This is a genomic window from Microbispora bryophytorum (assembly GCF_043197435.1).
GTDB classification, from domain to species: Bacteria; Actinomycetota; Actinomycetes; order Streptosporangiales; family Streptosporangiaceae; genus Microbispora; species Microbispora bryophytorum.
In genome coordinates, this window is sequence record NZ_JBICTF010000010.1 from 169,625 (window position 1) to 226,455 (window position 56,831).

The 56,831-nt window shown below is 72.3% G+C and carries 50 protein-coding genes (2 of these 50 running past the window's edge); 33 read left to right on the forward strand and 17 right to left on the reverse strand.

The window, feature by feature from the left end; all coding sequences use genetic code 11:
• On the forward strand, positions 1-124 hold the 3' portion of the coding sequence (locus ACGFIB_RS29650) for a helix-turn-helix domain-containing protein (protein WP_393376410.1). It extends 299 nt beyond the left edge of the window; the window shows 124 of its 423 coding nt (coding positions 300-423); its start codon lies beyond the left edge, outside the window; its stop codon occupies positions 122-124.
• 90 nt (positions 125-214) lie between these two features.
• Here ACGFIB_RS29650 and ACGFIB_RS29655 read toward each other — a convergent pair whose 3' ends face one another.
• The gene (locus tag ACGFIB_RS29655) at positions 215-1,315 is read right to left on the reverse strand and encodes a hypothetical protein (protein ID WP_393376412.1); all 1,101 of its coding nucleotides are present in this window, start codon (positions 1,313-1,315) and stop codon (positions 215-217) included.
• Positions 1,316-1,467: 152 nt separating this feature from the next.
• Positions 1,468-2,406: an aldo/keto reductase gene (locus ACGFIB_RS29660; RefSeq protein ID WP_393376414.1), complete on the reverse strand. Its 939-nt coding sequence runs from the start codon at positions 2,404-2,406 to the stop codon at positions 1,468-1,470.
• 35 nt (positions 2,407-2,441) lie between these two features.
• On the opposite strand from ACGFIB_RS29660, the gene ACGFIB_RS29665 reads away from it, so the two are divergent.
• The 6 genes from ACGFIB_RS29665 (at position 2,442) to mshC (ending at position 7,441) form a co-directional block, all read left to right on the forward strand.
• Entirely contained in the window at positions 2,442-3,260 is an 819-nt protein-coding gene (locus ACGFIB_RS29665) for an undecaprenyl-diphosphate phosphatase (protein ID WP_142572398.1), read from the forward strand.
• Positions 3,257-3,958 carry a histidine phosphatase family protein gene (locus tag ACGFIB_RS29670; RefSeq protein ID WP_142572397.1) on the forward strand — a complete coding sequence of 234 codons (702 nt, stop codon included), beginning with the start codon at positions 3,257-3,259 and terminating at the stop codon, positions 3,956-3,958. Before ACGFIB_RS29665 ends, ACGFIB_RS29670 begins: the two co-directional genes overlap by 4 nt.
• A gap of 9 nt (positions 3,959-3,967) precedes the next feature.
• Positions 3,968-4,543, forward strand: coding sequence for a DUF3090 domain-containing protein (locus ACGFIB_RS29675; RefSeq protein ID WP_142572396.1), 576 nt, complete (start codon positions 3,968-3,970; stop codon positions 4,541-4,543).
• A 55-nt stretch (positions 4,544-4,598) separates the two neighbouring features.
• Entirely contained in the window at positions 4,599-5,360 is a 762-nt protein-coding gene (locus ACGFIB_RS29680; protein ID WP_191052913.1) for an SCO1664 family protein, read from the forward strand.
• A gap of 94 nt (positions 5,361-5,454) precedes the next feature.
• On the forward strand, positions 5,455-6,219 hold the full coding sequence (locus ACGFIB_RS29685; RefSeq protein ID WP_317984866.1) for an NRDE family protein: 765 nt from the start codon (positions 5,455-5,457) through the stop codon (positions 6,217-6,219).
• Positions 6,220-6,229: 10 nt separating this feature from the next.
• On the forward strand, positions 6,230-7,441 hold the full coding sequence (mshC, locus tag ACGFIB_RS29690; RefSeq protein ID WP_357168359.1) for a cysteine--1-D-myo-inosityl 2-amino-2-deoxy-alpha-D-glucopyranoside ligase: 1,212 nt from the start codon (positions 6,230-6,232) through the stop codon (positions 7,439-7,441).
• A gap of 141 nt (positions 7,442-7,582) precedes the next feature.
• Here mshC and ACGFIB_RS29695 read toward each other — a convergent pair whose 3' ends face one another.
• From ACGFIB_RS29695 to ACGFIB_RS29705, 3 genes are all read right to left on the reverse strand, one after another.
• Complete coding sequence (locus ACGFIB_RS29695; protein ID WP_393376416.1) at positions 7,583-8,170, reverse strand: snapalysin family zinc-dependent metalloprotease; 588 nt, start codon at positions 8,168-8,170, stop codon at positions 7,583-7,585.
• Positions 8,171-8,344: 174 nt separating this feature from the next.
• Positions 8,345-8,485, reverse strand: a complete 141-nt coding sequence (locus tag ACGFIB_RS29700) for a hypothetical protein (protein ID WP_191052910.1) — start codon at positions 8,483-8,485, stop codon at positions 8,345-8,347.
• 16 nt (positions 8,486-8,501) lie between these two features.
• A complete protein-coding gene (locus tag ACGFIB_RS29705; RefSeq protein ID WP_393376418.1) occupies positions 8,502-9,134 on the reverse strand; it encodes a class E sortase in 633 nt (210 codons plus the stop codon).
• A gap of 357 nt (positions 9,135-9,491) precedes the next feature.
• Between ACGFIB_RS29705 and ACGFIB_RS29710 the strand changes: the two genes are divergently transcribed.
• The 3 genes from ACGFIB_RS29710 (at position 9,492) to ACGFIB_RS29720 (ending at position 13,220) form a co-directional block, all read left to right on the forward strand.
• Positions 9,492-10,499: a hypothetical protein gene (locus ACGFIB_RS29710; RefSeq protein ID WP_393376419.1), complete on the forward strand. Its 1,008-nt coding sequence runs from the start codon at positions 9,492-9,494 to the stop codon at positions 10,497-10,499.
• Positions 10,500-10,517: 18 nt separating this feature from the next.
• The gene (locus ACGFIB_RS29715; RefSeq protein WP_393376421.1) at positions 10,518-12,290 is read left to right on the forward strand and encodes a DUF4012 domain-containing protein; all 1,773 of its coding nucleotides are present in this window, start codon (positions 10,518-10,520) and stop codon (positions 12,288-12,290) included.
• Positions 12,291-12,512: 222 nt separating this feature from the next.
• Positions 12,513-13,220, forward strand: coding sequence for an arsenate reductase/protein-tyrosine-phosphatase family protein (locus ACGFIB_RS29720; RefSeq protein WP_393376422.1), 708 nt, complete (start codon positions 12,513-12,515; stop codon positions 13,218-13,220).
• A gap of 134 nt (positions 13,221-13,354) precedes the next feature.
• Here the strand turns inward: ACGFIB_RS29720 and ACGFIB_RS29725 are convergent, their stop codons facing one another.
• The 5 genes from ACGFIB_RS29725 to ACGFIB_RS29745 all read right to left on the reverse strand — a co-directional run bounded on the left by ACGFIB_RS29725 (position 13,355) and on the right by ACGFIB_RS29745 (position 18,987).
• Positions 13,355-14,749, reverse strand: a complete 1,395-nt coding sequence (locus ACGFIB_RS29725; protein ID WP_142572387.1) for a tyrosine-protein kinase domain-containing protein — start codon at positions 14,747-14,749, stop codon at positions 13,355-13,357.
• A 7-nt stretch (positions 14,750-14,756) separates the two neighbouring features.
• Positions 14,757-15,785, reverse strand: coding sequence for a glycosyltransferase family 4 protein (locus ACGFIB_RS29730; protein ID WP_393376424.1), 1,029 nt, complete (start codon positions 15,783-15,785; stop codon positions 14,757-14,759).
• Positions 15,782-16,780, reverse strand: a complete 999-nt coding sequence (locus ACGFIB_RS29735) for an NAD-dependent epimerase/dehydratase family protein (protein WP_393376426.1) — start codon at positions 16,778-16,780, stop codon at positions 15,782-15,784. The genes ACGFIB_RS29730 and ACGFIB_RS29735 overlap by 4 nt, the downstream gene beginning before the upstream one ends.
• Before the next feature lie 66 nt (positions 16,781-16,846).
• Positions 16,847-17,791, reverse strand: coding sequence for an NAD-dependent epimerase/dehydratase family protein (locus ACGFIB_RS29740; RefSeq protein ID WP_393376428.1), 945 nt, complete (start codon positions 17,789-17,791; stop codon positions 16,847-16,849).
• On the reverse strand, positions 17,788-18,987 hold the full coding sequence (locus ACGFIB_RS29745) for a glycosyltransferase (RefSeq protein ID WP_393376429.1): 1,200 nt from the start codon (positions 18,985-18,987) through the stop codon (positions 17,788-17,790). Before ACGFIB_RS29745 ends, ACGFIB_RS29740 begins: the two co-directional genes overlap by 4 nt.
• 389 nt (positions 18,988-19,376) lie before the next feature.
• Between ACGFIB_RS29745 and ACGFIB_RS29750 the strand changes: the two genes are divergently transcribed.
• The 4 genes from ACGFIB_RS29750 to ACGFIB_RS29765 all read left to right on the forward strand — a co-directional run bounded on the left by ACGFIB_RS29750 (position 19,377) and on the right by ACGFIB_RS29765 (position 23,889).
• Positions 19,377-20,612, forward strand: coding sequence for a hypothetical protein (locus ACGFIB_RS29750; protein ID WP_357252064.1), 1,236 nt, complete (start codon positions 19,377-19,379; stop codon positions 20,610-20,612).
• Positions 20,613-20,732: 120 nt separating this feature from the next.
• Positions 20,733-21,926 carry a glycosyltransferase gene (locus tag ACGFIB_RS29755; protein ID WP_393376431.1) on the forward strand — a complete coding sequence of 398 codons (1,194 nt, stop codon included), beginning with the start codon at positions 20,733-20,735 and terminating at the stop codon, positions 21,924-21,926.
• A gap of 153 nt (positions 21,927-22,079) precedes the next feature.
• Positions 22,080-22,973, forward strand: coding sequence for a sulfotransferase family protein (locus ACGFIB_RS29760; protein ID WP_393376433.1), 894 nt, complete (start codon positions 22,080-22,082; stop codon positions 22,971-22,973).
• 79 nt (positions 22,974-23,052) lie between these two features.
• Positions 23,053-23,889 (forward strand): class I SAM-dependent methyltransferase, encoded by an 837-nt coding sequence (locus ACGFIB_RS29765; RefSeq protein WP_393376435.1) that lies wholly within the window; start codon positions 23,053-23,055, stop codon positions 23,887-23,889.
• Between the two features lie 36 nt (positions 23,890-23,925).
• Here the strand turns inward: ACGFIB_RS29765 and ACGFIB_RS29770 are convergent, their stop codons facing one another.
• From ACGFIB_RS29770 to ACGFIB_RS29785, 4 genes are read right to left on the reverse strand one after another with little or no spacing between them, the layout of a single operon-like run.
• Positions 23,926-25,311, reverse strand: coding sequence for an oligosaccharide flippase family protein (locus ACGFIB_RS29770; protein WP_393376437.1), 1,386 nt, complete (start codon positions 25,309-25,311; stop codon positions 23,926-23,928).
• Positions 25,302-26,429, reverse strand: coding sequence for a glycosyltransferase (locus ACGFIB_RS29775; protein WP_393376438.1), 1,128 nt, complete (start codon positions 26,427-26,429; stop codon positions 25,302-25,304). The genes ACGFIB_RS29770 and ACGFIB_RS29775 overlap by 10 nt, the downstream gene beginning before the upstream one ends.
• A gap of 44 nt (positions 26,430-26,473) precedes the next feature.
• Positions 26,474-28,390: an asparagine synthase (glutamine-hydrolyzing) gene (gene asnB / locus ACGFIB_RS29780; RefSeq protein WP_393376440.1), complete on the reverse strand. Its 1,917-nt coding sequence runs from the start codon at positions 28,388-28,390 to the stop codon at positions 26,474-26,476.
• A gap of 53 nt (positions 28,391-28,443) precedes the next feature.
• On the reverse strand, positions 28,444-29,427 hold the full coding sequence (locus ACGFIB_RS29785) for a class I SAM-dependent methyltransferase (RefSeq protein WP_357261538.1): 984 nt from the start codon (positions 29,425-29,427) through the stop codon (positions 28,444-28,446).
• A gap of 571 nt (positions 29,428-29,998) precedes the next feature.
• Between ACGFIB_RS29785 and ACGFIB_RS29790 the strand changes: the two genes are divergently transcribed.
• A complete protein-coding gene (locus ACGFIB_RS29790) occupies positions 29,999-31,264 on the forward strand; it encodes a nucleotide sugar dehydrogenase (protein ID WP_142572375.1) in 1,266 nt (421 codons plus the stop codon).
• Between the two features lie 60 nt (positions 31,265-31,324).
• On the opposite strand, the gene ACGFIB_RS29795 is transcribed toward ACGFIB_RS29790, so the two are convergent.
• Positions 31,325-32,140, reverse strand: coding sequence for a peptidoglycan recognition protein family protein (locus ACGFIB_RS29795; protein ID WP_142572374.1), 816 nt, complete (start codon positions 32,138-32,140; stop codon positions 31,325-31,327).
• 468 nt (positions 32,141-32,608) lie between these two features.
• On the opposite strand from ACGFIB_RS29795, the gene ACGFIB_RS29800 reads away from it, so the two are divergent.
• The 7 genes from ACGFIB_RS29800 to ACGFIB_RS29830 all read left to right on the forward strand — a co-directional run bounded on the left by ACGFIB_RS29800 (position 32,609) and on the right by ACGFIB_RS29830 (position 42,473).
• The gene (locus ACGFIB_RS29800) at positions 32,609-33,964 is read left to right on the forward strand and encodes an MFS transporter (protein WP_393376443.1); all 1,356 of its coding nucleotides are present in this window, start codon (positions 32,609-32,611) and stop codon (positions 33,962-33,964) included.
• Positions 33,965-34,168: 204 nt separating this feature from the next.
• Positions 34,169-36,322, forward strand: coding sequence for a molybdopterin oxidoreductase family protein (locus ACGFIB_RS29805; protein ID WP_393376444.1), 2,154 nt, complete (start codon positions 34,169-34,171; stop codon positions 36,320-36,322).
• On the forward strand, positions 36,319-37,728 hold the full coding sequence (locus ACGFIB_RS29810; RefSeq protein WP_357252092.1) for an FAD-dependent oxidoreductase: 1,410 nt from the start codon (positions 36,319-36,321) through the stop codon (positions 37,726-37,728). Before ACGFIB_RS29805 ends, ACGFIB_RS29810 begins: the two co-directional genes overlap by 4 nt.
• Positions 37,725-40,214 (forward strand): nitrite reductase large subunit NirB, encoded by a 2,490-nt coding sequence (nirB, locus tag ACGFIB_RS29815; protein WP_393376446.1) that lies wholly within the window; start codon positions 37,725-37,727, stop codon positions 40,212-40,214. Before ACGFIB_RS29810 ends, nirB begins: the two co-directional genes overlap by 4 nt.
• Positions 40,211-40,567: a nitrite reductase small subunit NirD gene (nirD, locus tag ACGFIB_RS29820; RefSeq protein ID WP_357252095.1), complete on the forward strand. Its 357-nt coding sequence runs from the start codon at positions 40,211-40,213 to the stop codon at positions 40,565-40,567. Before nirB ends, nirD begins: the two co-directional genes overlap by 4 nt.
• On the forward strand, positions 40,564-41,727 hold the full coding sequence (locus ACGFIB_RS29825; protein WP_142572369.1) for a uroporphyrinogen-III synthase: 1,164 nt from the start codon (positions 40,564-40,566) through the stop codon (positions 41,725-41,727). Before nirD ends, ACGFIB_RS29825 begins: the two co-directional genes overlap by 4 nt.
• Positions 41,724-42,473 (forward strand): sirohydrochlorin chelatase, encoded by a 750-nt coding sequence (locus ACGFIB_RS29830; protein ID WP_357261531.1) that lies wholly within the window; start codon positions 41,724-41,726, stop codon positions 42,471-42,473. The genes ACGFIB_RS29825 and ACGFIB_RS29830 overlap by 4 nt, the downstream gene beginning before the upstream one ends.
• Positions 42,474-42,508: 35 nt before the next feature.
• Here ACGFIB_RS29830 and ACGFIB_RS29835 read toward each other — a convergent pair whose 3' ends face one another.
• A complete protein-coding gene (locus ACGFIB_RS29835; RefSeq protein ID WP_357261528.1) occupies positions 42,509-42,916 on the reverse strand; it encodes a plasmid mobilization protein in 408 nt (135 codons plus the stop codon).
• A 361-nt stretch (positions 42,917-43,277) separates the two neighbouring features.
• Between ACGFIB_RS29835 and epsC the strand changes: the two genes are divergently transcribed.
• The 8 genes from epsC (at position 43,278) to ACGFIB_RS29875 (ending at position 51,025) form a co-directional block, all read left to right on the forward strand.
• Positions 43,278-45,296 carry a serine O-acetyltransferase EpsC gene (epsC, locus tag ACGFIB_RS29840; RefSeq protein WP_393376449.1) on the forward strand — a complete coding sequence of 673 codons (2,019 nt, stop codon included), beginning with the start codon at positions 43,278-43,280 and terminating at the stop codon, positions 45,294-45,296.
• Complete coding sequence (locus ACGFIB_RS29845; RefSeq protein ID WP_393376451.1) at positions 45,293-46,645, forward strand: ATP-binding protein; 1,353 nt, start codon at positions 45,293-45,295, stop codon at positions 46,643-46,645. Before epsC ends, ACGFIB_RS29845 begins: the two co-directional genes overlap by 4 nt.
• Positions 46,642-47,946 (forward strand): MFS transporter, encoded by a 1,305-nt coding sequence (locus tag ACGFIB_RS29850; protein WP_393376453.1) that lies wholly within the window; start codon positions 46,642-46,644, stop codon positions 47,944-47,946. The genes ACGFIB_RS29845 and ACGFIB_RS29850 overlap by 4 nt, the downstream gene beginning before the upstream one ends.
• On the forward strand, positions 47,946-48,623 hold the full coding sequence (locus tag ACGFIB_RS29855) for a TRM11 family SAM-dependent methyltransferase (protein WP_393376455.1): 678 nt from the start codon (positions 47,946-47,948) through the stop codon (positions 48,621-48,623). Before ACGFIB_RS29850 ends, ACGFIB_RS29855 begins: the two co-directional genes overlap by 1 nt.
• Positions 48,620-49,555, forward strand: coding sequence for a PLP-dependent cysteine synthase family protein (locus ACGFIB_RS29860; RefSeq protein WP_191052884.1), 936 nt, complete (start codon positions 48,620-48,622; stop codon positions 49,553-49,555). The genes ACGFIB_RS29855 and ACGFIB_RS29860 overlap by 4 nt, the downstream gene beginning before the upstream one ends.
• 97 nt (positions 49,556-49,652) lie before the next feature.
• Positions 49,653-50,051: an ArsR/SmtB family transcription factor gene (locus ACGFIB_RS29865; RefSeq protein WP_393376457.1), complete on the forward strand. Its 399-nt coding sequence runs from the start codon at positions 49,653-49,655 to the stop codon at positions 50,049-50,051.
• Positions 49,984-50,466 (forward strand): SRPBCC family protein, encoded by a 483-nt coding sequence (locus ACGFIB_RS29870; RefSeq protein ID WP_142572365.1) that lies wholly within the window; start codon positions 49,984-49,986, stop codon positions 50,464-50,466. Before ACGFIB_RS29865 ends, ACGFIB_RS29870 begins: the two co-directional genes overlap by 68 nt.
• Positions 50,453-51,025 (forward strand): TIGR03086 family metal-binding protein, encoded by a 573-nt coding sequence (locus ACGFIB_RS29875; RefSeq protein ID WP_393376459.1) that lies wholly within the window; start codon positions 50,453-50,455, stop codon positions 51,023-51,025. The genes ACGFIB_RS29870 and ACGFIB_RS29875 overlap by 14 nt, the downstream gene beginning before the upstream one ends.
• Positions 51,026-51,113: 88 nt before the next feature.
• Here ACGFIB_RS29875 and ACGFIB_RS29880 read toward each other — a convergent pair whose 3' ends face one another.
• Positions 51,114-51,968 carry a PAC2 family protein gene (locus tag ACGFIB_RS29880; protein WP_142572363.1) on the reverse strand — a complete coding sequence of 285 codons (855 nt, stop codon included), beginning with the start codon at positions 51,966-51,968 and terminating at the stop codon, positions 51,114-51,116.
• A 218-nt stretch (positions 51,969-52,186) separates the two neighbouring features.
• Here ACGFIB_RS29880 and metH point away from each other — a divergent pair, with 218 nt between their 5' ends.
• From metH to ACGFIB_RS29895, 3 genes are all read left to right on the forward strand, one after another.
• Positions 52,187-55,654, forward strand: coding sequence for a methionine synthase (gene metH, locus ACGFIB_RS29885; protein ID WP_142572362.1), 3,468 nt, complete (start codon positions 52,187-52,189; stop codon positions 55,652-55,654).
• An 80-nt stretch (positions 55,655-55,734) separates the two neighbouring features.
• On the forward strand, positions 55,735-56,376 hold the full coding sequence (locus ACGFIB_RS29890) for an HAD family hydrolase (RefSeq protein ID WP_142572361.1): 642 nt from the start codon (positions 55,735-55,737) through the stop codon (positions 56,374-56,376).
• Between the two features lie 69 nt (positions 56,377-56,445).
• Positions 56,446-56,831: the 5' portion of a cellulose synthase gene (locus tag ACGFIB_RS29895; protein WP_142572360.1), read on the forward strand. The gene runs 139 nt beyond the window's last position; the window shows 386 of its 525 coding nt (coding positions 1-386); it begins with the start codon at positions 56,446-56,448; its stop codon lies off the right edge, out of view.

The window sequence follows — 56,831 nt, forward strand, 5'->3', positions numbered from 1 at the left end:
GGGCGGTGAGGGGCCCTCGTCTCCGGCTCCCGGCGCTGCCGAGGCCGTCTCACCGGCCGAGGACGGCGGCGGGCGTGGTGAGCCGTGGTGGCGGGCATGGCGGTGCGCACGATCACGGCCCTGACGGCGGGCTCCGTGACGCGCACGATGCCGGCCCTGATCGGCGGAACCCGTCGATCGGCAGTGCGCAGCTCCGGCCGGTACGCTGCCGCGCTCAGGCGAGCCGGTGGCGTCCCGTCTTCCCCGGCAGCCGCAGGCCGCCCTCGAAGGGGATCGACTCGTCCGGCTCCTCCTGCCCGGCACGCGCCCGCCGGGCCGAGACCACGCGGGTGGCGAGCAGCGCCGACAGCAGCAGAACCGCGGTGAGGGCCGTCCCGGCCGCGTCGTAGGTCCGATGGTCCCGAGCGCGCGCGCCCGCCGGGGCGCCGCGCAGTTCGGGCAGTTCGGGCATCTTCTGCCCGGGCCACAGGAGGGGGATCACGCCGTCCTCGTCGGGGTCCACCTTCGCCGCGCGGCCCGGATCCGGAGTGTCCTCGAGCGCCGCGACGAGACGCGGCCGGTAGGGCTCGGGCGAAAGGGTGCCCTCGGGCGTCAGGGACGCCTTGGGCCGTGTCGCCTTCTTTCCGGCCGCCTGCGTCTTTCCGTCGTCCTCGTCGCTCTCGCGGCGCTCAGCGGACGCGCAGCCCTCGCCGGCGACCAGGGGCAGGCAGGTGTCCTGCACGGCGCGGGTCAGCCCGTCGGTGAGCTTCTGGACGCTGGGGGAGGGGCTGTGGGCGGCTGCGCCCGTCACAGCTCCGGTCGCGCCGCGCACCGCTTCCGTGGCTCCGCTCACCGCTCCCGTGGCGCCGCTCACCGCTGTGCCCGCCGCGGTCGCCGCCGCGGTCGCCGCGGCGGTCGCGGTGCTCGTTGCTCCGCGCGCCGCCGCGGTCGCGGTGCTCGTTGCTCCGCGCGCCGCCGCGGTCGCGGTGCTCGTAGCCCCGGTGAGCGTCTGTCCGGCCTTGTCGACCGCCTTGCCGACGTCGTTCACCGCCGTGCCCGCGGCTCCGGTGGTCGTCTTCAGCGTGTCGTCCACGGCCTTCGTGACCGGCTCCGTCAGCCCGCCGGTGGCCTTGTCCGCGACGTCGGTGACGCCGTCCGTCAGCTGGCCCACGCCGTCCACCAGGGAGCAGACGCCGCCGGTGATGCCGGAGACCAGGCCGCCGCCTCCCGTGCAGTCGAATGCCTGTGCCGGGGATGCGGCGAGAGGGAGTCCTCCGCCCAGGGTGATCGCGAGAGCCCCGGCGGAGATCGCGGAGGCCTTGCCTACGATCCCCATGTGTCCCCTTCCGCAGTGCTCTGGTCCATCCCCCGACATACCCGCCACTCTTCGCCCGAGCGCGGGGTTATGCAGTAGAAAGTTGCAGTTCGGTATCGATGTGTGATACGTGAGGACGATTCTCGTTCGCCGTCCACGTCCGGCACGGCGGATCAGGGGTCGGAGACGTCGTCCAGTGCCTCGCGGATCTCCCACGGCAGTGTCAGCTTCTCGGCCTGTAACACGCCGAGGAGTTGCGCGTGGGTGCGCGCGCCGACGATCGCCGACGACACGCCCGGGCGGTCGCGCACCCAGGCGAGCGCCACGGAGAGCGGCGACACGCCGAGCCCCTCAGCCGCCGTCGTCACCGACTCCACGATGCTGCGGCACCGTTCGTCCAGGTACGGCCGGACGAACTCGGCGAAGTGCGGGGTGGCGGCGCGGGAGTCCGCGGGAATGCCGGTGCGATACTTGCCGGTCAGCACGCCGCGCCCGAGCGGCGACCAGGCGAGGACCCCGGCGCCCACGTGCGCGGCGGCCGGCAGCAGTTCCTCCTCGGCCTCCCTGGCCAGCAGGGAATACTCCACCTGCGCCGCGACGATCGGGGCCCGCGAGTCGCCGCACCGCTGCCACGTGGCGGCGGCGGCGAGCTGCCAGCCCGTGTGGTCGCACACGCCCGCGTAGGCCGTACGCCCGGTGGAGACGGCGAAGTCGACGGCGGCGAGCGTCTCCTCCAGCGGCACCCGGGGGTCGAACGCGTGGAGCTGCCACAGGTCGACCTCCTCAAGCCCGAGCCGGGCCAGGGAGGCGTCGAGGGCGCGGATCAGGTGACGGCGGGAGGCGTCGCGCTCACCGCTGGGAGTGAGCACGGCCTTGGTGGCGATGACCAGCTCCGAGCGCGGCACCACGTCGCGGACGAGCCGGCCGATCAGGCGCTCGGCGTCGCCGCCGCCGTACACGTCCGCGGTGTCGATCAGCGTGCCGCCGGCTTCGGCGAAAGCGGTGAGCTGCGCCGTCGCCTCCTCGGCGGAGGTGTCGCGGGCCCAGGTCATCGTGCCGAGCCCGATCCTGGACACCGACAGACCGCTGCGCCCGACTAGTCGCTGGTCCATGGTGCGGACAGACTAGCCGATAGGCTGTCCGCACCATGGACGTACTACAGGCGATCGTGCTCGGGCTCGTGCAGGGTCTCACCGAGTTCCTGCCCATCTCCAGCTCGGCACACCTGCTCATCGTGCCGAAACTGGCCGGGTGGGACGACCCCGGCGCCGCGTTCACCGCGGTGATCCAGCTCGGCACCATGCTCGCGGTGCTCATCTACTTCTGGCGGGACATCGTCCGGATCACCTGGACCTGGCTGCGCAGCCTGTGGACGCCGGAGCTGCGCGGGGACCTCGACGCGCGCATGGGGTGGTACATCGGGCTGGGCACGATCCCGATCGGTGTCGCCGGCCTGCTGTTCAAGGACGCGATCGAGGGCCCGGCCCGCAACCTCTGGCTGAACGCGGCCATGCTCATCGTCTTCGGCCTGCTGCTGCTCGTGGCCGACCAGATGGGGCGCAAGAAGAAGGAGGTCGCCGACCTCAACATGCGCGACGGCCTCATCATCGGCGCCTGGCAGATGCTGCCGCTGATCCCCGGCGCCTCCCGCTCGGGCTCCACGATGACCGGCGCGTTGTTCCTCGGATACACGCGCGAGGCGGCCGCCCGCTACTCCTTCCTGCTGTCGATCCCGGCGGTGATCCTCTCGGGGCTGTTCGAGCTGCGGCACGTCGGCGACGGCGGCGGCCCGCCTCTGGCGCCGACCGTGATCGCGACCGTCGTGGCGTTCGCCGTCGGATACGCCTCGATCGCCTGGCTCCTGCGTTACGTGGCGCGTCACTCGACCACCGTCTTCGTCGTCTACCGCGTCTTCGCCGGAACGTTCCTCCTCACTCTGCTGGCTCTCGGGGTGGTGCAGTCATGACGACCGTTCTTCTCGTACGGCACGGCCTCACCGCGATGACCGGTCCCGTGCTGGCCGGCTGGACCCCCGGCGTCCACCTCGACGAGCGCGGCCGGGAGCAGGCGCGCGCGGTGGCGGAACGGCTCGCGCCCCTGGAGCTGGACGCCATCGTGTCCAGCCCGCTGGAGCGGTGCCAGGAGACCGCCGCCGCCATCGCGCAGGGCCGCCCCGTCTCCGTGCAGACCGACGACAGGTTCGGCGAGTGCGGATACGGCGACTGGACGGGCAGGCCCCTGAAGGAGCTCGCCGAGGAGCCGCTGTGGCGGGTGGTGCAGGCGCATCCCAGCGCGGCGGTGTTCCCCGGCGGGGAGGCTCTGGCGGAGGTGCAGAGCCGGGCCGTGCGGGCCGTACGCGACTGGAACGAGCGGCTCGGCGAGAAGGCCACCTATCTGGTGTGCAGCCACGGGGACGTGATCAAGGCGATCGTGGCCGACGCGCTGGGCCTGCACCTGGACCAGTTCCAGCGGATCACGGCCGATCCCGTGTCCGTCACGGCGATCCGCTACACCGCCCTGCGTCCCTTCCTGCTCAGGGCGAACGACGTGGGCGGGGGAGTGGCCGGCCTCATACCTCCGCCGGAGGAGCCGGAGGACCACGACGGGGGAGAAACCCTCACCGGAAGCGATGCCGCCGTCGGCGGTGGACCCGGGACCGCATAGGGTCGGGTTATGCCGGTCTTCGACTACGATCCGCCTGACAGGTTCGTGGCCGGTGCCGTTGGGCAACCGGGCGCGCGAGCCTTCTTCCTGCAGGCCCGAGGGCAGGGCAGGATCACCACGGTGGCGCTGGAGAAGTTCCAGGTCGCCGTGCTCGCCGACCGCCTCGACGAACTGCTCGACGAGGTGCTGCGACGCAGCGGAGGGCGCGCGCCGGTCCCGGCCATGGCCCCCGCGGAGCTGGCCGACGTGGGGCCGCTCGACCTGCCGCTCGACGAGGACTTCCGGGTGGGCACGATGGCGCTCGCCTGGGATCCCGAGACCGCCCAGGTGATCATCGAGGCGCAGGAGGCCTCCGAGGACGACGAGGACGACGAGGAGGACGAGCCGCCGTTGGACGACCGGCCCGAGCCCGCCGTCCTCAGGGTGCGGATCAGCGCAGCCGCCGCCCGCGCGTTCAGCCGCCGGGCGCTGGAGGTGGTCGCCGCGGGCCGTCCGCCGTGCCCGCTGTGCGGTCGGCCCCTCGACTCCGAGGGCCACATATGCGTCCGCCTCAACGGTCACCACCCCGGAGGGCTGTCGGCGTGAGGCGCGGTGTGAACAGGTGGAAGGGCGGCCTCGCGCCGCGCGGGCGAGGAACCGGATGACGGCCGAGGGCGAGGCGAGCATCAGCGACGTGGATGGGCCGGGACTGGACGACGCGGCGGCCATGCGCCTGCTGCGGGAGGGCACCTTAGAAGTGGCGGGACGACTCGTCGAGGCCACGAACATGACGCTCTACTGCTCCATCAGGAACGGCGAGCACGCGGCGGCGTGCGTGTACAAGCCGGTGCGCGGGGAGCGGCCCCTGTGGGACTTCCCCGACGGCACGCTCGCGGCCCGGGAGGTGGCCGCCTACGAGGTGGCGGCCGTCACCGGATGGCGCATCGTGCCGCCGACCGTCTACCGGGACGGCCCCTTCGGCCCGGGGATGGTGCAGCTGTGGATCGACGCCGATCCCGAGACCGACCTCATGGCCCTGATGCGCAGCCGCAACTCCGCCCTGCGCCGCATGGCCGTGTTCGACGCCGTGGTGAACAACGCCGACCGCAAGGGCGGCCACCTGCTGCCGCTGCCCGACGGGCACGTGTACGGGGTCGACCACGGGGTCTGCTTCGCGGTGGAGGACAAACTGCGCACCGTGCTGTGGCAGTGGCGCGGCAAGACGCTCCCGCGCGAGGCGGTCAACGTGCTGGTGCGGCTGGAGCGCGAGATCGAGCGGGGGCGCCTCGGCCGGCGCCTGCGCGAGCTGCTGACGCAGGCCGAGGTGGAGGCCACATGGGAGCGGGTCAAGAGGCTGGTGGCCACCGGAGTCCACCCGCATCCCTCCGAGGACTGGCCGGCGATCCCGTGGCCCCCGATTTGATCGCCGCACCCAGGCTTGCGCAGAACGAGCGAATTGTGCACTCTGCAGAGGTCTCTACCGATATTGGAGGGAACACGCATTGTGTACGGTCGTCGTGAGCATCGAGCCGGAGGCCGGCACGCCGGTGCTCCTGGCGGGAGTGCGTGACGAGTTCGTCACGCGGCCGTGGATGTCGCCGGACCGGCACTGGCCCGCGTATCCCGGCGTGATCGGAGGCCGCGACCTGGAGGCGGGCGGCACCTGGCTGGCGGCCGACCCCGCCGGGCGGCGGGTGGCCGCGCTGCTCAACGGTGAGGGCGTCGCGGCCCCGGCGGGCAGGCGCCGATCGCGCGGTGAGTTGCCCCTCCTCGCCGCCGCCGCGGGAGAACTCCCACCGGTCGATCTGTCCTGGTATGACCCTTTTCATCTCGTCTTCGGCGGGCTCGACGGCGTACGGCTGTGGAGCTGGGACGGCGTGACCCTGGCCGAGGAGAAGCTGCCCGCGGGCGTGCACATGATCGTGAACTCGGGCTGGGACCGCGGCGCGAGCCGGCCGCGCACCGCCTGGTTCCAGCCCCGCTTCGCGCGGGCGGCCCGGCCCGCGTGGACCACGGGCGGCTCGTCCGAACGCTTCTGGGGGGAGTGGCTCGATCCCGCGTCGGGCGCCGGGGTGCCCTGGGACGATCCCCGTGCGCTGGTCGTGCGGCAGCGGCTGGCGGACGGGCGGGTCTTCGCCAGCCTCTCGATCACGCTGGTCGCCCTCGCGGAGGAGGGGCTGCGCTACGACTTCTGCCCCCAGCCCGACGACCCCGCCACCTGGCACGAGATCGACACCTCGTGGAGCAGACCGGCTGAACCGGTCCGCCGGCCACGCGGATAGGCTTCACCCCATGCGATCGTGGTCTGCTCCGAATGTCCCCAGATTGCCTGGTACGGGCCTTCCGCTCCGTCTGTACGACACCGCTGCCCGTGAGGTGCGGGAGACGGCCCCCTCCGGCGAGGCCCGGCTCTACGTCTGCGGCATCACGCCGTACGACGCCACCCATCTCGGGCACGCCAACACCTACCTCGCCTTCGACCTGGTCAACCGGGTGTGGCGGGACGCCGGCCACGACGTGCACTACACCCAGAACGCCACCGACGTGGACGACCCGCTGCTTGAGCGGGCCGAGGCGACCGGGACCGACTGGCGCTCCCTCGGCGAGCGCGAGATCGAGCTGTTCCGCTCCGACATGGAGGCGCTGCGCATCCTGCCGCCCCGCGAGTACGTCGGGGTCACCGAGACCGTCGGGGAGATCGCCGAACTGATCGCCCGGCTGGCCGAGCGGGGCGCCACGTACGAGATCGACGGGGACGTCTACTTCTCGGTCGCGTCCGCGCCCAAGTTCGGCGCGGTCTCCGGCTACTCCGAGGAGACCATGCTGGAGCTGTTCGGCGAGCGCGGGGGCGACCCCGGCAGGGACGGTAAGCGCCATCCGCTCGACTGGTTGCTGTGGCGGGCGGAACGGCCGGGAGAGCCGTCCTGGGAGTCGCCGTTCGGCCGCGGCAGGCCCGGCTGGCACATCGAGTGCACCGCCATCGCTCTGCGCAACCTGGGCAGCGGCTTCGACGTCGCCGGCGGCGGCTCGGACCTGATCTTCCCCCACCACGAGATGGGCGCCTGCGAGGGGCATGTGGCCACCGGCGAGTGGCCGTTCGCGCGGGCGTACGTCCACGCGGGCATGGTCGGCCTGGACGGCGAGAAGATGTCGAAGTCCAGGGGCAACCTCGTGTTCGTCTCCCGGCTGCGGCAGACCGCCGACCCCGTGGCCATCCGGCTGGCCCTGCTGGCGCACCACTACCGCGAGGACTGGGAGTGGACGCCGGACCAGCTCGCCGCGGCCGAGGACAGGCTGGCGCGGTGGCGGGCGGCGGTGGCCCGCCCGGCGGGCCCCGCGGGCGGCCCGGTGCTGGCGGCGGTGCGCGAGCGCCTCGCCGACGATCTCGATGCCCCGGGTGCGCTCGCGGCGATCGACGCCTGGGCGGCGGAGGAGGGCGACGACGCATCCTCTCCGGCGCTGGTGCGCGACGTCGCCGACGCGCTCCTCGGTGTCGCCCTCTGACCGCGTTTCCTGAACGGGACTCCTGAACCGGACCTTCGCGCGGGCGCCCTCCGGACCGGGCCCCTGAACCGGACCCCTGAGCGGGACTCCGGAACCGGACCCTCGAACGGCGTCCTCAGGCCCGCGCTCCCCTGGAGTCCGTCACCGCGCGGAGACCAGGTCGCCGGCGGCGTCCGCGCGGTCGACGAAGACCAGGCCGGTGCGTTCGCCGGCGGAGAGGGCGGAGCCGGCGAAGTTCGCGTCGACCTCGCTGCGCTCGGCCGCGCTGGGGTTGGCGTTGGTGCAGCTCACCGGGGCACTGTGACCGGACATCAGGTCGGTGCAACGGCCGGTGCGCCGGTCGGGCAGGCCGAGGATGTGCCCGATCTCGTGGGTGGCGATGCGCAGGGGGTAGTAGCCGTCGGAGACCGCCTCCCTGCCCATCCAGATGGTGCCCCGGCCCAGCCTGGTGACGCTCGTGCGGGGCCAGCCGTCGTCGGCGAGCACCACGAAGTCCGCGGGCGTGCCCGCCACGAGCCGGACGTTGCCGACGCGCGCGTTCCAGACCTGTGCGGCCTGGTCCATCAGGGTGCGGAACTCGGCGGCCCGGCTCGCGTCGTACCGCAGCACGCGCACCGCCGCCGTGGCGGTCAGCGGCTCGGCGGCGCGCGCCGGCGACACCGTGATCAGCACGGTCAGTCCCAGGAGCAGGGCCGAGACGGCCCGGAGGAACCTTGATGGGATGTGCATGGGGATCTCCTCGGTCGGGGGACGGCCACCAGAGGCACCGGAGGACCGGCGGCGCGGGCACGCCGGTGATCGGTGGAGTCTCGGGTGGGGCACCCGCAAACGTATGTTCGGCGAGCTCGGCGGGGGACAGGTCAGTTTGCCCCTACTGCGGTGTTATGGCGCCCGGACGCCCGGCTAACCGATCGGCACCCGCGGCGCGAGCCAGGGGAACACGACGTACCACAGCGCGGCCACGGCGGCGCCGCTCAGCAGCAGCACGACGGCCAGCCGGAGCACGGTGCCGCCGGGCAGGCGTCGCCAGAGGAATCGGTACACGCCGGATCTCCCTCGGTCAGTGGTGACGCTCCTCGCGGCGGACGAGCACGCTCTGGACGATCAGGCGCTGCGCCGCGGAGAACTCGGGGTGGCAGGTGGTCATGGTCATCATCGCGGTCGTGGGCCGCCGCCCGGGGTGGTCGGGGACAGGATCGACGACGTCGACCTCGCCGGGATCCACGACCTCCTTGCGCGCCACCTCGTAGGTGTAGCGGGCGTCCCGCGCGTCCACCACGATGTCGTCGCCGCGCCGCAGCTCGTCGATCCGGTTGAACGGCGCGGCGTAGGTGGTGCGGTGGCCGGAGAGCACGAAGTTGCCCAGTTGCCCGGGCAGCGCCGTGCCGGGGTAGTGGCCGGGGCCCTTGCGCAGCTCCGCCGGGCCGACGCCCTCGACGACGGCGAACCGGTAGTGCGCGCCCAGCCGCGGGATGCGCAGCAGCGCCAGGGCGTCGCCGAGCCGCACCGCACCCAGGCCCGGGCCCGCGTGCCCGTCGTGCCTGCCGAAGACCTCACCGAGCCGTCGCTGCAGGACGCGCTGCTCCCGCTCGGTCTCCGCGCCGGTGCCCCACAGCAGGTACGCGTAGAACAGCAGCAGGACCAGCCCCACGGGCAGGCACAGCTCGCCGATGACCCGCGTGACCGCTCTCACGGCTCCGTCGTCTGCTCCGCGCACGGACCGAGTATCGCCTTCGGACATCTCCCGCAGGGGGCCCGCCGGGGGGCGTTGGTGAATTCTTTGGCTCGCCGGACATCCAGGCGTGAGCGCGGCGCGTGTCCCGTTCCTCAATCGCGGGCGCAGGCCCGTACGGTTGACTCACCTGCCCGATCACCTGCGGCGACGCGACTGCGGTCAACGAACCGAAAACCTGGACGATCCTTCGGTAAGCACGGTGCGCCGCGATGGGGCGGCTCCTGGCCAGATGCATATAACAGTCGAGCAGCGAGATATCGCTGGCAATCCGCGCAAATGCTCAAAGAGTTGAGCGGCCGTTATCGGGAGTCCAAAGTGGCACGAAAAAATACAGTACCTATTCTTCTGGCCGCGACGGTCGCGGGCGGCCTGACGCTCGGCGGCACCGCGGCCGCCGCCGCCGCCGTCGCACAGACCTACACAGCGGCGCCGAATGTGGCCATGCAGCCGTACCCGCCCAGGCCCTTCAACCCGTTCGCCTTCGTGTTCCTGGGCCCGGATCCCTTCGCGGAACTGGACGGTCTCGCCCGGGAGGGCGTGCTGGTCGGTGGCCCGGGCGGTGCGGGCGGCGCGGGCGGTGCGGGTGCGGGCGGCGCCGGCGCGGACGGTGCGGGCGGCGCGGGTGCGGACGGTCGCGGTGCGGACGGCAGGGGCGGCAGCGGCGCGGACGGCAGCGGCGCGGACGGCGCGGACGGCGCGGATGGCGCGGATGGCGCGAACGCCGCCGACCATGTCGTCGAGCCGGTCGTGGCCGGCGCGGTCCCGGTCGAGCAGGTGCAGGTCGCGGAGCCGGAGACGGTGAACGACACCAACAACTGCGCCAACGGCAACTGCAACAACAACGGGCCGATGTGGTGGGGCAACGGACCGCAGTGGAACAACACCGGGCCCGGCGCCTGGACCAGAAACGACACGCAGAACGACAACGGCGCGGGCCAGCCCGTCATCGGACCGGGCAGTGCGGGCGGCAACAACGGGATCGTCCCGATGCAGAACGCCGTGCAGAACGCCGAGGGGGCGCCGGAAGGGGTCGCCGAGCCCGCCGTGGACCTCTCCGAGGAGGAGCCCGCGGAGGAGTCCGAGGAAGGCTTCGAGGAGGAGCCCGAGGAGGAGTCGTTCGACGAGGGGACGTTCGACGAGGGGGAGTCCGGGATGGGCCCCCAGGGGGTCATGAGCGGCGGTCCCGGGCCGGTCGCCGGCCCTCAGCTGCCGTTCACGGGTGCGCCGATGGGGGTCGCCGCGGCGGGTGCGGGCCTTCTGGCCGTGGCCCTCGGCTGCACTCTGCTGTCCGCGCGGCGCCGCCGGTCCACCGACGCCAAGTAGACGGGTGCCGAGCAGACGGTGCCTAGGAGGAGGAAGCACAGGCTGGTAGTCGCCGGCCTGTCGTCGCTGGCCCTCGGCCTCGTGCTGGCCGGGGGCTGGTCGGTGCATCTCGGGCTGAGCGTGCGCGAGCACCTGGAGGCGACGCGGGACGCCCTGCTCCGGCTGCGTACCGCCCGCCTCGGGGCGCCGGGCGACCCGCTGGGCGTGACGATCGCGGACGCCCGCCGGCACGCGGAGCAGGCGCGGCGGCTCACCGGCGGCCCCGACTGGGCCCTGCTCACGCACGTGCCGTTCGCGGGGGACGCGGCGACGACGATCCGCGGCCTTTCGGAAGCGGCAGCGGAGCTCACCGACGTGCTGGCCGGAGTCCAGCACGTGGCCGCGCCGCTCATGCCGGGAGGCGGCGCCCTCGCGGGGGGCGATCAGAACCGGACGCTGCAGGTGCTGGACGCGCTGGCGCCGGCCCTCGACCGCGCCGTCGTGCGCATCGCGGCGGCGCGGTCGCGGCTGGCGCGCACCCCCGCCCGGACCGGCCTCGATGTCGTGGACCGGGCGCGCGACACGATGGTGCGGGAGACCGGAAGGGTCCAGGGCTGGGCGGGCGTGGCCGCGAACGTCGCGGCGCTCGCGCCGCCCATGCTCGGCCGCGACGGCCCGCGGCGATACTTCCTGGCGTTCCAGACCAACGCCGAGGCGCGCGGGACGGGCGGCCTGGTCGGCGCGTACGGCATCCTCACCGCCGACCGCGGCAGGCTCGGGATCGCGCGGCTGTCGGCCGACAACGGTCTCACGAGCGGTTCGAAGCCCGTGGTCGACCACGGGCCGCGCTTCCTGGCGCGCTACGGGCCGGGCGCGACCAGCATGCTGTCGGTGTCCAACCTCTCGCCGCATTTCCCGTACGCCGCGAGCACCTGGGCGGGACTGTGGCAGCGTCAGACGGGCCGGACCGTGGACGGCGCCATCGCCACCGACCCGGTCGGCCTGGCCCGCGTGCTGGAGATCATCGGGCCGGTCCGGCTGCCAGGAGGCGAGACGGTCACCGCCGGGAACGTGGTCGATCTCACCGAGAGGGCGGCGTACGAGCGCTACCCCGACCCCGCCGATCGCAAGAAGTACCTCATGAGGATCGCCGGCGCCGTGAGCGAGGCCCTGATCGGGGCGAATCCCGAGCCGGCGCGGCTGCTGCCGGTCCTGTCCCGGCTGGTCGCCGAACGCCGGATCCAGATCTGGAACCGCAGGGAGGACGAGGAGCGGCGGCTCGCGGCGACGCCGCTCGGCGGTGTGCTGCCCGAGCGTCCGGGGCCCTACGCGGCGCTCGTGGTCAACAACTCGGCCGGGACCAAGCTCGACTACTACCTGGGCCGCTCGCTCACCTACGAGCTGGGCCCCTGCCGCCCGGACGGGAAGCGCCCGGCGACCGTGCGGTTCGCGCTCGCCAACGACGTGCCGCGCGAGCACCTGCCCGGCTACGTCACCGACCGGCTCGACTCCCCGGGGAAGGCCCACGTCCCAGGGTCGAACCTGCTGTGGGTGTCGCTGTACGGCGCCGTCGGCGCGGAGGCGACCGGTATGCGGGTGGACGGCCGCTCCTCCGGGTTCTACACCGAGTACGAGCGGTCGCATCCGGTCTTCTCGTCGGTGCTGGAGTTCGCCCCCCGGCAGACGAGGACGGTGGAGCTCGACCTGCTCGAGCCCTACACCGCGGCCGCGCCGGTGGTCCCGGTGCAGCCGCTGGTCCGCCCACAGGAGACCGTGATCCGGCGCAACGACGAGGGCTGCCCTGTGCGGTGACGGGACGCCGTGGTTCGGGACGCCGTGGTGCGAGACACCGTGGGATAGAGGAGCAGTGAGACGGACGGGCGCCCGGGCCGCACGAGGCGGCCCGCGCCCGCGCCCGCGCCTGTGGCGGTGGGGACGGGTGCCCGGGCCCGGGAACGGTGATGGGGCTGGAGACCGTAAAAGGCGGCGTGCCGTGCGCGCCCGCCCGCCAGCCGCGCCCTAACGTCCCGTTTCATGGAGCGTACGTGTGACGGCGACCGCGCCGGGGACCGTGCTGCCGCTCATGACCCTGCTCATGACCCTGCTCATGACCCTGCTCAGGAAGCTGGTCATGACCCTGCTCATGACGGTGATGACCGGGCCGGCTCCGATTCCCACGCCGGGTTCCGCATCCTGTTCGTCTGCACGGGCAACATCTGCAGATCTCCGCTGGCGGAGCGGCTGACAGCGGCGGCTCTCGGATCCGGCGCGCCGATCACGGTGGTCAGCGCCGGCACCCGGGCCCTGCCGGGCCGGCCGATGGACGAGGGCGCCCGGAGGGAGCTGGTCCGGCTCGGGGGGAGCGCGGAGGGCTTCGCCTCACGCCCGCTCACCGCCGAGGCGGTGGCCCACGCCGATCTCGTGCTGGCGGCCTCGTCCGAGCACCGCACCACGGCGGTGGCCCTGCATCCCGTCGCGGCCGGGCGCGCGTTCACCATCGCCGAGTTCGGCACGCTGGCCGGCGCCGTCCCCGCGGACCGGGTGCTGGACCACCGCGATCCCGTACGCCGGGCACGGGCCCTGCTGGAGGAGGCCGGAGCGCTGCGCGGGCTGGTCCGGGTGGACCGGCCCGACATCGCCGATCCCTACGGAGGCTCCCGCAGGGCCTACCGCGCGGCGGCCCGCCACATCCATGACTGCCTGGCCGTCCCCGTCCGCCTGCTGACGCGCCTGCCTGCCTGACTCGCCCGGTCGTCGTCATCACACACGCGAACGCGTGGGGCCCGCGTCGTCGCGACGCGGGCCCCACGCACGTGGTCCGCCGACTACACAGATCCGCCTGCTACACAGGTCCGCCGACTACCCAGGTCCGCCCGCTACACCGGCATGGGCGCCTGGGGTCGCGGCGTCTCCGGCGCGGTCTCCTGCTCCGCCGGGTCGTAGCCGTACCCGTGGCCGTAGTAGGAGCCGTGCTTGGCCGGCACGAAGTTCAGCACGGTGCCGACGAGGCGGGCGCTGATCGACGACAGCAGCTCGACGGCCCGGACGACCTGCTCGCGCCGGGTCCTGCCGTGCCGTACGACGAGCAGCGCGCCGTCGCAGATCGCCCCGAGGGCGGCGGCGTCGGTAACGGGCAGCAGCGGCGGAGCGTCGATGATTACCATGTCGTACTCCGCGGTGAGCTGGGCGAGCATCGCGCGCATGCCCTGCGAGCCGAGCAGCTCGCTGGGGTTCGGCGGGATCCGCCCGCTCGGCAGCACCGACAGGCCGGGCCGGCCCCACGTCTGAACGACCTCGGCCAGGTTCGCCTTGTCGATCAGGACGTCGGTGAGACCGGTGCCGCCCTCGATGCCGAGGTAACCCGGGACGCTCGGGCGGCGCAGGTCGCCGTCGACCAGGATCACGCGCCAGCCCGCCTCGGCCATCGTGATCGCCAGGTTCACCGAGGTGGACGACTTGCCCTCGTCGGGCAGGCAACTGGTGACGACGAGCGACTTCGGCTGCCGGTCGACCCCGATGAACTGCAGGTTGGTCCGCAACGACCGGAACGACTCCGCCCGTGCCGAGCGGCTGCCCCCGCCGGTGATCAGCGGCTTCCTGCGCGCCTCCCGCTCGTAGCCGATCACCCCGAGGAGTGAGGTCCGGGAGACCTGCTGCAGCGCGTCCGCCGTCTTGACGGTCGTGTCCAGGCGGTCGCGCAGGACGACCCAGCCGACGGCCGCGAACAGCGCGGTCAGCCCGCCGAGCGCCACGTTGACCAGGAGCCGTGGGGAGACCGGCTCCTCCGGGACCTCCGCCTTGTCGATCACGGCGACCCGGACCGTCGGCGGGCTCTTGGAGGAGGGCCGCTCGATCTCGTCGATCAGCCTGGTGAACGCGGCGCCCAGGGCGTCGGCCCGCTGGGCGGCGCGCTTCGGGTCGCTGTCGGCGACGGCGACCCGCAGCAGGCTGGTGCTGGGGATCGCGGTCGCGGTGATGTCCTCCTGCAGGGCGTCGACGTCCTCACCCTGGGCGATCTGGCCGACCACCCGGCGGCTGGTCAGCAGGGTGGCGTACGACTGGACCCGCTGCTGGGACAGCGCCCCCGCCTGGAGCGCGGTCGACAGGCTGCCCTCCCGGTCGTCGGCCGAGACCAGCATGGTGATCCCGGCGACGTATCTCGGCGCGGTGTCGACCGTCACGAGGACGGCCGCTCCCACGCCCGTCAGCAGCGAGAGCAGCAGGAGCAGCCAGTGCCTGCGCATCAGCCGCGCGTAATAAAGCAGTTCCATGGGTGCGTCATCGCCTCACACGAATAGCGGTCTTGGGACGGATCGACGGGTAGACCCGGACGCGCTGCGCCAGCACGACCACGACGCACCCGGCCGCTCCCGCCGCGGCCGCGGCGGCGACCGGCGCGACCCAGCCCAGCGTCGTCGCCAGGTGGAGCAGGCCGGCCGCGCCCGCCAGGGCGGCGAGCGCGAGGGCGGTGAGCCGCTTACCGAGGCCGAGCCGGTGCAGGCGGTGCGAGAGGTGGTCGGAGCCGCCCTGCAACAGCGGCCGGCCCGCCCTGCTCCGGGCCAGCATCACGATCCCGGTGTCGACGATCGCGACGAAGGCCGGCAGCAGCAGGCCGGCGGTCGCCGTGCCCGGACCGGCGCCGCTCACCACCAGGGCCGCCGACGAGGTCAGCGTGAACCCGATGAACAGTGAGCCGGCGTCCCCCATGAAGATCCGCGCGGGAGCCCAGTTGTAGAGCAGGAACCCCAGGGCGGCGGGGGACAGGGCGGCCAGAAGCAGACCGGTCTCCGGCTGCCCGGACACGAAGGCGGCGGCCGACAGGAGCGCGGCGCCGACCACGGTGACGCCGCCGAGCGCGCCGTCCATGTTGTCGAGCAGGTTGAACGAGTTGCTCACCACGACGATCCACAGCAGCGTGATCACCATGTCGAGCCTGCTTCCGGTGACCGGGGCCACGACACCGCTCACGACCACCACCCCGGCCGCCAGCGTCTGTACGGCCAGCCGGGTCGGCGGGGGGAGCGGCGCGACGTCGTCAATCAGGCCGAGCAGGGCCATGGCGACGGCGCCGACCAGGATGCCGGTGATCCGCGCGACGGCCGGACCGGCGAGCGCGAGCGGGGGGACGACCGTGGCCAGCATGATGGCGATCCCGCCCAGGTAGGGCGTGGGCCGGCGGTGCGACTTGTGCCCTCCGGGCCGGTCGGTGAGCTCCCAGCGCAGCGCGAGGCGTCGCAGCACGGGGGTCGCCACCGCGCACGCGACGAACGCGGTGATCGCCGTGACCAGGGCGGCATGGCCGATCACCGGCCTGTGGCCCCGAGTTCGGCGCGGCCCTCGGCGATGGTCTCCAGCAGGATGTCGTCCAGCGACAGCGCGGGCGTCCACCCCGTCAGCTCGCGCAGCCTGGTGGTGTCGGGCACCCGGCGGATCATGTCCTCGAAGCCGCTGCCGTACGCCTCGGCGTACGGCACGAGGTCGACGCCGGACGTGCTCCCGGACAGCTCGACGATCAGCTTGGCGAGCTCCATGATGCTGACCTCGTCGCTGGAGCCGATGTTGAAGGTCCGCCCGACGGCGCGCTCGTCGTGCAGCAGCAGGAGCAGTGCGCGCACCACGTCCCGCACGTGCGCGAAGCAGCGGGTCTGGGTGCCGTCCCCGTGCACGGTGAGCGGGACGCCGGCCAGCGCCTGCCGAACCAGGCGCGGGATGACCATGCCGTACGCCGGGCTCTGCCGTGGCCCCACCGTGTTGAACAGCCGGACCACGATCGTCGGCAGTCCGCGCTCCCGGTGGTAGGCGTTGGCGAGGATCTCCTCCACCGCCTTGGCCGTGCTGTAGGCCCACCGCACGATGTCCGGGCTGCCCAGGATCCGGTCGGAGTCCTCGGGCAGCGGACCGGCGGAGTTCTTCCCGTAGATCTCGCTGGTGCTGGTCACCAGGATCTTCCGCCGGTATCGGTGCGCCGCCTCGATCACGATCTCCGAGCCGCGGACGTTGGTGGTGAGCGACCGCAGCGGCCGCTCGACGATCAGCTTCACCCCGACGGCGGCGGCGAGGTGCACCACCGTGTCGCACTCGTGCACCAGCTCGTCCACCACGAGTTCGTCCAGGACGGAGCCCTGGATCACACGCAGCCGCGGATTGCCCGCGTGCTGGGCGAGATTCGCCGTACGACCGGTCGACAGGTCGTCCAACACGACGACGGAGTCACCGCGAGCGAGCAGGGCGTCGGTCAGGTGGGACCCGACGAAGCCGCTCCCACCCGTGATCAGATATGTGTTCCCGCTTGACGTGGTCAACGAGTTCTCCCAGCAAGTGGCGGTTGGCAGGGTCGCAATAAGGACTTCGTGCGCAAAAAGTGACGGTCAGGCGTCCGCGACGCCGGACGTCTTCTCGAACCAGGTCACGGTGAGGCGGAGGCCCTCCTCCAGCGGCAGCGGCAGGACGCCGGGGAACCGGTCGAGCAGCCGCCGGGCCGACGCCTGCGACTCGCGGATGTCGCCCGCGCGGGGCGGCAGGAACTCCGCCTCCACCGGCCGTCCGAGCACGGCGGCCAGGGCGTCCTTGAGGTCCAGCAGGGACACCCGCGTGCCGAACGCCAGGTTGACCGGGGTGGCGCTGGTCACCTCGCGGACCGCCGCGTCCGCGAGGACGTCCGCGACCGACCCGACGTAGGTGAAATCCCGCGCCTGCCGTCCGTCGCCGTGGATCGGCACCGGCCGCCCGGCCAGGGCGGCGCTGACGAAAGCCGGGATCACCGCGGCGTAGGCGTGCCCGGCCGGCTGCAGCGGGCCGTACACGTTGAAGAAGCGGAACGGCAGCACCGGCAGCCCGTAGCTGGCGGCGTAGGCCAGCGCGTACGCCTCGGCGGCGAGCTTGCTCGCGCCGTACGGGCTGAGCGGCCGGGCCGGCAGATCCTCGTGCTTGAAGGGCTCGGCGCAGTCGCCGTACACCGAGGAGGACGAGGCGAGGGTCACGTGCGGGCGGGTGGCCCGGCACGCCTCCAGCACGTGCAGCGTCCCCGTCGCGTTGACGGCGTGCGAGGCGAGAGGGTCCTTCACCGACCGGGGCACGGAGGGCCGCGCCGCGAGGTGTATCACGTGCGTGGCCCTCGGGACGAGCTCGCCCAGCAGATCGCGGTCGAGGATGCTGCCTATCACGAGGTCGGCCCCGACGTCGGCGAGGTTGGCCGGGTCCCCGCTGCTCAGGTCGTCGAGCACGGTGAGGCTCTCCACCTCGGGCCGGGTGGTCAGCGTCCGGCAGAGGTTGGCGCCGATGAACCCGGCGCCTCCGGTGACCAGGACTCTCATGTGATGCTCCTTGTGATCGGGCTGGGGCTCCTGCCGGGCGCGGCGCACAGCGACCGGTAGAGCGCCTCGGTGTCGGCCACCAGGCGCTCGACCGCGAAGGAGTCCGTCGTCCATCGGCGGGCGGACTCGCCCATGCGGCGGGCCAGCGCCGGGTCGGTCAGCAGCCGGTAGGCGTGCGCGGTGAGTTCGCCCGCGTCCGTGGCGGCCAGCAGGCCGGTGACCCCGTGCCGGACGACCTCCCCGACGCTGCCCACCTGGGTGGCGACCACGGGAGTGCCCGCCATTCCGGCCTCTATCAACGTCAGCGGCGTGCCCTCGTTGTCGGAGGTGAGCAGGACGACGTCGGCCGCCGCGTACACGGTCTCGACCTCCGCCCGCCACCCCAGCAGGTGGAAGGCGCCAGGTGCCGCCTGCGCGGCCCGCTCCACCTCGCCGGTGAGCTCGCCGCCGCCGCAGACGACGAACCGGCAGCCGGGCAGCCGCGCGAGCAGGGCCCGCGCCACCGCGACGAACCGGTCGGGCCGCTTCACCCCCGTGAGCCGGCCGACGAAGGCGACGACCGGCGCGTCCGGGGGAAGCCCCAGGTGCGCGCGGGCGGCCTCGCGGCCGGGCACCGCGCCCAGCCGTACGCCGGGTGGGATCACGACGTACTGCCCGGGACGGCCGATCCCGGCCGCGAGCAGGTCGTCGCGCACCTTGGCTCCGACCGTCACCAGGTGGTCGGTCATCGCGGCCAGCCGGCGCTCCGCCATGACGTAGAGGCGGCGCTTGACCGGCGAGAAGTAGCCGTCGAGCAGATGCCCGTGGAAGACGTGCGCGGTCCGCCCCCCGTCCCAGGCCGATCCGGCCCGGGCGAGGCGGGCGGCCACCCGGCCGAGCGCGCCCGCCTTGGCCGTACGCGTGTGCACGATGTGCGGCCGGAAGGCCCGCATCTCGGCGGCCAGCCGGAGCAGCGCGCGCCAGTCGTCGGCGGGCCGGACCGAGCGGCCCAGACCGGCGACGCGATGGATCCGCGCCCCTCCGTCCCGGACCCCGAGCCGGTCGCTCTCGTTCTCCTCGACCTGTCCGGTGTAGAGGCGGTGGTCGAACTCCTCCAGGTTCAGTCGTTCGTACAGCCCCAGAATCTGGGTCGCCGGGCCGCCGACGTTCATGCGCGCGATGATTTCCATGACCCGAATACGGCCGTCCGGCTTCATAGAGCTCCTTGATGACGGGGCTGGCTCACCTCGGAGAAGCTAGCTCCGGATCGGCGCGGGTCCGTGCGCGCCGTCGCCGCGGTGGAGAAATATTTGAGCGCTCCCTACCTGCCCGTGATCAAGTATCGAGAGCCGCGGCCGGCGCCCGTGCCGGCTGTTTTGCGCCGGTACGGGCGCGGCTCGCCGCGGGTTCACGGATTCGCTTCGCCGAAGGCGCGGCGGTCCGGAAAGAGTTCGCAGGAAAAGGTAATCAGCGGACCATCGGCGCGCCGTCGGATGATGCCGGACGGTTCGGCGGCTAACGTCGCCGTCGCGGAGCGTCGCGCCGGTGGTCTGATTTCCGCTGCTGGGGCCGCATGCCGGGGTCGAAGGAACTGAGGCGGATCTCCATGGAATACATTGTCGTGGCAGTCGCGGTGGTGGCGCTGGCCGTTATCGTGCACGCGAGCCTGGAAGGGGCGGTCGCGCGGCGTGCATTTCCCGTTCTGCTGCTCGCTTTCGCGGCCCGGCTGCTCGTGCACGTCTTCGTGACGCGCAGCGGAGTCATCCATTACGGCGGCGACAATCGGGTGTACGAAGTGTGGGCCACCGAGATCGTCGCCTCCTGGAAAAGCGCGGGATTCCATGTGGTCACCGCGGAGGAAAACCCCGCGCTCGCCGGAGTGGCCCTTCCCTGCCATCTGTTCGCCGTCGTCATCTACCTGTGCGGGGGGCCCGCGCCGCTGGCCTGCACGGCCGTCGTCGCCGTGGTCGCCTGCGCGCTGTGCGTCGTCATGTACCGGTTCGCGCGGCTACTCGGGGCCGACGAGCGTGCGGCGTTCCTGCTGCTCGTCGTCACGGCGTTCCTGCCGTCCTTCCTGCTGCACACGTCGGACACGTACAAGGACGGGTTCAACGCGTTTCTCGTCGTCGCCTCGCTGTATCTGGGGGTGTCGATGGCCCGGCGTTTCGAGGTGCGCAAGGTGCTCATTCTCGGGTGTTTGCTCTGGGCCCTCTGGAACGTGCGCTCCTACATGGTGTTCATGTGCCTGGTTCCGTTGGCCGTAAGTCTCCTGGGTGTCGATCGCGGGTTCTCGCCGCGGCGTCTGCTCGCCTTCGGCGCCCTGCTGGCCGGTGCGGCGTTCATCTATTACGGCGTGATCGGAACCGCCGCCGTCGAGGCGTTGATGGACCAACTGGACACCGGACAGTCCGACGTCGTGCGCCAGGCGAACGGTGACGGCGGATCCGGCGTCTCCTTCGACGACGGAGGAAGCGCGTGGAGCTCGCTCGGGCTGAAACTGCTTTACACCGTCTTCTCGCCCTTCCCCTGGGCCCAGGGAAGCCTGGCGCTGCAACTCGGGAAGATCGACGCGCTCGTCTCGTATTTTCTTCTCTTCGCCGCGGTGCGCGGCGCTCGATTCCTCTGGCGTACCGACCGGAGGGTTCTGATTATTCTGCTGTTCTTTCTCGTGCCCGGCGTCATCGTCTATTCGACGACCATGGCCAACGTTGGCTTGATATTTAGGCAGCGCATGCCGATCGTCATGGTGGCCAGCCTGCTGGCGGCAGTACGGTGGACCAGGAATTCCAGAGGCGGGCAGCAATCGAATGCTCCGGCGGAAATCGAATTGAATCGAATCTGACTGCGCCCTTGCGCCGCGCACCGCGTGGCGGAGAGCGGAGAATCGGTGGTGGAGCACATGGGCCGTCATGCCGCTTCCGGCTGTGATCACGACGATGAGACGGCGTCCGGCGGGTGGACCATGAGTGAAGTCCGGGTGTGCGAGGTCGTGAAGACCCTCGACACCGGAGGCACCGAGGTGCTGCTGGTCGAGCGGCTTCTGGCGGCGCGCAGAGGGTCCGCGGGCCGTCCGGCGCATTCGGCCGTGACCTACACCGTGATCTGCCTGCGCGCTTCGACCGGCGAGCTGATCGCGCGACTGCGCGCGGCCGGGGTGACCGTGATCGATCTCAGCGCGTGCCCGCGCGCGCTGGTCTACGCGAGGCTCGTCGCCGCGGTCCGCCGGCTGGCGCCCCACGTGCTCAACGTGCACTCTCCCGCGCCCGCCATCGTGCTCCGCCCGTTCGTCCGGCTCACCAGACGGCGGCCCGCGCTCGTCTCGACGGTCCACGGCGTGCAGTGGGCCAAGACGATGTACCTCGATCGGCTCACCCGCGGCCTCGACGACCGCACAGTGGCCGTGTCGCCGGCCGTCGCGAGGTCCCGTGCCGTCCTCGGGTCCCGTCATGTGCTGATCCGGGTGCACGGCGTCGACGTCGGAGGACAGCGGTGGTGGGCCGCCCGGGCCGCCGCCGTGCGGCGCGAGTTCGACGTTCCGGACAACGCCTTCCTGTGCGTCACCGTCGCCAACTTCCGGCCGGAGAAGAACCATCGCATGCTCGTTCAGGCGGCCGCCGAGGTGGCGCGGGCCTGCCCGGACGCCCGTTTCGTGCTCGCGGGTGACGGCCCGCTGCGCGACGACACCGTCCGGGACGTGAGGCGACGGCGTCTCGACGGAACCGTCCGCGTCCTCGGGCCGGTGCCGGGCGCCAGAAGGCTCGTCGCGGCGGCCGACCTGCTGGTTCTCAGCTCCGACTACGAGGGCCTGCCCGTCGTGGTCATGGAGGCGCTCGCGGCGGGGGTGCCCGTCGTCTCCACCCGGGTGGGGGGACTGGCCGACCTGATCACCCACGGCTGGAACGGGATCCTCACCGAACCCGGCTCGCCCGAGGCCCTGGCCGGAGGGGTGATCCAGGCGATGGAGCACCGGACGCACCGGGAGCTGCGGTCCGGAGCCCAGGCCAGCGCGGACAGCGTGGACATCGCCGAGACCGCTGAGTGGTTCGAGGAGCTTTACGAGGACCTGGCGTGGCGCCGCGGCGGCCGGACGCGTGGGCCCGGATCTGCCCGCCGCGCGTCGCGTCCGAGCGGGGTGCCCGGCCACGCGGGTCGCTGAGGCCGCCGCTGAGGCCACCGCTGAGGCCGCCACGGAGGCCGCCGCGGACGCGGCCGCACCTTTGTGAATCACCGGAGGATCGCCCGCCCGGCACGTCGCCGAGACGCGGAGGGGCGGTCTCCATCCCGGTCACTATTACGGCAGGAGGCCGAATTGCTGGACTTTCTGATCGGCACCGGGCGCTGCGGTTCGACGCTGCTCTACGAGGTGCTCGCGAGGCATCCACAGGTGGGGTTCGTGTCCAACTGGGACGACCGGTCGGCGCGGACCCCTGGCTTTCTCCGGCGGAACGCGGGGAGGGTCTACCGCCTGACCACCGTCCCTGTCCTGGAGGGGCGACGGCTGAGGGTGCGCCCGTGCGAGGGGCAGCGGGTGCTGAGCCGGGAGGTCTCGCCCGCCGTCGTGGATCCGTTCCGGGATCTGACGGCCGACGACGTGACCCCGTGGCTGGCGGGGAGGATGCGCCGCTTCTTCGGTGGGCGGGCGGCGGAACAGCGGACGGGCCATCTCGTCCACAAGTTCACGCTGTGGCCGCGAGCGGCCTTCCTGCACAAAATCTTTCCCGACGCGCGTTTCGTGCACATCGTGCGCGACGGGCGCGCGGTCGCCAACTCCCACCTGCAGATGACCTGGTGGCGAGGGCACCTGGGCCCGTCGCGCTGGAAGCTGGGCCCGTTGCCGCCCTGGTACAGGGAGGAGTGGGAGAAGGAGGGCAGATCGCTGGTCCATCTGGCGGGCATCGCGTGGCAGATCCAGATGGACGCCTTCGAGATCGCACGCGCCGCGGTGCCAGCGGAGCAGTGGCTCGAAGTGCGCTACGAGGACCTGCTCGCCGATCCGCGTAAGCATGTCAACGCCGTGCTCGACTTCCTCGGGCTTCCCTGGACGCCCTCCTTCGAACGGGGCTTCGCGCGTCACACCTTCCGGGCCGGGCGCCTGGACGCCTTCCGGCGGGACCTGACCCCGGACCAGCTCGCACTGCTGGACCGCTCCCTGTCCGCGCATCTGCACAGGTACGGCTACGCCGCCGGCGGCGGGACGGCCTGATCGGCCGCGGCACGAAGCGCCCGGTCGTCACGGCCGGGGCTGCCTTTCTTCCTTCACTCTCCAGAAACGGAGTCAATCGGTGACAACCCATCAGGCGGAGGCGATCGGCCGAGATCGGTTCGCGTTCGGCGACAACTGGCTGAAGTTCATCGAGTTGATGGACGAGCGGCGCATCGAGCAGGCCGTGGCATCGCTGACGGCGGCCCTCGGAGTCGAGGACCTCTCCGGACGGTCCTTCCTCGACGTGGGATGCGGCAGCGGTCTGTTCTCACTCGCCGCGCGCCGCCTGGGCGCGCGGGTCCACTCCTTCGACTACGACCCCGACTCGGTCGCCGCCTGCTCGCTGCTGCGCGACCGTTACGCCTCGCGAGAGGACTGGACGGTTGAGCGGGGGTCGATCCTCGACGAGGCCTACCTCGCGGGCCTCGGCACGTTCGACATCGTGTACTCGTGGGGGGTCCTCCACCACACCGGCGACATGTGGGGGGCGATCGGCGCCGCGTCCGCGCTGACGGAGCCGGGCGGTTCGCTGTTCATCGCCATCTACAACGACCAGGGCCTGGCCAGTCGCGTGTGGTGGCGGATCAAGCGGCGCTACGTCCAGGGCGGGCCGCTCACGAGGAAGAGTCTCCTCCTGGGCGGCAAGACGTACTTCAGGACCCGGACCGCCGTCGCCAACATGGCGAAACGCGCCGTCGGGGAGCCGGTGCCCAGCCGCGTCCCGAGCCGTGGCATGTCCCAGGGGCACGACCTCGTGGACTGGATCGGCGGCTTCCCGTTCGAGGTCGCGACGCCCGAGCAGATCTTCGGCTTCCTGCACGGGCGCGGATTCCGGTTGCGCTTCCTGAAGACGTGCCGGGGCGGTCTCGGCTGCAACGAGTTCGTGTTCACCGCCCCCCGCACGCCGCGGGACTGAGCGTTCCGGGGGGAGGGGGACGACGAGGCGCCGCGGTCAGGGCACGTGCCGCGGCGCCTTCTCCGTGCGCTCCGTGCGCTCCGTGCGTGCCGCTCCCTCGACCCGGGCGGCGGTCACCGGCGCCCCGGCGCGGCGCTCTGCCGTCCCCGCCGCGGCCGGCGTCCGCGGGGACAGGGCGCGCAGGTCGGTGAGGCGCGGCACCAGCTCGGACACCCCCACCCGCGCCGACCGCAGGAACCAGGCCGTCTCCAGGAGCGCCAGCAGCGTGTAGGCCACGGTCGACGCCAGCGCGGCGCCGACGGCCCCCCAGTGCGGAATCAACACCAGGTTGAGCACGAGATTGACCGCCAACGCCGTGCAGGCGATCGCGGTCATCGTCATCGGCCGGCCGAGCCGCACCAGGTACTGTTCGGTCGGCCGTGTCACGGTCAGCGCGAGCGCGCCGGGGGCGAGGACCAGCAGGGGAGCCACGCTCGCGGCGAAGGCGTGCCCGTACACCAGCGGGATCGCCCAGGGCGAGGCCGCCGCGACCAGCCCGATGAAGGCCGCCGACACGAGCAGGTTGAGCCGCAGCGTGCGGGCGGTGAGGCGCTCGGCCTCGTGCGCGCCGCTGACGGCCTGCCGCGGGAGGACGACCTGGGTGATCGAGTCCGCCGGAATCCGGGCGAGTGTCATCAGCGTGCCGGCCACCGTGTAGATGCCGACCGTGGCCGCGGAGTCCATCGCGTTGAGCAGCAGGATGTCCACGCTGAGAAGCATGTGGTAGGCCACCCACCCGACGTGGTAGCGGCCGGAGAGGCTGAGCTGGCGCCGTACGAGGTTCTTGTCCGGGCGCAGGGGGATCGGCCACAGCGCGCGGACCGCGAACAGGAACGGCACGACGGTGGAGGCGGCCCAGCAGACGACCGCGCTCGCGACGGTCACCTGCCCGGCGGCCATGAGCGCGAGTATGGGCAGGCACTGCGTCAGCGCGGCGATCGTCGTGGCCCGGTTGACCGTCTTCGTCCGGGACTGCAGCAGCAGAACGCTGGTGAGGTTGATCGACGCCGTCCCGAACGGGACGGCGAGCAGCGCCACCGCCCAGAGGGGGAAAGCGCCGGGCGAGGCGGAGGCCGCGACGATCCCGAAGGTGGCGAGCGCCGCCACGAACCCGAGGGCCGTGCCGAGGACCAGCGCGTTCGTGATGAGCGGCCGATGGCGGGAGGAGTCCGGCCAGAAGACGATGTGCGACTTCTCCAGCGACAGGTGGCCGACCACGACGGCGGTCGCCGCCGCGGTCGTCATCACGGCGTAGACGCCCCTGCCCTCGGGCAGCAGGGTGCGCGCGATGAGCACGCCGGTCACGGCCCCCAGCGCGACGCGTATCATGCGGCTGGCCAGCACTCCCGCGACGGCCGTCACGGGGCCGGTCATCAACCGCATCGGTCGTCCAGCAGGCGCCGGTAGAGCGCGAGATGGTCGTCGACCATGACGTCCAGGTCGAGGTTCTTCCTCGCCCATGCGCGAGCCGCGGCGCCGAGCCCGGCCGCGAGGTCCGGATCGTCCAGAACCCGGAGTATCCCGTCGCTCAGGGCCACGGGATCCTCCGGAGGAACGAGGATGCCGCGGCCTTCGAGCAGCTCCGCGCCGCCGCCGACGTCCGTCGCGACGACGGGCCGGCCGGCGGCCATCGCCTCCATGATCGAGTTGCTCATGCCCTCGGCGAGCGAGGCGAGCACCACCACGTCCGCGGCCGCCAGCAGCGGCCCCACCCGCGTCCGTGCGCCCAGGAGACGCACGTCGACGCCGAGCGCGCGGGCACGCGCTGCGAGGGCGTCCCGCGCGGGGCCGTCGCCGGCGAGCACGACCGTGCACGGCCGGCCCCGGCGTGCCAGGACCGCGGCGGCCTCGATGAGGAACGCCAGTCCCTTCTCGGGAACGAGCCGGGCCACGCACAGCACGACCGGCAGCCCGGTGCCGACCCGTTCGGGCTCCACCCGGTCGAACGCCGAACGCGCGAGGCCGTTGTAGATGACAGTGATCTTGCGGGCGGGGATGCGCTCCACGCTCCGGGCGTCCTGCGCCACGGCCGCCGCATTGGCCACCACGTGATCGGCGAGCCGGGTGGCCGCGGTTCCGAGCGTGAACGACAGCGCGCGAGCCTTGTTGAAGCGGCTGAGGCCGCGCCGCCCCGCGATCACGACGGGAACCCGGGCCAGGCGGGCGGCGGGCACTCCCAGCAGGTAGCTCTCCGGCAGGTACGCGTGCAGGACATCCGGCCTGACGCGGCGCAGCAGGCGCGTCATCCGGCAGAAGGCCCGGACGTTGCGCACGGGCGCCAGCGGGCCGGACCGGGTGAACCCGAGAGGGTGCACCGTGATCCCGGCGTCGCGCAGAGCCGCCTCGTGCGGGCCGCCCCTGGCCAGCAGGAGCACGTGCACGTCGACACCGCGCTCGCGTAGTCCGAGCGCGAGCAGGGACAGTTGCCTCTCGGCGCCTCCCAGCCCCAGCTGCCCGATGAGGAGCGCGACGCGCTCGACGGCTCCCGTTCTCGGAGGCACGGCGGACCTCTCCCTTGCTCTCGTCTCCACGCCGGGGCCGGGCTTCACGCACCCGGCCGAGGGCAGTGGGCCTCCGCGCCGACGAGCTCGCGCGGCGCGGCGTGCGCGCGGTGCCACAACTCGAACTGGAGCAGCGCCCACAGGCGGGCGCTGTGGTCCGCGCCGGCCGCGTGCTGGCGGAGCAGGCGGCTGACGACCTCCGGCCGGAACAGCCCCCTGCCCCGCGCGGTGTCGTCGGTCAGCGCGTCGTGGGCGAGGTCGCGCAGCTCGCCGCGGAGCCACGCGGCGAGCGGCACGCCGAATCCCTGCTTGGGCAGGTGCAGAAGCTCGGCCGGCAGCCACGGGGCGACCGCGCGCTTGAGCAGCATCTTGGTGCGACCGCCGCGGACGAGCAGGCCGGTGGGAAGCGTCGCCGCCCACTCCAGGAGGTGATGGTCCAGGAAGGGCGACCTCGCCTCCAGCGAGTTGGCCATCGTCGAGATGTCGACCTTGACCAGTAGGTCGCCCGGCAGGTAGCTCATGAGATCCACATCGAGGATCCGGCCGAGATCGGTGCTCGCGGACGAGCCGCGGAAGATCTTCTCCAGCAGCAGGCGGCTGTCCGTCCCGGCCAGGCGCTCGCGCAGCGGGTCGCAGTAGAGCTCGGTCTTCTGCTCCGATTTGAAACAGGACATCAAGGTGGCGTAGCGGCGCGACGGCGGCTCGGCGGCGAACTGCATCAGCCGGCCGATCCGCCGGGGGAGGGAGCGGAAGCCGCTCCGCCGGGTGATGAGGTCGCCGACCCGCGCGGACATCGCCGCCAGGTGACGGGGCAGCGGCGGGATCCGTCCGGCCTGGTTCACCAGGGCGTACCGCTGGTAGCCGCCGAAGCACTCGTCGCCGCCGTCGCCGTTGAGCGCGACGGTGACGTGCCTGCGGCTGAGCTGGGCGACGTAGAAGCTGGGGATCGCCGAGGAGTCGGCGAAGGGCTCGTCGAAGTGCCAGGCGAGGCGCGGCAGGATGTCGAGCACGCCAGCGCCGACCACCATCTCGTGGTGGTCGGTGCCGTAGCGCTCGGCGACCATGCGGGCCTTGCTCCGCTCGTCGTAGCGGCTGTCCTCGAAGCCGATGCTGAACGTCTTCACCCGTTCGGAGCTCTGCATCGCCATCGCCGCGACGACGGCGGAGGAGTCGATGCCGCCGGAGAGGAACGCGCCGACGGGCCGGTCGCTGACCATCCGGATCCTCGTCGCCTCCAGCAGGAGTTCCCGGGTCCGCTCCTCGGCCTCCCGCTCGTCCACCGGCCCGCGTACGGTCCGGTCCGGCTGCCAGTAACGCCGGACGGTGACCTCGCCGTCCTCCCAGACCAGCAGGTGCGCAGGGGGCAGCTTGCGCACCCCCTCGTAGATCGACAGGGGAGCGGGGACGTACAGGTAGGTCAGGTAGTGGTGCAGCGCGTCGAGATCGATGTCGCGGGACATGCCGGGATCCTGGGCGAGGGACTTGAGCTCCGACGCGAAGTGGATGGCGGTGCCGTCGGCGCGCCAGTAAAGCGGTTTCTTGCCCACGCGGTCCCTGGCCAGCAGGAGGCGCTGGCGGGCGCGGTCCCAGATGGCGAAGGCGAACATGCCGCGAAGCCGGTGGACGAGGTCGTCGCCGTGTTCCTCGTAGAGGTGGGCGAGGGTCTCCGAGTCGCCCTGTCCACGGAACCGGTGTCCTTTGGCGGCGAGCTCGCGGCGCAGCTCCGGGTAGTTGTAGATCTCGCCGTTGAAGACGGCGACGACGGTGTCGTCCTCGTTGCGGACGGGCTGGTCGCCCGTGGCGACGTCGATGACGGCCAGGCGGCGCATGCCGAGTGAGGCGTGCTGGTCATGGTGGTATCCGGCGCCGTCGGGGCCACGGTGGACGATCACATCGCACATGCGGCGGACCAGGTCGGGGTCGGGAGTCAGGGTGGACGCCGTTCCGGCTATCCCGCACATCGATTCTCCAGTTGCTGGCTTGAAAGGGTTCGGACGCCGCGGGTGCCCGGCGGCTACTTCACTCCCCGCACGACGTACAGCCCGCGGTGGCGCTCGATGGAGACCTCGCTCAGGCCGAGTTCCCTCGTCCACCGCTCCAGGCGGCGGCGCGGCTGGGGGCTTTCGTACCGCGGTGAGAGCCAGTCGAAGGTGTCCAGCACGGACCAGGTCCGCAGCATCCGCCGGTCCTTCAGGTTCAGGTAGCGGAGGTTGGCGACGGGCACCAGCCGGGCCAGGTACGGTCCCGCCTTCGGCACCGAATGGAGCGCATTGGACAGCGGCAACAGGCACGGGACGGCCTTGTCCACCGCGGAGTAGAGCCTGGCCGGGGGGATCCGCCTGGTGATCGGCCTGAGCAGGTGCCGCGGGTGCGTGTACGCGACCATGGCGGCGTACACGTCCACGCAGAACCGGCCACCGGGGCGCAGGTAGCGGAACAACGTCTTGAACGTCCGCTCGACGTCAGGAGTGTGCTGAATGACGCCGAAGCAGATCAGGTAGTCGAAGGACTCCTCGGGGAAGGGCATCTCGTAGATGCTCGCCTGGACCAGCCGCAGGTTGGGAAAGCGCCTGTTGGAGGCGGCGTTGGCGTGGACGGCGCTCGAAATGTCGAAGGAGGTGACCTCGGCGCCCGTCTCACACAGCACCTCGGTGAACCGCCCGGCGCCGCTGCCGCATTCGAGCACCCGCCGCCCGCGAAGCTCGCCCGCCGACCAGCGGCTGGCCCGGAACAACCGGTCGCGGGAGATCGGCAGACCGGAGTGCGAGTCGAGCTGGGTCAGCCGGTGCCGGTTCCATTGGTATCCGAAGCCCTCCGCGTAGTTGTCCTGCGGCACGAAGCGCGGGACGCCGCGGTCGACGGGATAGGTCGCGGGGCAGGCGCCGCAACGCAGGCCGCCTTCGGCCCGGAGGGCGCCGCGGCAGCGCGGGCAACGCAGTTCCGGCCACCATCGGATCTCGGCGCCCACGTCGTCATGGGTGTCATTCGAAAGAGCCATTCGAGTCGCCTGCCTACGAGAAGAAGGACGCCGGCAACGCCGCCGCCTCAGCACGGATATGAAATTCGCGTTGGGTGATCCGGTCACGGACGGCGCGTTCCCGGGTGTTTCCTGAAAGCACTTGGGAATGAGCTCCTCTGGCACGGCGCTTATCGCGGAGCGAATCTGCCCGGCTGTGCGAGGGTGTGTCGTCGCCTTGAGCAGTCCTCTCCCTGCGCCGTGATCGAACGTGCCGGTGCGGTCGTCCGGAAAGGACCCGCGGAACCCGGCCGCGCCGGCCTTTCCCCTGGTGGATGCGTGTTCCGGCCGGACGTGTCGATGCCGCGTCGCCCCACCGGTGTCAGTCTCGCCGCGTGCCCGGCGGTGCGGGGGACCGACGTTCGCGCGCGGCGGTCTCCTTGCCAGGGTTTTACGCGCGTCCGATGCGCGCTCGTGGAATGCGCCGGCGCCGATTCACCCGGCGTCGTACGCCTCGGGCGACACGCCGGAGCCGTCGCCGAATCGGCGTCCGGCCATCCCCGGACTTCTACAGTCGGCAGGGATGTCGATGCGAAGTGACGGGGGCCCTGTAATGGGAGAGAAATTGGTCGTGATCGGCCAGGGATACGTCGGCCTGCCACTTGCCATGCGTGCGGTCGAATCCGGGTTCGACGTAGTGGGAATCGACCTGGACGAGTGGCGGGTGAAACGCCTCGACGCGGCCGAGAGCTATGTGGAGGACGTCTCCGACGAGGCTCTGGCCGAGGCCGGGCGGTCGGGCAGGTATCTGGCCACCACCGACTACGCCGCGGCGGAAGGCTTCGACGTCTGCGTCATCACGGTGCCGACACCGCTGCACGAAGGGGCCCCCGACCTCCGTCACATCGCCTCGGCCGGCAGGTCCATCGCCCCATTCGTACGGCACGGCGCCACGGTGGTGCTGGAGTCGACCACCTATCCCGGAACCACCGACGAGTTCCTCCGCCCGATCCTGGAGGAGGGCTCGGGGCTGCGGGCTCCCGGGGACTTCTTCCTCGGCTACAGCCCCGAACGGATCGACCCCGGCAACAGCCAGTGGCGGCTGGACAACACCCCGAAGGTCGTGTCGGGTCTCGACGAGGCCTCCCGTGCCCGGGTCGAGGCCTTCTACGGCGCCGTCGTCGAGCGGGTCGTCCCGGTGTCGTCCACCCAGGTGGCCGAGCTGTGCAAGCTGCTGGAGAACACGTTCAGGCACGTCAACATCGCGCTGGTGAACGAGCTGTCGATCTTCGCCCGGCAGCTCGGGATCGACGTGTGGGAGGCCGTCGACGCCGCCTCGACCAAGCCGTTCGGCTACATGCGCTTCACTCCCGGGCCCGGCGTCGGCGGGCACTGCCTGCCGATCGACCCGTCGTACCTGTCCTGGAAGGTAAAGCGCAGCCTCGGGCACGATTTCCGGTTCGTCGCGCTGGCCAACGACATCAACGACCACATGCCGGAGCACGTGGTGCGCAGGCTGGCCCTCGCGCTGAACCAGCGGTGCAAGCCGGTCAAGGGGAGCCGGGTGCTGGTGCTCGGGCTCGCCTACAAGAAGAACGCGGGCGACTGCCGCGAGTCGCCGTCGATCGAGGTGGCCCGGGCCCTGGTCAAGCTCGGGGCGCGGGTGCGGGCCGTCGATCCGCACGTCGATCTCGCACAGCTGCCGGCCGGGCTGGAAGTGGAGCTGACCGACCTGACCGGCGCCGAGCTGGCCGCGGCGGACGCGGTCGTGGTCCTCACCGACCACGACTGCTTCGACTACGAACTGGTCCAGCGCGCCGCGACCTTCGTCTTCGACACGCGCAACCGCTGCCGCGGCGACGACGTCGAGCGGCTCTGACCCGATCGGACGGCACGGGCGGCTCCCCACGGGGGGCCGCCCGTTTTCAGCGGGCCCGTCTCATCGGTTCAGCTCGTGCGGGCCCACGGCGGGACCGTGCTCCAGCGGCAGGTCGCCGACGAGAGCGGCCCCCTCGTACGCACCGCCGGGCAGGGCGAGCCGCGGCGGCGGGGGCTCGGCCCGCCCGGACCCGCGCCCGCCCAGGCGGCCGGCGACGTCGTCCCGCAACCGCGGCAGGTACGCGTAGAGGCGGTCGCCCGGGCAGGCGGTCCTGTTGAGGTCACGGTGGCCGATGATCGCCTCGTGCGGGTCGAGCGCGTAGGTGTCGCACAGCCAGGCCAGCAGGGCGGTCAGCGCGGACAGCTGGCGGGCCGGAGGCAGGCTGGACGTGTACGTCCCCTCGGTCTCGACGCCCAGCGTGTGGTCGTTGTGGTCGGCGACCTGCGCCCCCATCACGTGCTTGCCCGCCTCGACGGCCGGCAGCGAGCGGTTGCGGCCTTCCATGACGTATCCGCCCCGGCTGACGGTGAACTGCTCGCCGATGTCCTCCCAGCCGTTGTGCTTCATGTGGTAGCGCTGGATCGTCCGCGACAGCCGGAAGGCCGCATCGAGGTCGGTCGCGTCCGTGTTCGCCGTCGCCGTGTGGTGGACGACGAGCCGGTCGGGCGCGTGGTCGAGCACCTCGGCCTTGCTCCTGGGCGGATCGGCCTTCCAGTCCGACCGGGTGTACACGCGCGGCCGACGCGGGCGGTTCCCGGCCCAGACGGGCGTGGCCGCCGCGACGAGCCCGCCCTGCGCGGTCAGCACCGCGGCGGGCAGGCTCACCGACCAGAGGAGCCCCGTCGAAAGAAACGCGCGGCGCGAGACCGCTGGCATCCGTCCTCCCCGAGTGCGCGGACCCTCGGGGGTCCTCGTCTGGCGGGAGGCGGCATCGATATCCCCTCTCCCCGCCGCGGATATTCCTGCGAGCGAAAACCGGTCACATGTCAACCGAAATGTCCGCGCCATGCCGCAGCGGAAAATGCCGTAGTCCGGTCAAAGAATGGCACTAGCGCGATCGCGGAAATGTCGCGAAATACCTCGCGTACGGGTCGCGGTGAGGCTGCTGACCTTGCGTGACTGCGGCCGGCCGGGGACGGCGCGCAGGACGACACGTGGATGAAACGCGGACCGCCTGACGAGCGGGGCCGTGTTAACCCGATGTTGCGTCCGTTATGCCTGTGGATTGCATGTTTCGTGGGTGCGGCACATGTAACGGCCGCACGGTCACCCATGGTCAAAGTGCGTAACGCGCTCTTCCTAGCTTCTGTTACCGGCCCAGTTGATGAGGACGCAGGAGGAGCGATGGCGGCGACGCAGGCGGCGGCACCGGAGAAGGGCCGCTGGATCGGTGACTGGCGACCGGACGACCCCGTCTTCTGGGAGAGCACCGGCAAGAAGGTGGCCCGGCGGAACCTGGTGTTCTCGATCCTGGCCGAGCACCTGGGCTTCACGCTGTGGACCGTCTGGAGCATCGTCGCGGTCAAACTCGGCGGCTACAGGTTCTCCACCGACCAGTTGTTCTGGATCGTCTCGCTGCCCAACCTCGTGGGCTCGGCGCTGCGCATCCCCTACACCTTCGCGCCCGCCCGTTTCGGCGGCCGGAACTGGACGGTGGTCAGCGCGACGCTGCTGCTGGTGCCCGCCGTCCTGCTCGCGGTGGCGGTGAACGACCCGGGCACGCCCTACTGGGCCTTCCTGGCGATCGCGGCGACGGCCGGGCTCGGCGGCGGCAACTTCGCCTCCAGCATGGCCAACATCACCCACTTCTACCCCCAGAACAGGCAGGGCGCCGCCCTCGGCCTGAACGCGGCCGGCGGCAACATCGGCGTCAGCTCCGTGCAGTTGCTGATGCCGCTGGTCATCGCCGGGTTCGGACTGGCCGCGGCCGGGTTGTTCTGGGTGCCCCTCGTCCTGGCCGCCGCCGCCGGGGCGTACTTCTGCATGGACAACCTCACCTCGGCCAGGGCCGAGCCGAGGGAGATGGCCAAGGCGGCCGGCCGGGCGCAGACCTGGATCATGTCGGTTCTCTACATCGGCACCTTCGGCTCGTTCATCGGCTACTCGACCGCGTTCCCGCTGCTCATCAAGTCGCAGTTCCCCGAGCACGCCTCGCTCACCTCGCTGGCCTTCCTCGGGCCGCTGGTCGGGTCGCTCATCCGGCCGGTGGGCGGCTGGCTGTCGGACCGTCTCGGCGGCGCCTCGGTGACGTTCTGGAACTTCGCCGCGATGATCGCCTCGGTCCTGCTCGTCTGGCGGGCCATGTCGGCCCACGACTTCGTGCTGTTCTTCGCCGCGTTCATGCTGCTGATCGGCACCGCGGGCGTCGGCAACGGCTCCACGTACCGGATGATCCCGGCGATCTTCCGGGCGAAGGCGGTGGTCGGCGTCGAGCCCGGCACCCCCGCGTACGAGGAGGCGCTGGCGACCGGCAAGCGCGACGCCTCGGCGGCCATCGGGTTCATCTCCGCGGTGGGCGCCTTCGGCGGGTTCTTCATCAACCGCGGGTTCGGCAGCTCGATCGCCGCCACCGGCGGCGCGGGGGCGGCGCTGGCGTCCTTCGCCGCCTTCTACGCCCTCTGCTTCACGCTCACCTGGTTCTGCTACATGCGCACCCTCGGAGCGAAGGCGGCGCCGAGCCTGGCGGCCGCCCGGGTCTGAGAGGCGGATTCTCCGCGGGCGCCCGCGCGGCGCCCGCCTTTTCCGGGCTCATGCCTCACAAGCGGCGACAGCACAAGTGAGCTTTCGAGACGACGGGGTCTCTCACACGCCGCGCTCGCGGAAGTTAGCGCGGTTGGCGCCTTGTAGCACAGCGGTAACAGAAGGGACCCAGCGGTGAAACCGCCTGTCAGCACCATCGGATCCATGCCGATCTCACCGCACGCTCCCGGCCCTGTGATTTCACAGGCCGCCGCGGGCACTGTGGTGCACACGGACACGGCCGTGGGGTCGGCCACGCACTGCCCGTACTGCGCGCTCCAGTGCGGCATGTACGTCGCGAAGGGCGAGATCACCCCGCGGGAGGACATCCCGGCCAACGCCGGCGGCCTGTGCCAGAAGGGCTGGACGGCGGCCGAGCTGCTGACCTCGCCCGAGCGGCTCACCACCCCGCTGCTGCACGGCAGCCCGGTGAGCTGGGACGAGGCGCTCGACTACGTCGCCACCCGGATCGGGGCCATCAGGGCCGCGCACGGCCCGGACGCCGTGGCGGTGTTCGGCGGGGGCGGGCTGACCAACGAGAAGGCCTACCAGCTCGGCAAGTTCGCCCGGGTCGCGCTGCGGACCAGCCAGATCGACTACAACGGCAGGTTCTGCATGTCCTCGGCGGCGGCCGCGGTCAACCGGGCCTTCGGGATGGACCGGGGGCTGCCGTTCCCCATCACCGACATCGCCCGCGCCGGGGCCGTCCTGTTCGCCGGGGGCAACGTCGCCGAGACCATGCCCCCTTTCGTGCGCCACCTGACCGCGATGCGGTCCGGGGGCGGCCGGCTCGTCGTCGTCGATCCGCGCCTCACGCAAACCGCCAAGATGGCCGACCTGCACCTGCAGGTCACCCCCGGCACCGACCTCGCGCTGGCGCTCGGCCTGCTGCACATCGCGATCGCCGAGGGGTACGCCGACGCGGACTATCTGGCCGCCCGCACGACCGGCTTCGAAGACGTGCGCACGTCCGTGTCGGCCTGGTGGCCCGAGCGGGTGGAGCGCGTCACCGGCGTCCCGGTCGCGCGGATGCGCGAGGCCGTGCGGATCCTCGGCGAGGCGGAGCGCGCGATGGTGCTGACCGGCCGGGGGGCCGAGCAGCACGCCAAGGGCACCGACACGGTCACCGCGTTCGTCAACCTGGCGCTCACCCTCGGGCTGCCCGGCCGTGAGGGCTCCGGCTACGGCTGCGTGACGGGCCAGGGCAACGGTCAGGGCGGCAGGGAGCACGGTCAGAAGGCCGACCAGCTCCCCGGCTACCGCAAGATCGACGACCCCGCGGCGCGGGCGCACGTCGCGGCCGTGTGGGGGATCGACCCCGCCGACCTGCCCGGCCCCGGCCGGTCCGCGTACGAGCTGCTGGACGCACTCGGCACGCCGGAGGGGCCGAAGGCGCTGCTGCTGTTCGGCTCCAACCCCGTCGTCTCCGCGCCGCGCGCCGGGCACGTCACCCGGCGGCTGGACGCGCTCGACCTGCTCGTGGTCGCCGACTTCGTGCTGTCGGAGACCGCGGCCATGGCCGACGTCGTGCTCCCCACGACCCAGTGGGCCGAGGAGGCGGGCACGATGACGAACCTGGAGGGCCGGGTCCTGCTGCGCCGCCAGGCCGCCGCGCCGCCGCCGGGCGCGCGCAGCGACCTGGAGATCCTGCGGGGCCTCGCCGAGCGGCTCGGCTGCGCGGAGAAGTTCCCCGCCGACCCGCGCACGGTCTTCGACGAGCTGCGCCGGGCCTCCGCCGGGGGAGTCGCCGACTACTCCGACATCACCTACGAGCGCATCGCGGCCGAGACCGGCGTGTTCTGGCCGTGCCCCGGCACTGGGAACGACGGCGCCGGGGACGACCCGCACCCCGGAACCCCGCGGCCTTTCCTGGACCGCTTCGCGACGCCGGACGGCCGGGCCCGGCTGGTGCCGGTGGACCACCGCCCGCCCGCCGAGGACGTGGACGAGGAGTTCCCGCTCTACCTGACGTCGGGGCGGGTGCTCGCCCACTACCAGTCGGGGGCGCAGACGCGCCGCATCCGCCCGCTCACGCAGGCGTCGCCCGAGGTGTTCGTGGAGCTGCACCCGGACCTCGCCGAGCGGCTGGGCGTCGCCCCCGGCGACCGCGTCCGGGTGCGCAGCCGCCGGGGCGCCGCCGAGGGCGTGGCCCGGGTGAGCACCTCGATCCGGCCGGACACCCTGTTCATGCCGTTCCACTGGGAGGGCGTCAACCTGCTCACCAACCCGGCGCTCGACCCGACGTCGCGGATGCCGGAGTTCAAGGTCTGCGCCGCCGCCATCGAGCGGTGCGCCGAAGACGGGGAGCGTGTCGCGTGAGGCTTGTCGTGGTGGGGAACGGGATGGCGGGCTCGCGTGTGGTGAGCGAGGTCCGCGCCCGGGACAAGGACGTGAAGATCACGGCGTTCGGCGCCGAGGCGTGGCAGCCGTACAACCGGGTCCTGCTGTCGAACGTGGTGGCCGGCACGTCGAGCCCGGACCAGGTCCGGTTGCTCGACCCCCGCTGGTACGCCGACCACGGCGTGACCGCCCGCCTCGGCGTCCCGGTCATCGCCATCGACCGGGACTGCCAGACGGTGGTCGCCGCCGACGGGACGCGCGAGCCGTACGACGTGCTCGTGCTCGCCACCGGCAGCGAGCCGGTCGTCCCGCCGATCCCCGGCGTGGAGCGGGCGACGGCGTTCCGCACGCTGGACGACTGCGAGCGGATCAGGGAGGCCGCCACGAGCGCGCGCAGCGCGGTCGTGGTCGGCGGCGGCCTGCTCGGCATCGAGGCCGCGCGGGGCCTGGCCGGCCGTGGCGTCCCGGTGACGCTGCTGCACCTGGCCGGGCACCTGATGGATCGCCAGCTCGACGAGGAGGCCGGGCTCATCCTCCGCGAGACGCTCGGCGCGCTCGGCGTCGCCATCCGCACGGGCGTCACCGTGAGCGCGATCCGCGAGCGGCACGTCGAACTGGCCGGCGGCGAGCTGATCGACGCCGACCTGGTCGTGCTGGCCTGCGGCGTGCGCCCGGTCGTCGGGCTGGCCCGCGACGCGGGGCTGGAGGTCGAGCGCGGCGTCGTCGTGGACGACGAGATGCGCACCGACGACCCGTCGATCTTCGCGATCGGGGAGTGCGCCCAGCACGCGGGCCGCGTCTACGGGCTGGTCGCCCCCGGCTGGGAGCAGGCGTCGGTTGTGGCCGACCTCGTCACCGGAGCCGACAAGGGCGCGCGCTACCGGGGCTCGCGGCTGGTCACCCGGCTGAAGGCCAGGAGCGTGGAGCTCGCGGCGATGGGGGAGACCCAGCTGACGGAGGACGAGGCGGAGATCGTCCGCTTCTCCCACCGGCACACGGGCACCTACCGCAAGCTCGTCATCCGCGAGGGCCGGCTGGTCGGCGCGATCCTCCTGGGCGAGACCTCCGCGGTGGGCACGCTGACCCAGCTGTTCGACCGGGGAGGTCCGCTGCCCGGCGACCGCACCGGGCTGCTGTTCCCCGATCTCGCGGGCGTGGGCGGCGCGGCGGTCGCCGACAGCCCCACCCGGATGCCGGACTCGGCCCGGGTCTGCCAGTGCAACAACGTGACGAAGGGCCAGATCAGGGCGTGCTGGGAATCCGGCGCGCGGAACGTGGAGGCTGTGGCCGCCGCGACGAGGGCCACCACCGGCTGCGGCAGCTGCCGCGACGCGGTCGAGGGCATCGTCGGCTGGCTGTGTGAGCAGGAGGGCGTCAGCGCATGAAGGACCGTGAGCGCATGGAGGACCGTACGCGCATGAGACTCGTCGTCGTAGGACACGGCCCGACGGCACACCGCCTGATCGAGACGCTCGACGCCCGGGGCTTCGACGGGACGGTCACCGTTTTCGGAGAGGAGCCCCGCCCGGCCTACGACCGGGTGGCGCTGACCTCCTATCTCAGCGGCAAGAGCGTCGAGGACCTCACCTATCCGGTGCCCGGCGGGGTCACGCTCAGGACCGGCGTCCGCGTCACCGCGATCGACCGCGTCAACCGCGCCGTCACCACCGACGCCGGTGACAGCGAGCCGTACGACGTGCTGGTGCTGGCCACCGGGTCGGCGCCGTTCGTGCCGCCGGTGCCGGGCCGTGACCTGCCGGGCTGCTTCGTCTACCGGACGATCGACGACCTGGACGCCATCAGGGACGCCTCGCGGGACGCCCGCGCGGGCGTGGTCATCGGCGGCGGCCTGCTCGGCCTGGAGGCGGCCGACGCCCTGCGCGGGCTCGGCCTCGACACGCACGTCATCGAGATGAGCGGCTGGCTGATGCCGCGCCAGGTGGACGAGGGCGGCGGCTCGGTGCTGCGCGGGCACATCGAGGGGCTCGGGCTGACGATCCACACCGGCGCGGGCGTGGGGTCGATCGAGGCCGGCCCGGACGGCCGGGTCACGTCGCTCGTGAAGCCCGACGGCGAGGCGATCGACGCGCAGGTCGTGGTCTTCTCCGCAGGCGTCCGGCCGCGCGACGAGCTCGCCCGCGCCTGCGGCCTGGAGGTCGGCGAGCGCGGCGGCATCGTCGTCGACGCGAGCATGCGCACCTCCGACGAGCGCATCTACGCGATCGGCGAGTGCGCCCTGGCCGCGGGCATGGTCTACGGCCTCGTCGGGCCCTGCAACACCCAGGCGGAGGTGGCCGCCGAGCGGATCCTGGACGGCCCGGCCACCTTCACCGGCGCGGACATGTCCACCAAGCTCAAACTGCTGGGCGTGGAGGTGGCCCAGTTCGGGGCGATGTCGGGCGCGCTCGACGTCACCTACATGGACCCGGTGGGCGGTGTCTACAAGCGGCTGTTCATCAGCGACGACGCCAAGACCCTGCTCGGCGGCATCTGCGTCGGCGACGCCGGGCCGTACAACGCGCTGCGGCCGTTCGTCGGCAAGCCGCTGCCCGGCGCGCCGAGCGACCTGCTGTTCGCCGGCGCGGGCAAGGCGTCGGTCGACCTGCCCGACGACGCCCAGGTCTGCTCCTGCAACAACGTCACCAAGGGGAGGATCTGCGAGGCCATCGCCGACAAGGGCCTGACGGATGTACAGGGCATCAAGGACTGCACCCGGGCCGGCACCACGTGCGGAAGCTGCGTGCCGATGCTCAAGCAGATCCTGGTGAAGTCGGGGGTCGACGTCGGCAAGGCGCTGTGCGAGCACTTCGCGCACAGCAGGGCCGAGCTGTTCGACATCGTCAACGTCCGGGGGATCACGACGTTCTCCCAGCTCATCGCCGAGCACGGGACCGGCCGCGGCTGCGACATCTGCAAGCCCGCGGTCGCCTCGATCCTCGCCTCCCTGGGCCGCGGCCACATCCTCGACGGCGAGCAGGCCGCGCTGCAGGACACCAACGACCAGTTCCTGGCCAACATCCAGAAGAACGGCACCTACTCGGTCGTCCCGCGCATCCCGGGCGGCGAGATCACCCCGGACAAGCTCATCGTGATCGGCGAGGTGGCCCGCGACTTCGGGCTCTACACGAAGATCACCGGGGCGCAGCGCATCGACCTGCTCGGGGCCCGGGTCGAGCAACTGCCCGCCATCTGGCGCCGCCTCGTCGACGCCGGTTTCGAGTCCGGCCACGCCTACGGCAAGGCGCTGCGGACGGTGAAGTCCTGCGTCGGGTCCACCTGGTGCCGGTACGGCGTGCAGGACTCGGTGGGCCTGGCCATCGCCCTGGAGCTGCGCTACCGGGGGCTGCGCTCGCCGCACAAGCTGAAGTCGGCCGTGTCCGGCTGCGCCCGGGAGTGCGCCGAGGCCCGGTCGAAGGACTTCGGCATCATCGCCACCGAGCAGGGCTGGAACCTCTACGTGGGCGGCAACGGCGGCTTCAAGCCGCGCCACGCCGACCTGCTCGGGTCCGACCTGTCCACCGACGACCTGGTCAGGACGATCGACAGGTTCCTGATGTTCTACATCCGCACCGCCGACCGGCTCCAGCGCACCGCCGCGTGGCTGGAGAACCTGGACGGCGGGCTCGACTACCTCCGTGAGGTGATCATGGAGGACTCGCTCGGCATCTGCGCCGAACTCGACGCGCAGATGGAGCGGCATGTGTCCACGTACGTCGACGAGTGGCGCGCCACCATCGAGGACCCCGACAAGCTGCGCCGCTTCGTCAGCTTCGTGAACGCCCCCGGCGTTCCCGACCCTTCGATCTCCTTCGAGACCGAGCGCGACCAGATCAAGCCGATGCTGATCCCACTGGAGGTGACCCGCAGATGACCATCCTCGACGCGAGTCCGGCCCTGGCCGGCCATTGGATCCCGGTCTGCCCCTACACCGACCTGCTGCCCGAGCAGGGCGCGGCGGTGCTCGTCGACGACCGGCAGGTGGCGGTCTTCCGCACCTTCGACGGCGCCCTGTACGCCCTGGGCAACCTCGACCCGTTCAGCGGGGCGCAGGTGATGTCCCGGGGCATCGTCGGCACCAGGAACGGCGAGCCGACCGTGGCCTCGCCCATGCACAAGCAGGTGTTCTCGCTGGTGACCGGCGTCTGCGCGGACGGCTCCGGCGTGACCGTGCCGACCTACGCCGTTCGGGTCACCGACGGAACGGTGGAGGTGAGCGTGGTATGACCGCGCTGGTGGACGAGACCCCGATGAGCCTGGAGACGGCGCCGGACGCGCTGGCCGGGTTCACGATCGGGGTGACGGCGACCCGCCGCAGCGAGGAGCTGGCCGCGCTCCTCGAACGGCGGGGCGCCCGGGTCGTGCGGGCGCCCGCGATCCGCATCGTGCCGCTCGCGGAGGACGCCGGGCTGCTCGCCGCGACCCGGGCCTGCCTGGAGGCGCCCGTCGACGAGGTGGTCATCACCACGGGCGTGGGGTTCCGCGGGTGGATGGCGGCGGCGGAGGGCTGGGGACTGTCCGCCGACCTGAACGCGCACCTGGGCCGCGCGCGGCTGCTCGCCCGCGGCCCCAAGGCGCGCGGGGCCGTCCGCGCGGCCGGCCTGGTGGACTTCTGGACGCCGGCCACGGAGTCGTGCGAGGAGGTCAAGGAATACCTGCTCGCGCAGGACCTGCGCGGCCGCCGCATCGCCGTGCAGCTGCACGGCGAGCCGCTGGACGGTTTCGTCGCGTCGCTGCGGGAGGCGGGGGCCGAGGTGATCGAGGTGCCGGTCTACCGGTGGCTGCCCTACCGCGACACCTCGCCGCTGCGCCGCCTGATCAGCCAGGCGATCACCGGCTCGGTGGACGCGGTGGCCTTCACCAGCGCGCCCGCCGTGCTGGCCATGCTGGGCGCCGCCCGCGCCGACGGGCTGGAGGACGCGCTGCTCGCCGCGTTCGACACCCGCGTGGTGGCGGCCTGCGTGGGCCCGGTCACCGCCGGGCCGCTGACCCAGCGCGGCGTGCGGGCCGTCCAGCCCGACCGGGCCCGCCTCGGCGCACTCGCCCGGACCCTCGCCCGCCACCTGCCGGAAAGTAGCGTCACGCGGCTCGTCGCGGGCGGGCACGAGCTGGAGATCCGCGGTCACGCCGTGGTGGTCGACGGCGAGCTCAAGCCGCTGCCGCCCGCCCCGATGGCCGTGCTCAAGCGGCTCGCCGAGCGTCCCGGGCACGTCGTGAACCGGGCCGACCTGCGGGTCGTGCTGCCCGGCGGCCCCTCCCGCGACTCGGCCGAGCACGCCGTCGAGATGGCCATCACCCGCCTGCGCCGGGCGCTCGGCCCCGCGGGCATCGTCGAGACCGTGGTCAAGCGCGGCTACCGCCTCGCCTGCGGCCGGGACGAGCGGTGACCCCGACCCTGGTGATGGCGGCGCACGGGGCGCGCAGCGGCCACTGGGAGTCCGTCATGGGCTCCCTGGCGGCCCGCGTGCGCCGCGCCAGACCCGGCGCGCCGGTCGAGCTCGGGTTCCTGGAGATCAGCGCGCCGCTGCTGTCCGGCGTGCTGTCGCGGGTGGCCGGGCCGGTCGTGGTGGTCCCCATGCTGCTCGCCGGGGGATACCACGCGCACATCGACCTGCCGGCCGTGGTCGCCCGCGCCCGGCCCGACGCGGTCGTCGCCGGGCAGCTCGGGCCGCACCGGCTGCTGACCTCGGTGCTGGCGCGCCGCCTGGCCGCGGCCGGCTTGCGGCCCTGCGACGCAGTGATCCTGGGCGCGGCCGGCTCGTCCGACCCCGCCGCGCTCGACGACGTCCGCGCCGCCGCCCGGCTGCTGTCCGTACGGCTCTCGCGTCCCGTCACCGCCGCCTTCGCCTCGGCCGGGACGCCCACGCTCGCCGAGGCGCTCGATCGCACCAGGGCCGGCCTCGCCCCGCGCGTCGCCGTCGCCTCCTACCTGCTCGCGCCCGGCTTCTTCCACGACCGGCTGGTGAGCAGCGGCGCGGACCTGGTCAGCGCGCCCCTCGGCGTGGACGACGACCTGGCCGCCCTCGTCTGGGCCCGCTTCGACGAGGCCCTCGCCCGGCCCGCCGCCGCGCCCGCTGCCGCCGCGCCCGCCGCTGCAGCCCGCGCGCCGTTCGCCACCGGCACTCCGGCCTGAGCAGAAGACCGCGTTCGCGCCTTCCGAACGCCGGATCAGGCCGCGTGGTCGCGGAGGTACTGGGCGAACGCCTCCCTGGCCAGTTGCGACACGGTCTTGCCCTCCCGTTCCGCGAGTGCCCTGGCGGCCGCCTTCTCCTCCGGACTCAGGCGGAACGTGACCTGAGGTGAGCGCCTGCCCGGTGCCGTGAGAGAGGGCCGGCCGACCGTCCGGCGCACGTGCGCGACCGCGGCCTCGACGTAGACCTCGTCGATCCGATTCCCCCGCCTGTCGTAGATCTCCTCGGCGCCCAGGTCGACGTCCGACTCGTCGTCCAGGGCGAACTCGACGTCCTCCGGAGGCCAGGGGCCGGTGTACTCGGTCCTGGCTCGTTCCTCCTGAGCGCGGTCGGCATCGCGTGGATCACGTGAACCTGATCCACGTACGAAGAGGGATTGTGCCATGCGCGATTGATCTCCATCGCCTTCTTTTTCCCGCCGTGCCGGTCTGTTCGCCGGCCGGCGTTTTCGCGTTCTGTGACAGCGCCGGCCCGCGACATTCCCTCCATGGGCTCGGAGAATTCGGTAGGACGCCTGTCCGGTCGGGGTCGCCGGCCCGCCGATTACCGGTCGAAGGCCGTCCGAGTAGGGGTTGACCTGTGCTTGCACGGCCATCACGCTTACCCAATAACCGAGAAAAAAGGGTCCGTAATTCACTGTCCCGGAAATGGCCGTGGAGCGTCTCCAGGCCAGTGGCGGTCTGCCATTCCAGCGATCCGGGTTTCATTGATGGTTTATTCGCCGAGGTGAATGTGAGGAGGCGAAGATGCCGCATGCCGATTTCAGGTCTTCTCCGCCGCCCCCGGGAAGCGAACGGCCGGAGAGACTGCTGCGCCTCCTGGCCGAGGATCTGCGGACGATCGTCGAGCGGGACCCGTCCGTACGCGACCGGAGGGAGGCGTTGCTGCACCCGGTGCTCCCGGCGATGTGGCTGCACCGGGTCGCCCACCGGCTGCACCGGCGCGGACGGCGACTGCCCGCCCGGCTGCTGATGCTCCTCGCGCGATCCGTCACCGGCGTGGAGATCCACCCGGGTGCGGTGCTCGGACGCCGGGTCTTCGTCGACCACGGCGCGGCCGTGGTGATCGGGGAGACCGCGGTCGTGGGCGACGACGTGACCATCTACCACCAGGTGACGCTGGGAGCGGTCGGCTGGTGGCGCGACAACCTGCGCGCGGACGGGGAACGGCGGCACCCCGTGATCGGAGCCCGCGTGGTGCTGGGCGTCGGCGCGACCGTCCTCGGCCCGGTGCGCGTCGGCGACGACGCGGTCATCGGGGCGCGGGCGCTCGTCCTCGGCGACGTGCCCGCCGGTGCACGCGTCCTCGCCCCCGCCGGAACCGTGTCACCGCCTCGCGCCGGCACAGCCTCCCGCACGGCCTCTCGCACGGTGTCCCAGACGGCCTCTCACACGGTCTCCCGCACGGCCCGAGCCGGCCTGCCGCGACCTCCAGAAGAAAGGAATGGATCGATGAATCCGGACAGCACGGTCCTGATAGTCGGCGCCACGGACGAAACCGTGCGCAAGGCCAAGGAGCTGGGCCTGACCGTCCTGCTGCTCCAGCACCCCACCAAGGTCAGCCCCGAGCAGGAGGAGCTCGCCGACGTCCTGCGCGTTCTGGACTACACCGAGTGGGCGGCCGTCGAGCCCGTTGCGAGGGAGCTGTGGCAGGAGCCGGGCTTCCGCGTCGCGCTGTCCATCACCGAGCCCGGCCTGGAGAACGCGGGACGGATCAACGACCTGTTCGGCCTGGACGGCACCGGCTACGAGGTCACCAGGAGGTTCCGCGACAAACTGGCCATGCGCCGTCACCTCGCGTCGGTTCCGGGCGCCGAGCTCGACCCCTCCGCGGTGGCCGCCGCGCCGCTCCTGCGGCGGGAGGACCTGGACTCCTTCGGAGCCGTCCACGGCTACCCGTTCATCGTCAAGCCGACCGACGCGACCGCGAGCATCGGCGTGTTCCGGATCGGGGGGCCGCAGGACGCCGAGCCGGTCTGGGCCACGGTGGAAGGGCTGCGCGGCACCCGGACCGACCGGGTCTCGACCATGTACCTCCTGCAGGACTTCCTCATGGAGGAGTACGTCGAGGGACCGGAGTTCAGCGTCGAGGCGTTCAGCTTCGCGGGCCGCCACGTCGTCGTGGCGATCACCGAGAAGTTCGTGCACGCCGACCGGTTCGCGGAGCTCGGCCACGCCGTGCCCGCCCGGCTGGACGAGCCGGTCCGGGAGCGGATCAGCGCAAGCGTGCGCCGCTTCCTCGACCTGATCGGCCTCAGCGACGGCGTCACGCACACCGAGCTGCGGCTCGGCCCGCACGGCCCGGTGGTCATCGAGAGTCACAACCGGGTCGCCGGCGACATGATCCCGGAGCTCGTGCGCGGCGCGTACGGCATCGACCTGGTGGAGTACGCCCTGGGCTGGCCCTTCGGGCTGGTCCCCGAGCTGCCGGACCGGCCGGAGGCGCACGCGGGGGCCAGCGTCCGCTCCCTGGTGGGCGAGCCGGGCCGGGTCGAGTCGGTGGAGGGCGTCGCCGACGCCGCGGCCCGCGACGACGTGCTCGACGTGCGCGTCACCGCCAAGCCCGGCGACACGGTGCGCGCGTTGCGCGACAACTGGGACCGGCTCGGCCTGGTCGCGGTGACCGGCCCCGACACGGACGCGGCCATCCGCCGCGGCGCGGAGGTCATCGACGACGCCATCCGGATCCGGATCGTGGGCGAGGACGGGCGGACCTCGCTCGCGTACGCGGCCGAGGCCCGATCCCTGGCGGAGGTGCCGGCATGAGTGAGCGAAGCGAGCGCATCGATGAGCACGGCGAGCCGCGCACGCGACCCGGAACCGCCGGGCGAGGGGGTGACACGAGCGTCGTCATCGTGCACCGCAACCCGATGGAGCCGTTCCCGTACGACCGCTGGCTGCGCGACCACGAGGGCCCGGTGGTGATCCTGGCCGCCCGCGACAGGTTCGAGCCGTTCGGCGAGCGGATCCCCGAGGGGAACCTCGGCTACACGCACCTGGAGCTCTTCGACCACGACGACGAGGTGGCCGGCCGGGTCGCGCGCCTCGCCGCCGAGTACGGCGCCACGCACCTGATCGGGGAGCACGAGGCCGACGTCCTGCGCGTGGCCGCCCTGCGCGAGGAGCTCGGGCTGCCCGGCGCGCGGGCCGCCGACGTGCTGCCGTTCCGGGACAAGGCCCTGATGAAGGAGCACGCGGCGCGGGCCGGCGTGGAGGTCGCCCCGCACGCCGTGCCGCGGACCGCGGCGGACGTGCAGGCCTTCGCCGACGTTCACGGGTTCCCTCTCGTGGTCAAGAACAGGGCCGGTTTCAACTCGATCGGCCTGCGCATCCTGCGCGACCGGGACGCGCTGACGGCCTTCCTCACCGAGGCGTACGGCTCGCGCCGGGACGGGCGGCGAGACGACCTGCTGCTGGAGGCGTACGTGCCCGGCCGCATGTGCCACGTCGACGGGCTGGTGGTGAACGGCGAGGTCGTGCTGGCCTGGCCCTCGCAGTACCAGTACGAGCTGGCGTCGTTCGGCACCGACTCCGGCTCCCGGGTCGACCTGGCGCTCGACCCCGGCGACCCGCTCACCGGCCGCCTGCTGGAGCTGACCGGGCGGACGCTGGCGGCGCTGCGGCGGCCCGGCGGCCGGCTGCGCGACCACGCCTTCCACGCGGAGATCTTCCACACGCCGGACGACCGGCTGGTGCTGTGCGAGATCGCCTGCCGGTCCGGCGGCGGGAAGATCCGGGAGGTCTTCCACACCCTGTTCGGGGTCAACCTCGCCGAGTGCTCCATCCGGGCCCAGCTCGGCCTCCCGCTGCCCGACGTGGAGCGGGCCGTGCGTCCGGGGCGGCGGCCGGAGCCGGCGCGGATGGCCGGCCAGGTGCTGATGATGAAGCGGCCGGGATTCATCCACGCGCTGCCCGACGTCCCGCCGGAGCCCTGGGTGGAGCACTTCTGGCTCTACGCGAGGCCGGGCCAGGTGGTCCCGCCCGCCGCGGGCTCGGCCGACTTCCTGACCGTGGCCATCGCCTCGGCGCCCTCCCGCGCGGAGTGCGAGCGCAGGCTGCGCTCGCTCGGCGCGCGGCTGGAGGAGCAGGTGCGGATCGGGGCGGTGCCGTCGTGACCCGCCCCTCGGCGCAGGCGCGCTACATGGCCGGAATGGTGGTCGACGCCACCGGCAGCGGCATGTACCTGCCTCTGTCCCTGCTGTTCTTCCACCACGTCACCGGGCTGCCGATCGAGCGGGTCGGCGTCATCATGACCGCGGCGGCGCTGTTCAGCCTGGTCGGCAACCCGATCGCGGGTGTGCTCGTCGACCGCTTCGGCGCGCGGGCCGTCGTCGTGGGCGGCTACCTGGTGCGTGCCGTGGGATTCGCCGCCTACCCGCTGGTGGACTCGCCGCTCACGATGTTCCTCGCGGTGGCGCTGGTGGCGCTCGGCGACGGCTCCTACCCGCCGTCGATCCAGTCGTTCGTCGCCGCGATCGCGCGGGGCGCCGACCGCGACAGGCTCCTCGCCGCGCAGCGCAGCCTGCGCAACGCCGGACTCGGCGCGGGCGGCCTCGTCGCGGGCGCCGCGCTCGGCCTGGGCAGCGACGCCGCCTACCGGGTGATCGTCCTGGTCAGCGCCGCCGCGTTCGCCGGCGCCGCACTGATCCTCCGTACGATCCCCGTCCCCGGCGGCGCTGTTTCCGGCGGCCCTGGCACCAGCGGGCAGGACCGTACGGCCCGGCGGAGCGGGGGATACCGGCTCGTCCTGCGCGATCGCACGTTCCTCGCGCTGACCCTGCAGAACGTGCCGACCGCCTTCGGCTACATGGTGCTGTCGGTGGCGCTGCCCGTCTATGTCACGCAGGAACTGGACGTGCCCGCGTCGCTGGTCGGCGTGCTGTACGCGGTCAACACCGTCGGCATCGCGCTGCTGCAGATTCCGGTGACGCGGCGGCTGATCCGGTATCGGCGCACCCGCACGGTCGCGGCGGGCGCCGCCACGTTCGCGGTGTCGTTCGCGGCGTTCGCCCTGCTGGCCGGGGTCCCCGCACGGCCGGTCGCCCTGGCCGGGGTCTTCGCGGCGACGGCGCTGTTCACGGTGGGGGAGATGCTGCACGGCGCGCCGCTGTCCGCGCTGGTGTCGAGCGCGGCCCCGGAGGAGACCCGCGGCAGGTACATGGCGGTCTACCAGTTCTCCTGGGCGATCCCGATCACGCTGGCTCCGGCCGTGCTGACCGCGCTGCTGAGCCTGTCGCCGGTCTCCATGTGGCTGCTGCTGGCGGCAGGCGTGTCCTGCTCGGCCCTCACCATGCTCCGCCTTGAGCCACGGTTGCCCGCCCGGGCCGTGCACGCGCGGACTCAGGAAGACCACGAAGAGACAGATACGGAAGACCGTCGCGCCGCGACGGCGACACAGAAGGCTGGTGTGGAGTGATGGGCAGATCGAGTTGGCACGTTCTGCAGGGAGAGGACCCGGCGTACGCGCTGCCGGAGGCCGCCGGCCAGTGCGGCTGGGTGAGCCAGTTGCGGCCCCTGATCGTCGAGATGAGCCGGCCGGGCGACGTCGTGCTCGACCCGTTCGCCGGCTGGGGGACCACGCTGGTGGCGTGCGCGGTCGAGTCCCGGAAGGGGATCGGCCTGGAGGTCTCGCCGGAGCGCGCGGAGCAGGCGCGCAAGCGCCTGGAGGCGTACCCCGGCCAGACGATGCTGTGCGCCGACGCCCGCACGCCGCCGCTGCCGCCGGAGTCGGTGGACCTCGTCCTGGCCGACCTGCCCTATTTCGGCACCAACCTCGACACCGACTCCTCCGTGGACGGCCAGTTCTACGCGCTGCGCGACTACGACGCGTACCTGAGCGCGATCGACGAGGCCTTCGCCGCGGTGACGAAGGTCATGCGGCCCGGCGCGCGGGCGGTGCTGGCCGTGCAGAACCGCCGCCTGGCGGGCAGGTTCGTGCCGCTGGCCTGGGACGTCGCCCGGGTGCTCGGCCGGCACCTGACCCTCGGCGACGAGCGGATCCACTGCTACGACCGGCCGGTGAGCGACGACGACCCGATGCTGACCAACCGCTCGCACGAATACCTGCTGGTGGCCGCGAAGGAGCAGGCATGATCCCTCTGATCGGCCGCGAGATAGCGACCGGAATCGACGACCTCATCGGCGGCACGCCCCTGCTCCGCCTCGCCCTCGACGGCCTGCCCCCGGCCGCCACCGTGCTCGCCAAGCTGGAGGCGGCCAACCCGCTGTCGAGCATCAAGGACCGGGTGGCGCTGCGCATGATCGAGGACGCCGAGGCGTCCGGCGCCCTGACCCCCGGCGCGACCGTGATCGAGTCAACGTCGGGCAACACCGGAATCGCCCTGGCGGCGCTCGCCGTCAGCCGGGGATACCCGTGCGTCGTCGTGATGCCGGACAACGCGTCGCGGGAGCGCACGCTGACCCTGCACATGCTGGGCGCCCGGGTCGAGTTCACCGACCACGTCCTCGGCTTCCAGGGATGCGTCGACCGGGCGAGGGAGCTGCACGCCGCCGTCCCCGGGTCCTGGTACGCCCGCCAGCACGAGAATCCCGCCAACGTCATGGCCCACTACACGACCACGGGGCCGGAGATCTGGGCCGGCACCGGCGGCGAGGTCGACGTGCTGGTGTGCGGAGTCGGGACCGGCGGCACCCTCACCGGCACCGCCCGCTACCTCCGCGAGCGCAACCCCCGGCTGCGCGTCGTCGCGGTGGAGCCGGAGGGCTCCCCCCTGCTGTCGGGGGGCGCCCCGGGGCCGCACCGGATCCCCGGCCTCAACGGCGGCTTCACCAGCCCCGTCACCGACGTCACCCTCATCGACGACGTGATCACCGTGCCGGACGGCGAGGCGGCCGCCATGACCCGGCTCATCGCGGCCACGACCGGGCTGCTGGTCGGGGTCTCCTCGGGCGCGGCGGCGTACGGCTGCGCCGAACTGGCCCGCCGCGAGGACCTGTCGGGGCAGACCGTCGTGACGATCTTCCCCGACACCGGTGAGCGCTACCTCAGCTGGTGGCCGGCCTGACCAGGCGTACGGCATGAGCAGCGCTTTCAACCGAAGGGTTGACGCTGAGGGAGTCGCCGCATACGATCCTTTCAACCATCGGGTTGAAACTTAGGGGGTGTCGGCCACGGACGCGCTGTCCCGGGTCTTCGCGGCCCTCGCCGATCCGACCCGGCGCGACATGGTCGCGCGGCTCTCGGAGGGCGAGGCGACCGTGAGCCGGCTGGCCGAGCCGTACCGGATGACGTTGCAGGCCGTCTACAAGCACTTGCGGGTGCTCGAGGAGGCCGGGCTCGTTAGCCGGCCGCGAGGGCCGCAGCCCCGGCCGGTACGCCTGGAGGTCGAGGCCCTCGACCTCGTGGACACCTGGATCGAGCGGCACCGGGACCGCGTCGAGCAGGGTTACCGCCGGCTCGACGCCGTCCTGGAGGAGATGGAGAGTGACGAGCATGAACAGGAACACGCAGACGTCCGTCGAGGCCGACCCGAGTCTGCCGGTCATCCGGATGACGCGTGACTTCGCGGCGACGCCGGAGCGGCTGTTGCGCGCCCACACGGACCCCGCGCTGTTCGTCCGGTGGGTGGGCCCCGACGCCACGAGCAGCCGGATCGAGCACTGGGACGCGCGCACCGGCGGCAGCTGGCGGTACGTCTCCGTGCACGACGGCGTGGAATACGGGTTCCACGGCTGCTTCCACGAGGTCCGGCCGGACCGGATCGTGCAGACCTTCACGTTCGAGGGCGATCCCGACGGTGTCGCGCTGGAGACGCTGTGGTTCGAGGACCTGGGAGACGGCCGTACGCGGCTGCGGGCGCAGTCACTGGTCGACAGCTTCGAAAGCCGTGACGCGTGGCTGCGCAGCGGTATGGAGACCGGTGTCGACGAGGGTTACGCGAAGCTGGACCGGATGCTCGCCGATGGCGCTGTCTGACCGCCCGGACGAGCGGCACCGGCAGGTCGCCGGGCTGTTCGCCGAGCGGGTCCGCGGCACCCGGTGCTGGGACGCGCCATCCCCGGTCGCCGGCTGGACCGCCCGTGACGTCGTGCGTCACCTGACCGAATGGTTCCCCGGGTTTCTCGCCTCCGGCGCCGGAGTCGAACTGCCTCGCGGGCCGTCCGCGGACGAGGACCCGGTCGCCGCGTGGGAGGTTCACCGCGCCGGTGTGCAGGCGGTGCTCGACGATCCGGAGACGGCGCACCGGGAACTCGGCAACCCGCATGTCGGCGTCCTGCTGCTGGAGACCGCGATCGACCGCTTCTACACCGCTGACGTGTTCATGCACACCTGGGATCTGGCCAGGGCCACCGCCCAGGACGACCGGCTGGACCCCGGCTTCTGTGCTCGGCTCCTCGCCGAGATGGAGCCGATGGAGCGGGTGCTCCGCTCCTCCGGCCAGTTCGGGGTCAGGGTCGAGGTGCCGGACGGCGCCGACGCCCAGGCCAGGCTGCTGGGTCTCATCGGCCGGGACCCGTTCTGGCCGGGGCGGTGAGCCCGACGCCGCCCAGCCCGACGCTGCCCATCGCGACGCTACCCGTCCCGGCCGGCTCGGGCACCGGCCGGGACGCCGTCTCGCGGGGTCAGCGGTCGGTGCCGCGGTCGCGGCGGCGCAGGTAGCGCTCGAACTCCGCCGCGATGGCGTCGCCGCTGGCCTCGGGCAGCTCCGCGGCGTCCTTGCGCTCCTCCAGCTCCCGCACGTACTCGGCCACCTCGCTGTCCTGGGCCGCCAGCTCGTCCACGCCGTGCTCCCAGGCCCGCGCCTCCTCGGCCAGGTCGCCGTACGGCATCGGGATGTCGAGCATGTCCTCGATGCGGCGCAGCAGCGCCAGGGTGGCCTTGGGGTTGGGCGGCTGGGCGACGTAGTGCGGGACCGACGCCCACAGGGACACCGCCTGCACTCCGGCGGTGCCGAGGGTGTGCTGCAGCACGCCCACGATGCCCGTGGGGCCCTCGTACTTGGTCAGCTCCAGGTTGAGCGCGCGGGCCATGCCGGGGTCGCTGACCGAGCCGGTGATCGGCACCGGCCGGGTGTGCGGGGAGTCGTTGAGCAGCGCGCCGAGCAGGACGGCCAGCTCGATGCCGAGATCGTGGCAGAGCCCGACGATCTCGGCGCAGAACGACCGCCACCGCATGTTGGGCTCGATGCCGCGCAGCAGCACCACGTCGCGCTTGGCGCCCGGCGGGCGGGCCAGCAGCAGCCGGGTCGTCGGCCAGACGATGGAGCGGGTCACGCCGTCGCCGAGCTCGACCACCGGCCGGGTCACCTGGAAGTCGTAGTAGTCCTCGGGGTCCAGCTCGACGAGCGGGGTGGCCTTCCACTCGGACTCGAGGTGCGCGAGCACGCCGCTGGACGCCTCGCCGGCGTCGTTCCATCCTTCGAACGCGGCGATCAGCACCGGGTCGACGAGCTCGGGGAGCCCTTCGAACTCGATCACGCGCCGCCTCCTCACTGGCCTTGTGCACTATGGCTCAGTCCAAGACTATTCGCTGAGGGGCCCCGTACGTCACCTCCGCAGGGCACCGGCCCGTCGCGCTGCCCTGACCTGCGGCGCGTGACGACGGCCGGGAAATCGGCCGCCCCTTACCCGACCGGTATTCCCGTTTCGCCCGTGGGATCGGCGTCCCATGCGGCGGGGCCGATAAGCTTGCCTCCATGACCAGCAGACCGTCGTCGTTCCGAGAAGTGCTGTCCGAGCGAGTTCTGATCGCCGACGGAGCGATGGGGACGATGCTGCAGTCCTACGACCCCACCCTTGACGACTTCCAGGGCCATGAGGGCTGCAACGACGTGCTCAACGTGAGCCGCCCCGACATCGTGCGGGCCGTGCACGACGCCTATCTGGAGGTGGGCGTCGACTGCGTCGAGACCAACACCTTCAACGCCAACCGTGCGGCCCTGGGCGAGTACGGCATCGAGGACCGCATCTTCGAGCTCTCGGAGGCGGGCGCTCGGCTGGCCAGAGAGCGCGCCGACCACTGGTCGACGCCGGACAGGCCCCGGTTCGTCCTCGGCTCGATGGGTCCCGGCACGAAGCTCCCCACGCTCGGCCACCTGCCGTACGAGACGCTGCGCGACGCCTACCGCGACAACGCCGCCGGACTGATCGCGGGCGGGGCCGACGCCCTGATCATCGAGACCTGCCAGGACCTGCTGCAGGTGCGCGCGGCGGTCGTCGGCGCGAAGCGGGCGGTCGAGGCCTCCGGGCGGGACGTGCTGATCATCACGCAGGTCACCATCGAGACCAACGGCGCGATGCTGCTGGGCTCCGAGATCGGCGCCGCGCTGACCGCGATCGAGCCGCTCGGCGTCGACCTGATCGGCCTCAACTGCGCCACCGGCCCGACCGAGATGAGCGAGCACCTGCGCTACCTGGCCAGGCACTCGCGGATCCCCATCTCCTGCATGCCGAACGCGGGTCTGCCGCAGCTCACGTCCGACGGCGCGTACTACCCGCTGAGCCCGGAGAAGCTGGCGGACGCGCACGAGGCGTTCACCCGCGACTACGGGCTCGCGCTCGTGGGCGGCTGCTGCGGCACCACGCCCGAGCACCTGCGCCAGGTGGTCGAGCGGGTGGGCGGGCGCGCCCGCGGCGAGCGGCGGCCCCGCCCGGAGGCGGGGGCGGCGTCGCTCTACCAGCACGTGCCGTTCCGGCAGGACACCTCCTACCTCGCCATCGGCGAGCGGACCAACGCCAACGGCTCCAAGGCGTTCCGCGAGGCGATGCTGGCCTCCGACTACGAGGAGTGCGTGGAGATCGCCAGGGCGCAGGCCCGCGACGGCGCGCACATGCTCGACCTGTGCGTCGACTACGTCGGCCGCGACGGGGTCGCCGACATGAAGGAGCTGGCGTTCCGGTTCGCCACCGCCTCGACGCTGCCGATCGTGATCGACTCCACCGAGCCCGCCGTGCTGGAGGCCGGGCTGGAGATGCTCGGCGGCCGGGCCGTGGTCAACTCGGTGAACTACGAGGACGGCGACGGCCCCGACTCGCGCTACCAGAAGATCATGCGCCTGGTGAAGGAGCACGGCGCGGCCGTGGTCGCGCTGACCATCGACGAGGAGGGCCAGGCCCGCACCGCCGAGGGGAAGGTGCGCATCGCCACCCGGCTCATCGAGGACCTGGTGAACACCTGGGGCATGCGGGTCGAGGACATCATCGTCGACTGCCTCACCTTCCCCATCGCCACCGGTCAGGAGGAGACCCGGCGCGACGGGATCGAGACGATCGAGGCCATCCGCGAGCTCAAGCGCCGCTACCCGGGCGTGCAGACCACGCTCGGCGTCTCCAACGTGTCGTTCGGCCTCAACCCGGCCGCCCGCATGGTGCTGAACAGCGTCTTCCTCAACGAGTGCGTCAACGCGGGGCTCGACTCCGCGATCGTGCACGCCTCCAAGATCCTGCCGATGAACCGGATCCCGGACGACCGGCGGCAGATCGCGCTCGACCTCGTGTACGACCGCAGGCGCGAGGGCTACGACCCGCTGCAGCGGTTCATGGAGCTGTTCGAGGGCGTGGACGCGGCGTCGATGAAGGCCGGCAAGGCGGCCGAGCTGGCCGGGCTGCCTCTGTGGGAGCGGCTCAAGCGGCGCATCGTCGACGGCGAGCGCAAGGGCCTGGAGGCCGATCTCGACGAGGGTCTGGCGCAGCGGCCGGCTCTGGAGATCATCAACGACGTCCTGCTCGACGGCATGAAGGTCGTCGGCGAGCTGTTCGGCTCCGGCGAGATGCAGCTTCCCTTCGTGCTGCAGTCGGCCGAGGTGATGAAGACCGCCGTGGCCCACCTCGAACCGCACATGGAGAAGGTCGAGGGCAGCAGCAAGGGCCGGATCGTGCTGGCCACGGTCAAGGGCGACGTCCACGACATCGGCAAGAACCTCGTGGACATCATCCTGTCCAACAACGGCTACGACGTGGTGAACCTCGGCATCAAGCAGCCGGTGTCGGCGATCCTGGAGGCCGCCGAGGAGCACCGCGCCGACGTGGTCGGCATGTCCGGGCTCCTGGTCAAGTCCACCGTGGTCATGAAGGAGAACCTGGAGGAGATGAACTCCCGGGGTCTCGCGGACAGGTATCCCGTCCTGCTCGGCGGCGCCGCCCTCACCAGGGCGTACGTGGAGCAGGACCTGGCCGACGTCTTCCGGGGCGAGGTCCGCTACGCGCGTGACGCGTTCGAGGGCCTGCGCCTGATGGACGCCTTCATGGCGGTCAAGCGCGGTGAGGACGGCGCGGCGCTGCCGCCGCTGCGCGAGCGGCGGGTGAAGACCGGCGCCGTGCTGAAGCGGACCGCCGAGGAGGACCTGCCGGCCCGCTCCGACGTCGCGGCCGACAACCCGCTGCCCGCCCCGCCGTTCCTCGGCGACCGGATCGTGAAGGGCGTCCCGCTGGCCGACTACGCCGCCTTCCTCGACGAGCGGGCGACGTTCATGGGCCAGTGGGGTCTCAAGGCCGCCAGGGGCGGCGAGGGCCCGTCGTACGAGGAGCTGGTCGAGACCGAGGGCAGGCCCCGGCTGCGGATGTGGCTGGAGCGGCTGCAGACGGAGAACCTGCTGGAGGCGGCGGTCGCCTACGGCTATTTCCCCTGCGTCAGCGAGGGCGACAGCCTGATCATCCTTGACGACGACGGCAAGGAGCGGACCCGCTTCACCTTCCCGCGGCAGCGGCGCGACCGGCACCTGTGCCTGGCCGACTTCTTCCGCTCCCGCGAGTCCGGGGAGACCGACGTCGTCGCCTTCCAGGTGGTCACGATGGGCAACCGGATCAGCGAGGCCACGGCCGAGCTCTTCGCCAAGGACGCCTACCGCGATTACCTGGAGCTCCACGGTCTGTCGGTGCAGCTCACCGAGGCACTCGCCGAATACTGGCACGCGCGGGTGCGGTCGGAGCTGGGCATCGGCGGCGACGAGTCGCTGGCCGACATGCTCAAGGTGAACATCGCCGGCTGCCGCTACTCCTTCGGCTACCCGGCCTGCCCCAACCTGGAGGACCAGGTGCAGGTCATGGAGCTGCTCGACCCCGCCCGCATCGGCGTGACCCTGTCAGAGGAGTTCCAGCTCCACCCCGAGCAGGCCACCTCCGCCCTGGTCGTCCACCACCCCGAGGCGAAGTACTTCAACGTCTGACCGGCCGCATGGGCGTTCACGTGCGCCCCTTACCATGTTGGTCCCCCCTGATCGGGGGTTCCACCGGGGGAAGGGGCCACGTGGACGCCGTGCTGTTCGACATGGACGGATTGCTCGTCGACACCGAAGGTGTGTGGTTCGAGGTCGAGACCGAGGTGGTCACCCGCCTCGGCGGAGACTGGGGTCCTGAGCACCAGGAGCAGCTCGTGGGCGGCTCCTGGGACCGCACCGTCGCGTACATGCTGGAGCTGACGCAGGCCGACGCCGACCCCGCGGTCGTGGGGGAGTGGCTGATCGACGGCATGGAACGCCGGCTGTCGAGAGGCGTCGAACCCATGCCGGGAGCCCTCGACCTGCTGCGCGGGCTCGGCGACCAGGGCGTGCGCACGGCGCTGGTCACCTCGTCGCTGCGGATCATCGCGGACGCCGTGCTCAAGGCCGTCGGCCGGGAGCACTTCGAGATCATCGTGACGGCCGACGATGTCACGTGCACCAAGCCGCACCCGGAGCCGTACCTGACGGCGGCCGGCCTGCTGTCGGTGGACCCGGAGCGGTGCGTCGCGCTGGAGGACTCGCCGAACGGCGTCGCCTCGGCGACCGCCGCGGGCTGCCGGGTCGTCGCCGTGCCGGGCGTCCTGCCGATCGCCCAGGCGCCCGGGCGGGTCGTCATGCCCTCGCTGCTCGACGTGGACGTGGACTTCCTGCGGTCGCTCGTCCGGTAGCGCGGGCCCCCGCGTCGTCGCCTTCGGGGTGCCAGGATGGGGGTACGCCGTGGACGAAGGGGACCCGCCATGACATTCGACGACATCGCCTGGCTGCCGCTGTGCGCCGGCCTCACCGCGGTAGGGGTCGGCCTCAGCTACCTGACCTTCCGGCGCAGGGGGGTGACCGCCGGCCTGCGGGCCACCGCATGGTCCCTGCTGCCGCTGGCGGCCTACCTCACCGGAGCGCTGCAGACGCTCTGGAACGTCGGCGCGGCGGTGGTGGGCTTCGTGACCGGCCTGGTCCTGTCGCCCGCGGTGTGGGCCGGGGTGGTCCTGGCCGGGCTGTCGGCGCTGCTGTTCGTCGTCTCCGGCACGTTGCGCGGGCGGGCCCTGTCCCGGACCCGCACGGCACGGCCGGAGCCGGGCGGCGGCGCCGCGGCGCCTGAACGGTCCGCCGCGGCTCGAACGGCCGC

What these genes read in the sequence shown, in the direction of transcription:
- ACGFIB_RS29655 (WP_393376412.1), bottom strand. Translation starts at nt 1,315, where the DNA reads ATGGGGATCGTAGGCAAGGCCTCCGCGATCTCCGCCGGGGCTCTCGCG.
- ACGFIB_RS29660 (WP_393376414.1), bottom strand. Translation starts at nt 2,406, where the DNA reads ATGGACCAGCGACTAGTCGGGCGCAGCGGTCTGTCGGTGTCCAGGATC.
- ACGFIB_RS29665 (WP_142572398.1), top strand. Translation starts at nt 2,442, where the DNA reads ATGGACGTACTACAGGCGATCGTGCTCGGGCTCGTGCAGGGTCTCACC.
- ACGFIB_RS29670 (WP_142572397.1), top strand. Translation starts at nt 3,257, where the DNA reads ATGACGACCGTTCTTCTCGTACGGCACGGCCTCACCGCGATGACCGGT.
- ACGFIB_RS29675 (WP_142572396.1), top strand. Translation starts at nt 3,968, where the DNA reads ATGCCGGTCTTCGACTACGATCCGCCTGACAGGTTCGTGGCCGGTGCC.
- ACGFIB_RS29680 (WP_191052913.1), top strand. Translation starts at nt 4,599, where the DNA reads ATGACGGCCGAGGGCGAGGCGAGCATCAGCGACGTGGATGGGCCGGGA.
- mshC (WP_357168359.1), top strand. Translation starts at nt 6,230, where the DNA reads ATGCGATCGTGGTCTGCTCCGAATGTCCCCAGATTGCCTGGTACGGGC.
- ACGFIB_RS29695 (WP_393376416.1), bottom strand. Translation starts at nt 8,170, where the DNA reads ATGCACATCCCATCAAGGTTCCTCCGGGCCGTCTCGGCCCTGCTCCTG.
- ACGFIB_RS29720 (WP_393376422.1), top strand. Translation starts at nt 12,513, where the DNA reads ATGGAGCGTACGTGTGACGGCGACCGCGCCGGGGACCGTGCTGCCGCT.
- ACGFIB_RS29725 (WP_142572387.1), bottom strand. Translation starts at nt 14,749, where the DNA reads ATGGAACTGCTTTATTACGCGCGGCTGATGCGCAGGCACTGGCTGCTC.
- ACGFIB_RS29740 (WP_393376428.1), bottom strand. Translation starts at nt 17,791, where the DNA reads ATGAGAGTCCTGGTCACCGGAGGCGCCGGGTTCATCGGCGCCAACCTC.
- ACGFIB_RS29745 (WP_393376429.1), bottom strand. Translation starts at nt 18,987, where the DNA reads ATGAAGCCGGACGGCCGTATTCGGGTCATGGAAATCATCGCGCGCATG.
- ACGFIB_RS29750 (WP_357252064.1), top strand. Translation starts at nt 19,377, where the DNA reads ATGGAATACATTGTCGTGGCAGTCGCGGTGGTGGCGCTGGCCGTTATC.
- ACGFIB_RS29755 (WP_393376431.1), top strand. Translation starts at nt 20,733, where the DNA reads ATGAGTGAAGTCCGGGTGTGCGAGGTCGTGAAGACCCTCGACACCGGA.
- ACGFIB_RS29770 (WP_393376437.1), bottom strand. Translation starts at nt 25,311, where the DNA reads ATGCGGTTGATGACCGGCCCCGTGACGGCCGTCGCGGGAGTGCTGGCC.
- asnB (WP_393376440.1), bottom strand. Translation starts at nt 28,390, where the DNA reads ATGTGCGGGATAGCCGGAACGGCGTCCACCCTGACTCCCGACCCCGAC.
- ACGFIB_RS29785 (WP_357261538.1), bottom strand. Translation starts at nt 29,427, where the DNA reads ATGGCTCTTTCGAATGACACCCATGACGACGTGGGCGCCGAGATCCGA.
- ACGFIB_RS29790 (WP_142572375.1), top strand. Translation starts at nt 29,999, where the DNA reads ATGGGAGAGAAATTGGTCGTGATCGGCCAGGGATACGTCGGCCTGCCA.
- ACGFIB_RS29795 (WP_142572374.1), bottom strand. Translation starts at nt 32,140, where the DNA reads ATGCCAGCGGTCTCGCGCCGCGCGTTTCTTTCGACGGGGCTCCTCTGG.
- ACGFIB_RS29800 (WP_393376443.1), top strand. Translation starts at nt 32,609, where the DNA reads ATGGCGGCGACGCAGGCGGCGGCACCGGAGAAGGGCCGCTGGATCGGT.
- ACGFIB_RS29805 (WP_393376444.1), top strand. Translation starts at nt 34,169, where the DNA reads ATGCCGATCTCACCGCACGCTCCCGGCCCTGTGATTTCACAGGCCGCC.
- nirB (WP_393376446.1), top strand. Translation starts at nt 37,725, where the DNA reads ATGAAGGACCGTGAGCGCATGGAGGACCGTACGCGCATGAGACTCGTC.
- nirD (WP_357252095.1), top strand. Translation starts at nt 40,211, where the DNA reads ATGACCATCCTCGACGCGAGTCCGGCCCTGGCCGGCCATTGGATCCCG.
- ACGFIB_RS29825 (WP_142572369.1), top strand. Translation starts at nt 40,564, where the DNA reads ATGACCGCGCTGGTGGACGAGACCCCGATGAGCCTGGAGACGGCGCCG.
- ACGFIB_RS29835 (WP_357261528.1), bottom strand. Translation starts at nt 42,916, where the DNA reads ATGGCACAATCCCTCTTCGTACGTGGATCAGGTTCACGTGATCCACGC.
- epsC (WP_393376449.1), top strand. Translation starts at nt 43,278, where the DNA reads ATGCCGCATGCCGATTTCAGGTCTTCTCCGCCGCCCCCGGGAAGCGAA.
- ACGFIB_RS29845 (WP_393376451.1), top strand. Translation starts at nt 45,293, where the DNA reads ATGAGTGAGCGAAGCGAGCGCATCGATGAGCACGGCGAGCCGCGCACG.
- ACGFIB_RS29855 (WP_393376455.1), top strand. Translation starts at nt 47,946, where the DNA reads ATGGGCAGATCGAGTTGGCACGTTCTGCAGGGAGAGGACCCGGCGTAC.
- ACGFIB_RS29860 (WP_191052884.1), top strand. Translation starts at nt 48,620, where the DNA reads ATGATCCCTCTGATCGGCCGCGAGATAGCGACCGGAATCGACGACCTC.
- ACGFIB_RS29870 (WP_142572365.1), top strand. Translation starts at nt 49,984, where the DNA reads ATGAACAGGAACACGCAGACGTCCGTCGAGGCCGACCCGAGTCTGCCG.
- ACGFIB_RS29875 (WP_393376459.1), top strand. Translation starts at nt 50,453, where the DNA reads ATGGCGCTGTCTGACCGCCCGGACGAGCGGCACCGGCAGGTCGCCGGG.
- metH (WP_142572362.1), top strand. Translation starts at nt 52,187, where the DNA reads ATGACCAGCAGACCGTCGTCGTTCCGAGAAGTGCTGTCCGAGCGAGTT.